This is a genomic window from Acinetobacter sp. WA-87 (assembly GCF_039938935.1).
GTDB classification, from domain to species: Bacteria; Pseudomonadota; Gammaproteobacteria; order Pseudomonadales; family Moraxellaceae; genus Acinetobacter; species Acinetobacter seifertii.
Genome location: NZ_JBDUVF010000002.1, coordinates 1 through 57,671, shown reverse-complemented (window position 1 = coordinate 57,671; position 57,671 = coordinate 1). Strand labels below are relative to the sequence as shown.

General features: G+C 38.0%; 50 protein-coding genes and 1 pseudogene (1 of these 51 running past the window's edge). 29 read left to right on the top strand and 22 right to left on the bottom strand.

Features of this window, described 5'->3' with window-relative positions; genetic code table 11:
* Both ABFY81_RS07200 and ABFY81_RS07195 read left to right on the top strand, forming a co-directional pair.
* Positions 1-471, top strand: the end of a protein-coding gene (locus tag ABFY81_RS07200; RefSeq protein ID WP_347913450.1) for a sensor histidine kinase KdpD. The gene continues 2,184 nt to the left of window position 1, outside the view; only the last 471 of its 2,655 coding nucleotides appear in the window; its start codon lies beyond the left edge, outside the window; its stop codon occupies positions 469-471.
* 11 nt (positions 472-482) lie between these two features.
* Positions 483-1,199, top strand: coding sequence for a response regulator transcription factor (locus ABFY81_RS07195; RefSeq protein ID WP_263614026.1), 717 nt, complete (start codon positions 483-485; stop codon positions 1,197-1,199).
* Positions 1,200-1,276: 77 nt separating this feature from the next.
* Here the strand turns inward: ABFY81_RS07195 and ABFY81_RS07190 are convergent, their stop codons facing one another.
* Positions 1,277-2,701, bottom strand: coding sequence for a glutamine synthetase family protein (locus ABFY81_RS07190; protein WP_347913449.1), 1,425 nt, complete (start codon positions 2,699-2,701; stop codon positions 1,277-1,279).
* A 408-nt stretch (positions 2,702-3,109) separates the two neighbouring features.
* Here ABFY81_RS07190 and ABFY81_RS07185 point away from each other — a divergent pair, with 408 nt between their 5' ends.
* Positions 3,110-3,658 carry a DUF2799 domain-containing protein gene (locus ABFY81_RS07185; protein WP_077162875.1) on the top strand — a complete coding sequence of 183 codons (549 nt, stop codon included), beginning with the start codon at positions 3,110-3,112 and terminating at the stop codon, positions 3,656-3,658.
* 49 nt (positions 3,659-3,707) lie between these two features.
* Here the strand turns inward: ABFY81_RS07185 and coq7 are convergent, their stop codons facing one another.
* Together coq7 and ABFY81_RS07175 are read right to left on the bottom strand one after the other, a co-directional pair.
* Positions 3,708-4,343 carry a 2-polyprenyl-3-methyl-6-methoxy-1,4-benzoquinone monooxygenase gene (coq7, locus tag ABFY81_RS07180; protein ID WP_347913448.1) on the bottom strand — a complete coding sequence of 212 codons (636 nt, stop codon included), beginning with the start codon at positions 4,341-4,343 and terminating at the stop codon, positions 3,708-3,710.
* 3 nt (positions 4,344-4,346) lie between these two features.
* Positions 4,347-5,669 (bottom strand): MFS transporter, encoded by a 1,323-nt coding sequence (locus ABFY81_RS07175; RefSeq protein WP_004700889.1) that lies wholly within the window; start codon positions 5,667-5,669, stop codon positions 4,347-4,349.
* A gap of 165 nt (positions 5,670-5,834) precedes the next feature.
* Between ABFY81_RS07175 and ABFY81_RS07170 the strand changes: the two genes are divergently transcribed.
* The 7 genes from ABFY81_RS07170 to ABFY81_RS07140 all read left to right on the top strand — a co-directional run bounded on the left by ABFY81_RS07170 (position 5,835) and on the right by ABFY81_RS07140 (position 19,760).
* Entirely contained in the window at positions 5,835-8,558 is a 2,724-nt protein-coding gene (locus tag ABFY81_RS07170) for an autotransporter assembly complex family protein (protein WP_347913447.1), read from the top strand.
* A gap of 26 nt (positions 8,559-8,584) precedes the next feature.
* Positions 8,585-13,090 carry a translocation/assembly module TamB domain-containing protein gene (locus ABFY81_RS07165; protein ID WP_347913446.1) on the top strand — a complete coding sequence of 1,502 codons (4,506 nt, stop codon included), beginning with the start codon at positions 8,585-8,587 and terminating at the stop codon, positions 13,088-13,090.
* Positions 13,091-13,345: 255 nt separating this feature from the next.
* On the top strand, positions 13,346-14,581 hold the full coding sequence (locus ABFY81_RS07160; RefSeq protein WP_347913445.1) for a lactonase family protein: 1,236 nt from the start codon (positions 13,346-13,348) through the stop codon (positions 14,579-14,581).
* 133 nt (positions 14,582-14,714) lie between these two features.
* The gene (locus tag ABFY81_RS07155) at positions 14,715-15,077 is read left to right on the top strand and encodes a hypothetical protein (protein ID WP_191010098.1); all 363 of its coding nucleotides are present in this window, start codon (positions 14,715-14,717) and stop codon (positions 15,075-15,077) included.
* A 257-nt stretch (positions 15,078-15,334) separates the two neighbouring features.
* A complete protein-coding gene (locus ABFY81_RS07150; RefSeq protein ID WP_004700901.1) occupies positions 15,335-17,974 on the top strand; it encodes a bifunctional aconitate hydratase 2/2-methylisocitrate dehydratase in 2,640 nt (879 codons plus the stop codon).
* A gap of 229 nt (positions 17,975-18,203) precedes the next feature.
* Positions 18,204-18,638: a hypothetical protein gene (locus ABFY81_RS07145; protein WP_004700904.1), complete on the top strand. Its 435-nt coding sequence runs from the start codon at positions 18,204-18,206 to the stop codon at positions 18,636-18,638.
* Between the two features lie 138 nt (positions 18,639-18,776).
* Positions 18,777-19,760 carry an ion transporter gene (locus ABFY81_RS07140; RefSeq protein ID WP_100192573.1) on the top strand — a complete coding sequence of 328 codons (984 nt, stop codon included), beginning with the start codon at positions 18,777-18,779 and terminating at the stop codon, positions 19,758-19,760.
* A gap of 27 nt (positions 19,761-19,787) precedes the next feature.
* Here ABFY81_RS07140 and ABFY81_RS07135 read toward each other — a convergent pair whose 3' ends face one another.
* Positions 19,788-20,987, bottom strand: coding sequence for an MFS transporter (locus tag ABFY81_RS07135; protein ID WP_347913444.1), 1,200 nt, complete (start codon positions 20,985-20,987; stop codon positions 19,788-19,790).
* Positions 20,988-21,254: 267 nt separating this feature from the next.
* Here ABFY81_RS07135 and ABFY81_RS07130 point away from each other — a divergent pair, with 267 nt between their 5' ends.
* Both ABFY81_RS07130 and ABFY81_RS07125 read left to right on the top strand, forming a co-directional pair.
* On the top strand, positions 21,255-21,644 hold the full coding sequence (locus ABFY81_RS07130) for a hypothetical protein (RefSeq protein WP_347913443.1): 390 nt from the start codon (positions 21,255-21,257) through the stop codon (positions 21,642-21,644).
* A 260-nt stretch (positions 21,645-21,904) separates the two neighbouring features.
* Entirely contained in the window at positions 21,905-22,825 is a 921-nt protein-coding gene (locus ABFY81_RS07125; RefSeq protein ID WP_347913442.1) for a LysR family transcriptional regulator, read from the top strand.
* Positions 22,826-22,876: 51 nt separating this feature from the next.
* Here the strand turns inward: ABFY81_RS07125 and ABFY81_RS07120 are convergent, their stop codons facing one another.
* Complete coding sequence (locus ABFY81_RS07120) at positions 22,877-23,329, bottom strand: DUF441 domain-containing protein (RefSeq protein WP_347913441.1); 453 nt, start codon at positions 23,327-23,329, stop codon at positions 22,877-22,879.
* Positions 23,330-23,584: 255 nt separating this feature from the next.
* Here ABFY81_RS07120 and ABFY81_RS07115 point away from each other — a divergent pair, with 255 nt between their 5' ends.
* Together ABFY81_RS07115 and ABFY81_RS07110 are read left to right on the top strand one after the other, a co-directional pair.
* Entirely contained in the window at positions 23,585-23,803 is a 219-nt protein-coding gene (locus ABFY81_RS07115) for a hypothetical protein (protein ID WP_004700915.1), read from the top strand.
* 103 nt (positions 23,804-23,906) lie between these two features.
* Positions 23,907-24,611: a pseudouridine synthase gene (locus ABFY81_RS07110; RefSeq protein ID WP_347913439.1), complete on the top strand. Its 705-nt coding sequence runs from the start codon at positions 23,907-23,909 to the stop codon at positions 24,609-24,611.
* Here ABFY81_RS07110 and ABFY81_RS07105 read toward each other — a convergent pair.
* The 3 genes from ABFY81_RS07105 to ABFY81_RS07095 form a co-directional block, all read right to left on the bottom strand.
* Positions 24,604-25,047 (bottom strand): GNAT family N-acetyltransferase, encoded by a 444-nt coding sequence (locus ABFY81_RS07105; RefSeq protein WP_077163434.1) that lies wholly within the window; start codon positions 25,045-25,047, stop codon positions 24,604-24,606. The genes ABFY81_RS07110 and ABFY81_RS07105 overlap by 8 nt on opposite strands.
* 97 nt (positions 25,048-25,144) lie before the next feature.
* Positions 25,145-25,453, bottom strand: a complete 309-nt coding sequence (locus ABFY81_RS07100) for a type II toxin-antitoxin system RelB/DinJ family antitoxin (protein WP_004700921.1) — start codon at positions 25,451-25,453, stop codon at positions 25,145-25,147.
* Positions 25,454-25,564: 111 nt separating this feature from the next.
* Positions 25,565-26,473 (bottom strand): pseudouridine synthase, encoded by a 909-nt coding sequence (locus ABFY81_RS07095; RefSeq protein WP_347913438.1) that lies wholly within the window; start codon positions 26,471-26,473, stop codon positions 25,565-25,567.
* Positions 26,474-26,592: 119 nt separating this feature from the next.
* Here ABFY81_RS07095 and tsaE point away from each other — a divergent pair, with 119 nt between their 5' ends.
* From tsaE to ABFY81_RS07070, 5 genes are all read left to right on the top strand, one after another.
* On the top strand, positions 26,593-27,066 hold the full coding sequence (gene tsaE, locus ABFY81_RS07090; RefSeq protein ID WP_031944951.1) for a tRNA (adenosine(37)-N6)-threonylcarbamoyltransferase complex ATPase subunit type 1 TsaE: 474 nt from the start codon (positions 26,593-26,595) through the stop codon (positions 27,064-27,066).
* Positions 27,059-29,014 carry a DNA mismatch repair endonuclease MutL gene (gene mutL / locus ABFY81_RS07085; RefSeq protein WP_347913437.1) on the top strand — a complete coding sequence of 652 codons (1,956 nt, stop codon included), beginning with the start codon at positions 27,059-27,061 and terminating at the stop codon, positions 29,012-29,014. Before tsaE ends, mutL begins: the two co-directional genes overlap by 8 nt.
* A 6-nt stretch (positions 29,015-29,020) precedes the next feature.
* Positions 29,021-29,965 carry a tRNA (adenosine(37)-N6)-dimethylallyltransferase MiaA gene (gene miaA, locus ABFY81_RS07080; RefSeq protein WP_347913436.1) on the top strand — a complete coding sequence of 315 codons (945 nt, stop codon included), beginning with the start codon at positions 29,021-29,023 and terminating at the stop codon, positions 29,963-29,965.
* A 94-nt stretch (positions 29,966-30,059) separates the two neighbouring features.
* Positions 30,060-30,572: an RNA chaperone Hfq gene (gene hfq, locus ABFY81_RS07075; protein ID WP_004700932.1), complete on the top strand. Its 513-nt coding sequence runs from the start codon at positions 30,060-30,062 to the stop codon at positions 30,570-30,572.
* Positions 30,573-30,702: 130 nt separating this feature from the next.
* Entirely contained in the window at positions 30,703-31,560 is an 858-nt protein-coding gene (locus tag ABFY81_RS07070) for a DMT family transporter (RefSeq protein WP_347913435.1), read from the top strand.
* A 37-nt stretch (positions 31,561-31,597) separates the two neighbouring features.
* Here ABFY81_RS07070 and nfsB read toward each other — a convergent pair whose 3' ends face one another.
* Positions 31,598-32,251 carry an oxygen-insensitive NAD(P)H nitroreductase gene (gene nfsB / locus ABFY81_RS07065; RefSeq protein ID WP_039255256.1) on the bottom strand — a complete coding sequence of 218 codons (654 nt, stop codon included), beginning with the start codon at positions 32,249-32,251 and terminating at the stop codon, positions 31,598-31,600.
* Between the two features lie 139 nt (positions 32,252-32,390).
* Here nfsB and ABFY81_RS07060 point away from each other — a divergent pair, with 139 nt between their 5' ends.
* Entirely contained in the window at positions 32,391-32,615 is a 225-nt protein-coding gene (locus ABFY81_RS07060) for a hypothetical protein (protein ID WP_347913434.1), read from the top strand.
* Between the two features lie 3 nt (positions 32,616-32,618).
* Here ABFY81_RS07060 and ABFY81_RS07055 read toward each other — a convergent pair whose 3' ends face one another.
* Both ABFY81_RS07055 and ABFY81_RS07050 read right to left on the bottom strand, forming a co-directional pair.
* Complete coding sequence (locus tag ABFY81_RS07055; RefSeq protein WP_347913433.1) at positions 32,619-33,338, bottom strand: UDP-2,3-diacylglucosamine diphosphatase; 720 nt, start codon at positions 33,336-33,338, stop codon at positions 32,619-32,621.
* A 15-nt stretch (positions 33,339-33,353) separates the two neighbouring features.
* Positions 33,354-33,863 carry a peptidylprolyl isomerase gene (locus tag ABFY81_RS07050; RefSeq protein WP_004700945.1) on the bottom strand — a complete coding sequence of 170 codons (510 nt, stop codon included), beginning with the start codon at positions 33,861-33,863 and terminating at the stop codon, positions 33,354-33,356.
* 168 nt (positions 33,864-34,031) lie between these two features.
* On the opposite strand from ABFY81_RS07050, the gene ABFY81_RS07045 reads away from it, so the two are divergent.
* Complete coding sequence (locus ABFY81_RS07045; protein WP_068932973.1) at positions 34,032-35,759, top strand: glutamine--tRNA ligase/YqeY domain fusion protein; 1,728 nt, start codon at positions 34,032-34,034, stop codon at positions 35,757-35,759.
* A gap of 191 nt (positions 35,760-35,950) precedes the next feature.
* Here the strand turns inward: ABFY81_RS07045 and ABFY81_RS07040 are convergent, their stop codons facing one another.
* From ABFY81_RS07040 to ABFY81_RS07015, 6 genes are all read right to left on the bottom strand, one after another.
* Positions 35,951-36,064 carry a hypothetical protein gene (locus ABFY81_RS07040; protein WP_081409826.1) on the bottom strand — a complete coding sequence of 38 codons (114 nt, stop codon included), beginning with the start codon at positions 36,062-36,064 and terminating at the stop codon, positions 35,951-35,953.
* Positions 36,065-36,223: 159 nt separating this feature from the next.
* Positions 36,224-36,946 (bottom strand): glutamine amidotransferase, encoded by a 723-nt coding sequence (locus tag ABFY81_RS07035; protein WP_191001439.1) that lies wholly within the window; start codon positions 36,944-36,946, stop codon positions 36,224-36,226.
* A 165-nt stretch (positions 36,947-37,111) separates the two neighbouring features.
* On the bottom strand, positions 37,112-37,927 hold the full coding sequence (eutC, locus tag ABFY81_RS07030) for an ethanolamine ammonia-lyase subunit EutC (RefSeq protein WP_191001440.1): 816 nt from the start codon (positions 37,925-37,927) through the stop codon (positions 37,112-37,114).
* Between the two features lie 10 nt (positions 37,928-37,937).
* Positions 37,938-39,323, bottom strand: a complete 1,386-nt coding sequence (locus tag ABFY81_RS07025; protein ID WP_347913432.1) for an ethanolamine ammonia-lyase subunit EutB — start codon at positions 39,321-39,323, stop codon at positions 37,938-37,940.
* A gap of 13 nt (positions 39,324-39,336) precedes the next feature.
* Positions 39,337-40,773 carry an ethanolamine permease gene (gene eat, locus ABFY81_RS07020; protein ID WP_347913431.1) on the bottom strand — a complete coding sequence of 479 codons (1,437 nt, stop codon included), beginning with the start codon at positions 40,771-40,773 and terminating at the stop codon, positions 39,337-39,339.
* Positions 40,774-40,994: 221 nt separating this feature from the next.
* A complete protein-coding gene (locus ABFY81_RS07015; protein ID WP_004791594.1) occupies positions 40,995-42,506 on the bottom strand; it encodes an aldehyde dehydrogenase family protein in 1,512 nt (503 codons plus the stop codon).
* A gap of 142 nt (positions 42,507-42,648) precedes the next feature.
* Between ABFY81_RS07015 and ABFY81_RS07010 the strand changes: the two genes are divergently transcribed.
* Positions 42,649-43,839 (top strand): transcriptional regulator, encoded by a 1,191-nt coding sequence (locus tag ABFY81_RS07010; RefSeq protein WP_347913430.1) that lies wholly within the window; start codon positions 42,649-42,651, stop codon positions 43,837-43,839.
* On the opposite strand, the gene ABFY81_RS07005 is transcribed toward ABFY81_RS07010, so the two are convergent.
* Both ABFY81_RS07005 and ABFY81_RS07000 read right to left on the bottom strand, forming a co-directional pair.
* Positions 43,836-44,804: an alpha/beta hydrolase gene (locus tag ABFY81_RS07005; protein ID WP_347913429.1), complete on the bottom strand. Its 969-nt coding sequence runs from the start codon at positions 44,802-44,804 to the stop codon at positions 43,836-43,838. The genes ABFY81_RS07010 and ABFY81_RS07005 overlap by 4 nt on opposite strands.
* A gap of 195 nt (positions 44,805-44,999) precedes the next feature.
* Positions 45,000-46,172 (bottom strand): iron-containing alcohol dehydrogenase, encoded by a 1,173-nt coding sequence (locus tag ABFY81_RS07000; protein WP_077163420.1) that lies wholly within the window; start codon positions 46,170-46,172, stop codon positions 45,000-45,002.
* Between the two features lie 230 nt (positions 46,173-46,402).
* On the opposite strand from ABFY81_RS07000, the gene ABFY81_RS06995 reads away from it, so the two are divergent.
* From ABFY81_RS06995 to ABFY81_RS06985, 3 genes are all read left to right on the top strand, one after another.
* A complete protein-coding gene (locus tag ABFY81_RS06995; RefSeq protein WP_347913428.1) occupies positions 46,403-48,115 on the top strand; it encodes an AAA family ATPase in 1,713 nt (570 codons plus the stop codon).
* A 43-nt stretch (positions 48,116-48,158) separates the two neighbouring features.
* Positions 48,159-48,518, top strand: coding sequence for a 5-carboxymethyl-2-hydroxymuconate Delta-isomerase (locus ABFY81_RS06990; RefSeq protein ID WP_347913427.1), 360 nt, complete (start codon positions 48,159-48,161; stop codon positions 48,516-48,518).
* Between the two features lie 81 nt (positions 48,519-48,599).
* On the top strand, positions 48,600-49,451 hold the full coding sequence (locus ABFY81_RS06985) for an AraC family transcriptional regulator (protein ID WP_347913700.1): 852 nt from the start codon (positions 48,600-48,602) through the stop codon (positions 49,449-49,451).
* 28 nt (positions 49,452-49,479) lie between these two features.
* Here ABFY81_RS06985 and thiM read toward each other — a convergent pair whose 3' ends face one another.
* The 3 genes from thiM to ABFY81_RS06970 all read right to left on the bottom strand — a co-directional run bounded on the left by thiM (position 49,480) and on the right by ABFY81_RS06970 (position 51,905).
* A complete protein-coding gene (gene thiM, locus ABFY81_RS06980; RefSeq protein WP_240286881.1) occupies positions 49,480-50,307 on the bottom strand; it encodes a hydroxyethylthiazole kinase in 828 nt (275 codons plus the stop codon).
* A 31-nt stretch (positions 50,308-50,338) separates the two neighbouring features.
* Positions 50,339-51,496, bottom strand: coding sequence for a hypothetical protein (locus ABFY81_RS06975; RefSeq protein WP_347913426.1), 1,158 nt, complete (start codon positions 51,494-51,496; stop codon positions 50,339-50,341).
* Positions 51,497-51,647: 151 nt separating this feature from the next.
* A complete protein-coding gene (locus tag ABFY81_RS06970; protein WP_004700972.1) occupies positions 51,648-51,905 on the bottom strand; it encodes a hypothetical protein in 258 nt (85 codons plus the stop codon).
* Positions 51,906-52,224: 319 nt separating this feature from the next.
* Here ABFY81_RS06970 and pepN point away from each other — a divergent pair, with 319 nt between their 5' ends.
* From pepN to ABFY81_RS06950, 4 genes and pseudogenes are all read left to right on the top strand, one after another.
* A complete protein-coding gene (gene pepN / locus ABFY81_RS06965) occupies positions 52,225-54,831 on the top strand; it encodes an aminopeptidase N (protein WP_347913425.1) in 2,607 nt (868 codons plus the stop codon).
* A 499-nt stretch (positions 54,832-55,330) separates the two neighbouring features.
* Positions 55,331-55,867: a spore coat U domain-containing protein gene (locus ABFY81_RS06960; RefSeq protein WP_199983325.1), complete on the top strand. Its 537-nt coding sequence runs from the start codon at positions 55,331-55,333 to the stop codon at positions 55,865-55,867.
* Between the two features lie 91 nt (positions 55,868-55,958).
* Positions 55,959-56,660 carry a fimbria/pilus periplasmic chaperone gene (locus tag ABFY81_RS06955; protein ID WP_347913424.1) on the top strand — a complete coding sequence of 234 codons (702 nt, stop codon included), beginning with the start codon at positions 55,959-55,961 and terminating at the stop codon, positions 56,658-56,660.
* Positions 56,661-56,669: 9 nt separating this feature from the next.
* A pseudogene (locus ABFY81_RS06950) lies at positions 56,670-57,671 on the top strand (fimbrial biogenesis outer membrane usher protein); the annotation flags it as partial.

Sequence of the window (57,671 nt, the reverse complement as noted above, 5' to 3'; positions counted from 1 at the left end):
AAAAGAGACTGGATTGGAGTTGATGAATTAATTGGTTCAGCTACCCGCCGTTTAAAACGTTATAAACCAGATACGCAAGTAGTGGTTCAGTTGCGTGAACACCCTATTAGTTTGTATGTCCACCCAGCATTGGTAGAACAAGCCATTTTTAATGTTTTAGAAAATGCTGCAAACTTTTCACCTCCCGATGAACCAGTCATGGTTCGTGCGAATCTTTCATCAGAAGATGAAGTAAAAATTGAAATTGAAGATAGAGGTGCGGGAATTCCTGAAGATGAAAGACATCGTATTTTTGATATGTTTTATACGATGGAACGAGGAGACCGTGGAAAATTTGGTACTGGTTTAGGACTTACAATCGTAAAAGCGATTATTGGTGCTCATATGGGTACAATAGAAGCATTTTCAGGGCGCCAAAATAAAGGTACTTTAATTCAAATCAGATTACCCATTCACCCAGTAAAAGAATAAGTTGTAAATTCATGATAAGTTCAGAAACATCACCTGTAGAAACACGCATTGTGATTATTGATGATGAGCCTCAAATCCGTAAATTTTTAGACATTGCTTTAAGAACTCAAAAGTATAAAACCACGCTCTGCGAAACGGGTTATAAAGGTCTAGAAGCTTTAGCAACACAAGGGGCTGATTTGGTTATCCTAGATTTGGGCTTACCCGATTTAGATGGGAAAGAAGTCCTTCAAGAGTTACGTAGCTGGTCAAATGTGCCGGTTATTGTGCTATCTGTACGCGCTGATGAATACGAAAAAGTTGCTTTGCTCGATGCTGGCGCAAATGATTACATGACCAAACCTTTTAGTGTCCAAGAGCTTTTGGCACGCATACGTGTCATCTTAAGAAATCAACCGATTCAGCAAGAAGCACATATTTATGACGATGGTTATCTTAAAGTCGATGTCACGCAACGTTTGGTATGGGTCGAGCAACAGCCAATTACTTTAACTCGAAAAGAGTTTCAACTTTTGACGCTATTAATGCGCTATCAAGGGCAGCTTTTAACACAGCCACAACTTTTAAAAGAACTATGGGGGCCAACGCATCAGGAAGATACGCATTATTTACGTATTTTGGTCGGTAAGTTGCGAAGCAAATTGGGGGATAATGCGATTCAGCCACGTTATATTGCTACTGAACCTGGTGTTGGATTACGTTTTTTATCAAAACAGAAAAATCATTAATGAGATATAAAAAAAACCTTAGGGTATTTCTCCCTAAGGGTTTGCAAAGTGGTTTATAGTTTTTTTGCTTTTTTTATTTATATATCCCAATGTCGTTCTGCTTCAGTCATCTGACTATAAATATTTTGATATTCAGCCTGTTTAACTGTGTACCAATGCTCGACAAAGTCAGCTCCTAAATATCCTTTTAAAATAAGACTTCCTTTAAATATTTTTAAGGCTTCCTGTTGATTGTTGGCTAATAAAATGTGCTCGTCTTGAAATTTTAAAAGATGTGCAGGTTTTGGCAGCGGTAACTTATGAGATAAGCCATAAGACACGCCAGCTAAAATAGTGGCTGTAACCAGATAGGGGTTACAGTCGGCTCCAGCAACCCGATACTCTAAACGTTGATTTTGTACGTCTGAGCATGGAATACGGATTGCGACATTACGGTTATTGGTATCCCAATTGGCTTCTAATGGCACATGATGCCCAATTTTAAAGCGTCTATAAGAATTAATATTAGGCGCTAAAATCGCCATAGATGCAGGCATTAACTCAATGAGTCCGCTAATCGCGCTGAGTAATTTGGTAGAAAGCTCATCTTTTTCTTCTTCTGAGCTAAATATATTTTCATGATATTGATTCAGCATACTCATATGAAAATGCATGCCACTACCGGCTTTTGCCAAGTTCGGTTTCGCCATGAAACAAGCAGTTAAGTCATGTTTTCTTGCGACTTGCTTTACAATTCTTTTTAAAGCATTAATTTGATCGCATAGCTTCAAAATGTCATGGCTGTGTTGCAGATTTAATTCATATTGTCCTGGGGATGATTCTGCAACAATAGCGGTAATTTCAATAGATTGTAGTAGGGCAGCTTTTTCAACTTCATCTAGGACTTGTTGGTAGTTATTGGGTGCATCTATATCAAAGCATTGGTTTTCTATACATGTGTCAGCCTGATGCTGAGGTGAGAAAAGATAAAACTCTAGCTCAGCAGCCATGACAGGAAAATAATTATGATCGTGTAACTGATTTAATATTTTTTTTAATATATTGCGTGGTTCATAGCGGCAGTCTGTACCATCTTCTTCTTGCATGGATAGGTAAAGCTGAGCATTTAATTCAGGAGATAAAGCACTAGGTTGTAAACTGCCTAAAATGGGTAGACAAAGTCTATCTGGTTCACCAATATATTTTCCTAGGCCTGTTTCTTCAATCACTTTTCCATCAAGACTCATGGCGTAAACAGAAAGTGGAAAATAACATCCATTCGATAGATTTTTTAGACTCTTAACATCAATACGTTTACCACGAATATGCCCGTTTAAATCGTGTAGACAAATATCAATGTGTTGAGTCTGAGGATATAAACTTAAATATTCATCAACTTCTTTTAAAAAAAGTTCTGAGTTAAAGGTATCGATTTTCGTTTGTGGAATAAGATCATCTGATATTTTAAATGCCTTAAAGTGAGAATCTTTTAAGTTTAAATTGGGGTAAATAAGCGTACTCATTATAAAAAACCTTGGTGGTTATTTAACTCAAATCCTACCTGAGCCTTTGAAGGAAATCGCGTAAAAAAAGAGTAAAGATGGTTGAAGAACATTTCATGAAAAATCTAATTTTTTGTATTTATAATCAATGTATTGGGATTTATTTTGATAATGGATTTTTAAAGTAAAATTAGCGTATATCAATAGTCGGAGAGATATAAAACTTCTACGGATTTCACTTTCTAAAGTTAAATGTGGTTGGAAATTGAACTCTATCATTTGGTCAGATGGTGAAACTGATTTAAACTTAAAATGCTTATCCAGTTAAACATTTATGTATAAGTCTCGAATAAAGTAGGACTTATATAGGTGTGTAATGGAATTTTATTTTTTGCGTTTTTTTAAATTTTATTTTTGAGTTCTCTTAATATGAAAAATATCGGTTTAGCCATTTTAGCAATCAGCCTCTCGGGTTGTGCTGCAATGAGCGTAGAAGAATGTAAGACGGCAAATTGGTCATTAGTGGGTGAGAAAGATGGAGCAAAAGGTTCTTCACCGCGCTTAGATCAATATTACAAAGCATGTGGAAAAGCTAATATTGTTCCAGATCAAAAGTCATATGAACGTGGCTACAAAGAAGGTCTAGGGTATTATTGCCAGCCATCAAACATTTTTTATAACGCTTTAGAGGGGAACGGTAATATTAATGTATGCCCAATCGAGCAGCGTAATCGTTTAAGACCATATTATCGTGCTGCTTCCGACTATTACAATGCAAAAAATGAATATGACCGTTATGACGAAAAGTTTAAGCAGTATTCTGACAGTGCTTATAACGAAAAATTGAAGCCAGAAGAACGTGAACGTTATCGTAAGCTTTTAAGAGAACTACAAATTGATCGTGACCGTATTAATCGTAACTATTGGAACTCAATTCGAGATATTGAACGTTTCAAATATGACCATGGTTTAAAATAATATTTGAGAAAAAGGATTGGTCTCGTTAAGATCAATCCTTTGTTTTTTTTTAAAGGTAATAACTGGTTTTTGTCATTAACTTTGAAATAGCGGTCATACTGATTTTTACCGCATAAGGTAATTCAACACCGCCTGCTTCGAGCGCTGTATGACGATGATGTAATTCATCTTCATTCATTTGCTCTAAAATTTTACGAGAGCGTTCATCTTGAGCAGGTAATTGGTTTAAATGATCTTGCAAATGGATGCTTACCTGACGCTCAGTTTCAGCAACAAAGCCTAAGCTATATTTATCACCAGCAATACCTGCAAGAGCACCCATACCATATGATAACCCGTACCAGATAGGGTTTAATAAACTTGTATGGCTATTCAACTCTTTTAAACGATCTTCGCACCAAGCTAAATGGTCTTGTTCTTCAATTGCTGCTTGTTGCATTTCGCGGCGCACATTCGGTAATTTCGCCGTTAATGCTTGTCCATGATAAAGGGCTTGGGCACACACTTCACCACTATGATTAACACGCATTAAGCCCGCAACATGGCGAGCATCTTCTACTCCAAGTTTTGTTTCAGCTGTTTCAGCCGGATTTTGGCGCTGTGCTGCTGTTGCACCTGGGACAAGACTACGTAATGCCTGATCAAAGGAGTTAATAAGTTGATCAATTCCTGTGTAGTGGCGCATAAATTAGTCCTCCAAAGAAAGATGTGCTGTGGCAAGCATCGGTTTTAGTCGGGCGAGAAGCCAGATACTAAAGATTGCACTAAGTACAGCTGTAATAATAAATAGTATTTTAATATCAATTTTTAAAACACTTAAGATTAAGATTGAGAAAATTGCAGAAGAAACCATGAATACAGCATTTAAAATATTATTCGCTGCAACAACACGGGCACGATGTGAGCGTGGTGAGTAAGCCTGCATCATGGCATATAACGGAACAATATAAAAACCACCACTGATACCTAATAAAGTCACAGCAATCATGACGTGATAGTAAACCCAACCTTGAGTGAAAATATCTTTTAAGGTCAGTAATGCTCCAGTTCTTTCAGGTACAAAAGCTAGACTGGCTGCAAGGTAAAGTGCAAAAACAGTAAGGCCAATTGCACCGATTGGCACCATTTTAATGTTGATTTCTGAACCACCAATTTTACGGCAAAGTAATGAACCAACACCAATTCCGACAGAGAAGAAGGTGAGTAACAGGCTAACTACATTTTCCGATGCATGAAGATTTTGCTGAGTGAGCTGCGGAATTTGCGTTAAATAAGTTGCCCCATAAAACCAGTACCACGAGTTACCTAATAAAATTGTGAACACTAACGGTAAACTTTTGGCATATGTAATAGTTTGGAAGCTTGTACGAATAAAGTTCCAGTCTATATCTAAATCTGGTGCAGCAACTTTTTGAGGCAGAATGAAGCGACTAAACACATAGCCAATGCAAGCAATAGCGACTACAGTCAGACTAATCCACAGTAAATTGCCTTCTGATGATGCAATTACGGCACCACCTAAGATCATTCCGAACAAGATTGCCATCGAAGTACCAGATTGAAATAAGGCATTACCCGACATGAGTTCGTTTGGTTTTAAAATTTCAGGCAAAATGGCATATTTAATTGGGCCGAAGAAAGTTGAATGTGTACCCATTAAAAATAAGGCGAAGAGTAGCAACCATAAATGCCCCAATAAAAAGCCAGCAGAACCAATGAGCATAATAATAATTTCTAAGATTTTTATGCCGCGTACAAGTTGTGATCGTTCGTATTTGTCTGCAATTTGTCCAGCAGTTGCTGAAAAAAAGAAATATGGCAATATAAACAATAATGCTGCTAAATTATTGAGTGTGCTTACCGGGGCAGATTGTTGTTGAATCCAACCATACGTAATGACTAACAATAAAGCTTGCTTAAAAACATTGTCATTTAATGCGCCAAAAAACTGTGTAAAAAACATCGGTACAAACCGACGTGATGTCATCAGGGATTCATCTTGTTTCATCATGTGCAAGCTTCATTGAGTTTTATTAAAAAATGTGACCGAGTGTTAATTTGCATCGAAAACCATGTATGATATTTTTAACGCTTGATTAAATGAAAAATCAATGGTTTCGAGTGAGTTTTATCCTCATATTGGTGCGTTTATTAAAAAATAAGTTTAGAGTTTTCCATGCCTTCTAAAATTAAGTTTAAACAGTCAACTCTTTCTCACTCTATGCATTTAATCTTAAAAATGCAGAGTATACCTAAACTTATTTGTAGCAGCTTATTGTTAAGTTTATGTGTTACTCCTTGTTATGCCGAAAGTTCGGCAGAAACAGTAACACCACCAGCCCAACAGACCGTAGCTGATTTATCACTACAACAAACGAGTACAAATAACCAAAATGATGTTCCAATTACGGATGTTGCGACGCTTGTAACTCAAGCACAGCAGCAACAAGATAGCTTGGCTATATTGCAACAACAAGAACAATTTCCAAATCAGATTGAAGAATTTAAGCCAATCACGCTGGATAACCTTGATGATTTACCTGTTATGCCTGTTGATCAGAGTATGGCAAATGAAATTTATCGGGTTGCAGAAGAGGCAAAAACTGAAGCGCAAAACTTCCAAAATGGAACTCAAAAACATCCAGAAATGGTGGTCAATGATGCATCTCAAGCAGAATTACATGAAATTACTCAAGCACCTGTAAATATTGACCAACTCATGAGTGAGATTCAATCGGATAGTAAGATTGTAGTCGAAGCAAATGAAACGGGAAAAACTTTACCAGAACTTACAGCCGCTACAGAAGAACCACCTGAAGAGAAAGGTTTCTTTAAACGTATTATCAATAAAATTCGTCCGCCGCGTGTGACTCCGATGGAACAAATTCCACGTATCACTGCGGAGGTTAGTGGTGCACCGGATGATCTTGCTAAAAATATCAAAGGTAAGTTATCTACATTTACCCAAGAATCATTTGAAGATTTTAATTCTGCGTTACCACAGCTTAGAAGTTTAAGTAACCAAGCCGCACAAGCTGTAGGTTATTACAATGCCGAATTTCGTTTTGAAAAATTAAGTGCAAGTCGAGTACGCGTAAAAGTCACACCAAATCAACCTGTTCGAATTAATGAACAAAATATTGAATTTAGTGGAGCAGGTGCAAAACAACCACAGTTCCAAGTTATTCGTTTAGTTCCAGATCAAGATGTAGGAGATATTTTTAACCATGGTCTGTATGAAACAACTAAAAGCCGAATTGTAGATGCTGCATCAAATAATGGATACTTTGATGCATTCTGGCGGTTACACGATGTAAAAGTCAGCCAACCTGAAAACAAAGCAGATATTAATCTCAAATATGAAACGGGTGAGCGATACAAGCTTGGTAAGGTTGAGTTTCGTATGAGCGATCCTTCAAAACCATTACCTATCAAATTAAATATTTTGGAAAGTATGGCGCCTTGGAAAGAGGACGATGACTATACATTTTGGCGTGTAAATGCTTTAGCTAATAACCTGACTAACTCGCGTTATTTTAACTACACGCTGGTCGATTCAATTAAACCTGATCCAATTGAAAAGCCGCTTGAGTTACCTCCAGATTTACAAGCACTGGTCGATCAGCAAAATGTCACGATTGATGAATCAAAACTGCTTTCTCCAGAGCAACAACAACTTGCTAAAGCACGTCAATTAGCCTCACCTACTAAAGAGGTTAGTCAAAATGTTGTAGACGAAAAACAATTTGCTGGGACTGAAAATGCACAATTAGCTGCAGCTCCAGCTGCTTTAAAAACTGCAGCAGATCATCAAGAGCAAGAATCGGAACAAGACCGTTTACAAGCTAAAGCACGTGAAGAAAAAAGAATTCCAGTTATTGTGACTCTAAATGCAGACAGATTAAATAGTCTGGAAACTGGTGTGGGTTATGGTACCGATACGGGAGCTCGCTTACGTAGTCAATATCGTCGCTCAATTGTGAACGAATATGGTCATTCATTTGACGCGAACTTTGAGCTTTCTCAAATTCGTCAGTCCATAGATGGCCGTTATAGTATTCCTTATAAACACCCATTAAATGATTACTTTAACATTGTGGGTGGTTATGAACGTGAGACTAGAGATAATATTGGGCCTGATGTCAGTTTATTAACCGAATCTGCCGTGTTTGGTGGAGAGCGCGTTATTAAAAAACCGTTAGGTGATTGGCAACATACCATTGGAGTCCGTTATCGTCTGGATCGTTTAACTCAAAAAGGAAATGTCGATATTTCTGAGTTACCCGATGCTTTTAAAACTGCCGCTTCAGAGCAAGAAGCGTTATTGTTTGGTTATGAAACTTCTAAAACTTCAAGTAATACACGTTTAAACCCAACTAAAGCATTTAAACAAAGTTATAAGTTAGAACTGGGAAGTAGCAGTTTACTTTCCGATGCCAATATGGCAATTGCAACAGCTGGTTGGAGATTTATTTATTCTTTAGGTGAGCATGATGACCATCAGTTTGTGGGCCGATCAGATCTTAGTTATATTTTTACCGATGAGTTTGATAAAGTTCCCTACAATTTAAGATTCTTTACAGGTGGTGACCAAACAATTCGTGGGTTTGACTACAAAAGTCTTTCTCCGGAAGTAGATGGATATAAAATTGGGGGACAAGCTCTAGCGGTAGGCTCTCTGGAATACAACTATCAATTCAAAGAAGGTTGGCGAGCAGCAATTTTTTCTGATTTTGGTAATGCTTACGATAAGAATTTTAGTAACCCGACCGCTTATAGCGTTGGTGTTGGTATTCGTTGGAAGTCACCTATTGGCCCAATTCGTTTGGATGTAGCTTCGGGTATTTCCGATGAAAATCATCCAATTCGTTTGCATTTCTTCATTGGTCCACAACTTTAAAAATAAAATTTTATTAGGTTTATTTTATGGCGGAAGTAGAACAGCAGCCCACTTCGGCACCTGACTCTCCTAAGAAGCGACGCATTTTGCGTAGCTTCTTGCTGACGATATTAATCATACTTTTATTACTTGTTGCTTCTATCATTATTATGATGTCGACTGACCGTGGAAGCCGTTTCTTATTAGATCGTGTTTTACAGGCGCAGCAAGTCATTAAATATGAATATGAAGGGGGTAATTTACTTAAAGGAATTATCCTTAAAAATATTATTGTTCAGTTGGCAGAAGTCGATGTTACTTTAGATAGAGCTGATGTTCGCTTAGGGTGGCGTTCTTTAATATTAGAAAAAGAAGTCCATTTAAGCAACGCAGATGTACGCAACTTAATCATTATTAATAAAGCGCCGCCGTCAGATAAACCATTTGGATTTAAACCTATAAAACTACCATTTGTTTTACGTATAGATAAGGCAGATGTTGATCATTTAGAAATTAAAAATTCGGGTTCTGTTGTAAATTTTCATGATGTCCACTTAAACGATGCGCTGTGGTCAGAGACAAAGCTGAAGTTTGAAAACTCAAGCATGGATATGGGTTATCTTTCTGTACATAACGCAACAGGAAAGATGGATTTTAGTGGGAAATATCCGCTTAATGCGACAGCAGATTTAAGAATTCCTTCTTTAAAAAGCTTAAATATTCAAAATATAAAAGTTGCAGCCAGAGGAAGTTTAGATACATTACAAGCTGGCGTAGCAACTACTACACCAGACCTCTTAACAGGCTGGGTTGTTTTACATCCAGTTCGTCATGAAGTTCCAATGCAAGGGGCTTTGTCACTTAAAAATTATCACTTGCCTTTACTGGTTGATCAAAAATTATTTGCTAAAAATGGTGTTATTAAATTTGAAGGTAATGTTCAAAAGCTCAACTTAGCACTTGATACAGATTTAAAAGGTGCAAACTTACCTGAAGGCCAATACAATGCCTTAATGAATACTGATTTAGTACATCAGTTGAATATTACTGACTTTAATGGCCAGGTCATGAAAGGTGCAATTAACCTTAAAGGATTAGTGAGCTGGAAAGACCATGTTACTTGGGACATAAAAGGTCGTTTAGATCATGTTAATCCTAAAGATAAAGCGATTCCTCAAGTCGTTCAGGACTTCTTACCACCAAGTTTAGATGCAGCAGTTTCTTCCACTGGTTCTTTAGAAAAAGGTACTGAAGTATTAGCGAATGTAGACTTCGACCGTTATGAATCTTGGAAACTTAAATTAAACCAAGCACCTGAAAAGAATAAAAAACCTCAACCAATGTTTATGAATGTGGCTTGGTCAAAAATAGACCGTGCTATGCCATATATAGGTTGGTTAAGCAGTGATAGTGGACAAGTTGATCTGACTTTGCGAGATGGTCAGCAAGATATTAAAGTCGCAACCAAAGTATATCAGCATGAACAGACTCTATTACCAGCAGGACAATATCTCGCAACGTTGAATGTTAAAGATAATATTCTCAATGTTCCTAGTTTTAGTTTTGCTGCTCAAAAAGGCAGTCTTACAGGCCAAGCCAAAGTTTTATTGCCTACTGAAAAACGTCAGCTGGCTTGGAATGCCTTATTAAATGCAAAAGACTTTAACCCGCAGAGTATTCATACAGCAGCACCTGTTAACCTACTTAATGGATCAATCAAAGCAAGTGGTTTTGCAAAGCCAAATCAACAAATTATTCAACTTGAAAAAATTGATTTAAAAGGCCAATTGGCTCAAGCAGGTCAAGAAACGGTCGCGCTAGTAGGGAAAAGTACAGCTGCTTTATTATTTAATGATGTTAAAGCAGGTGGTGGGTTTAAAGGTTTTGCAGTTAATTATAATGGATCTTTGAAAGCACTTAATCAGGCGAATGGATTATTAAAGTTCTCTATTGCGGGTACTCCAGAGTTTATTCGAATTAACCAGTTACAACATGATGGTGTTGCTGGAAAAATCTATGCGACTGGCTCAGTAAACTTAAAAGATCGTATTGCTTGGGATATCAATAGCTCGCTTGTACGTTTTAAACCTCAATATTTTGCTTCAAGTGTAAAAGGCGAAATTTCAGGAAATGTAAAAACGCAAGGCGTTTGGTCTGATAAGTTAAAGCGTATTGATATTCAACAGTTGAATCTTGCAGGATTTTTGAATAACAAACCTGTGAGAGGTAAAGGTAACTTATCTGTACTTATGGATTCGAACCAAAAGGGATTCTTACCTCAACAATTCGAAGCAAATAATTTATTTTTGGTTTATGCACAAAACCAGTTACAAGCAACAGGTAATGCGCAAAATTTAAAAATTAAGCTTAATGCACCTGCACTTTATGAGTTGTATCCTGGTTTGAGTGGGCGTGCCTATGGGGATTTGAGTGTCCAATCTCAACCTCGCCTAAAAGCTACCGCGAATATTGCAGTTGATAACTTTGCGTATACTAATTTAGTGAGTATTAAAAAACTGCGTATACAGGGGGAACTCCCAACATCTGAAACAACTCCAACCCAGCTTACAGCTAAGTTAGATAATTTACGTAGTGGTAGCCGTCTAATTCAGTCTGCTGAAGTTAATTTAACAGGAACACGGAAAGCGCATTTATTAAAAGTGCAGGCAAACAATAATGTTTCTAAATTCTATGTTCAGTTGGCAGGTGGTTTTAACCAAAATAATGATTGGTTAGGCCAAATTCAAAAAGGGAGTTTTGATTCGCGACGAATTCGTTTAGCACAAAATCAAAATGCACCTATTATTTTCTCATCAGCACGTTCTGAATTATTTGTTGGGCAACATTGTTGGCAGAGTAAAAATAGTCAGTTATGTCTTGATCAACCTGTACGTGTAAGTAAAGCACAAGGTAATATTTCATTTGTTACCCAAAATCTGGACTTAGGTGATTTTGCTGCGTTTATGCCAGAAGGGTTGGCAATGACGGGGCAACTCAATGGATATGCGAAAGCTTCTTGGGTAAATGGTGGACATCCTAAACTTGATGCACGTTTAGTGACCCGTAAAGGTGAACTAGGCCTAGCTGCGGAAGATCCTCAAGATCCGCCAACCACTCTGAATTATGATGAGCTCAGTGTAATTGCGAAAAGTATTTCAGATGGTCTATTGTTACGCGTTGACGTGAAAACACCTGATATTGGTACTGGCTATGCAAATGTCATTATTAATCCATACCAACCCTCTATGCCAATGCGTGGTGAGGTGGCCTTTAATGATGTGCAATTAAAAGTTTTGAAACCATTTATTCAAGATGTACGCTCAATGAGTGGTACGTTAGCTTTAGCTGGTAAAGTAAGTGGTACTTTAACCCAACCGCAGTTTACGGGTGAAATGCGTTTGAAAAACGGGGCGATCAGTATGATTTCCCTGCCAGTGAACTTAACCAACGTACAAGTGTATTCATCTATTCGTCAAGATATGGCAACAATTGATGGTGCATTTAACAGTGGACAAGGGGTAGGTTTACTTAAAGGCAGTTTCGACTGGAAAGATTCACCGCGTCTACAGTTGAACTTAAAAGGTGATAACTTACTGGTCCGCCAAGCACCATTAATTACAGCAATTGCAAATCCGAATTTGACACTTGATATGTATCCTTTCGATAAACGTTTAAGTTTGAAAGGGTCTGTAGATGTTCCTCGTGCACGTATTTCAATGCCTGAAACAACGGCACCTGTTATTAATACATCTTCAGATGTGCGTATCGTCCGTCAGGGCCAAGACCCACTAGCAATTTTACGCGCAGCTAAACCTTGGGATATTCGTGCCGATATTTCGGTGAATATTGGTAACCAAGTAATCTTCCAAGGCTTTAACAGTAATATTCCTTTAGTTGGTCGTTTGAACTTGACTCAACGTGGTTATGAAACTGCAATGCGCGCGATGGGTGCTATTGGTGTAAGTCAAAAAGTGAAAATTGAAGCATATGGTCAAAGCTTAGATTTAAATCGTGCAATTGCTCGTTTCAATGGGCCACTGTCAAACCCGACTTTAGATATTGATGCGAATAAAAATGTTCAGGGAAGTATGGTTGGTGTGCGTGTTACAGGTACTGCGTCATCACCAAGTATTCAAGTTTATAATGATGCTGGTTTGTCTGAACAAGAAGCCTTGAATGCATTGGTAACGGGTCGTATTAATGAAGGTTCAAGCGGTTTAAGTAATTCGGAAGGTTTTAAATCTGATGTAAACAATACTATTGCCGCTGCTGGTATTAGTATGGGCTTAGGTGGTACTCGCGCTTTAACGAATCAAATTGGTCGTACTTTTGGCTTAAGTGGACTTGCATTAGATGCCCAAGGTACAGGGGATGATACTCAGGTAAGCTTAACTGGATATATTACACCTGATTTATTTATTCGTTATGGTGTTGGTGTATTTACGCCAGTTAATAAGCTTACCTTACGTTATCAAATGAATCGCCGTTTATATTTAGAAGCAAGTCAGTCTTTAGAAAGAGCGATCGACTTATTCTACAATTGGCGTTTCTAAATGTATGAATTAAGAGCTCACTTTAAGTGGGCTCTTATTTTATTAAGGTTATACCATTTTAAAAAAAATTAATAATTCTCATATAGATCATTAATTTACTTTGAAGTAATCACATATTAAACACGATTCTGGTTAAAGAAACTTCACTTGAAAATTGCTGTTTTATAAATTAATTTTCAAAATCATTAAATGAAATTAGATCGATAAAGCCTTGTTGATAATTACAAATAAGGTGAATTTTTCAAGGAAATGCCGGTGAAAAAAGTTACTTGTGTTGAAATTACAGAGAGCAAGGATAACGATATAAAGCTTAAATATCGTGGATTGATTCAGAAGTTAACAGCAACTTTGTCGTTGACGTTTATATCACTTGGGTGGGGTAACATAGTTAATGCCGCAGACCAACAAATCGCTTTAGTAGGAACATGGACATCTATTCCTAATGCACCACTTGTGCAAAAACCAAAGCAGGCCAGCGAAGGTTTGTACCAGTTTCAAGTTAATAGGGATGGGACTTTAACTCCTATTAAAGTATTAAAAATGAAAAGTCCTTCTTGGATTGTGAAATCGAAAGATGGTCGTTTTGCATATACAACAAATGAAGAAAATTTAGGAGAAGTCACTGCATTATCAGTTCAAAACGGAAAGGTAGAGGTACTAAATACAGTAGATAGCCATGGTGGGCATCCAACACACGCCTCAATCAGTTTAGATGGTAAATTCCTATTCGTGTCGAATTATTCTGCATTTGATAAAGGTCGTGGTGGTGTAGCCGTTTTGCCAATTTTGCCAAATGGACATATAGGTGAAATGGTACAGAATATTGTTTTCGCGGAAGGTTCTGGCCATGTCAAAGGTCGTCAGGAAAGTGGTCATGCACATTCGACAACTTTCAGCCCAGATGGTAAGTATTTATATGCGAGCGATCTAGGAAATGACAAAGTCTATGCCTTTCGTTATAACCCTAACAAACCCCAACCACTTGAAGCAGACAGCAGTCGAGATGTGAAGTTTGTTCATGGTTCTGGGCCGCGCCATATGGTCTTTTCTCCAAATGGCAAACATGCGTACATTACCGCAGAAATGCGAAGTGAAATTGTAGCGTTTAATGTACAAGATGGACATTTGAAAAAAATTGCTGAGCTAAAGTTGGTACACGAAGATAAAACACCTGAATTTAAGAGTGCGAGTGGAATTATTTTGAGTCCCGATGGCAAATATGTCATTGCTGCCAATCGTGGTACAGACAACAAACTTTTGGTATTTAAAATTCAACAAAATGGGTTGTTAGGTCAACCAGTCATTTATAAAGCTAATGGCATTGAACCACGAGCTTTCTCCTTCGATGCAACAGGTAAATATTTATATGTGACGAATGTATATAGTAATAACATCAGTTTGTTCCGCTTTGATGCAAAAAGCGGTGGTTTAAAACCTGCTGGCGATGCTGCAAAAATATCTACACCTACGGATATTAAGTTCTTTAATTAATTTGAGTAAAGCAACCTATATTTTTGACACTTCATATAAAAGACCGTGAGCGAGTATCTCGGTTTTTTTATGGCAGTTTTTGCAAAGTCTGTCAGATTCAGTATGATGTGGGCAGCTTAGTCTGTGTAGAGTAATGATGAAAAAAGTTTTATTTGTCTTGATGGGAATGTTGTTAGTCGGCTGTACAGAGAAAAAACCTTTGACACCTGAAGAACAATGGCATGGCTTTTGTACAAGTGTTGGAAATGCGGCTAGAAGTATTGTGTTTGACCGCCAGCAGTCAATTGAAAAATCTCAAGCGGTTGAGCATGCAAATAAAATTGAAGATGAGATCACCAAAAAATTCATCTTGAATATTATTGAGAAAGTTTATGCTATTCCACAAGATGAGCTAAAAACTAACCCAGAAGCCCTACAAGAAAAAATTAGAAAACAAATGGCAGATGAATGCTTAGTTACACCACATGACAAAATGCCAAACTACAAAAAGTTCTAAGTGTGCAAGACATCGTCAACACTCCACTAAGGTGGAGTGTTCTTTCAATTCAAAATATCGCATGATAAGTCAGTCATTAAGATCATTATTTACACAGGGGTATTTAGTTACAAAATAATGGGCATCACGGAGAAACACCCCGCGCGCATTAACTTTTAGCTTGAACTCTAGTAAAATTTTGTAGTCCATATTACTTGTGAAGCTTTGTGAAAGCTGGAATTTACAAGTAATTTTTTAAAAAAAGAGGAATGAACACCGTGCTAGAAGCTTACCGCCAACACGTTGCTGAACGTGCCGCACTCGGAGTCCCACCGAAGCCACTTGATGATGCTCAAACTGCTCAACTTGTTGAGTTATTAAAAAACCCACCGGCAGGTGAAGAAGCATTCTTGGTTGATTTGCTTGAAAACCGTGTTCCTGCAGGTGTTGACCAAGCAGCTTACGTAAAAGCAGCTTTCTTGGCAGCGATTGCAAAAGGCGAAGCGACATCTCCGCTAGTTTCTAAAGAACGTGCAGTTTATTTACTAGGTACGATGCTTGGTGGCTATAACGTAGCGCCTTTAGTTGAGCTTCTAGATGATGCTGAATTAGGTAGCTTAGCTGCTGAAGCATTGAAAAAAACATTACTTGTATTTGATGCGTTCCATGACGTAGCTGACAAAGCTAAAGCTGGCAATGCAAATGCAAAAGCTGTTTTACAATCTTGGGCTGATGCTGAATGGTTCACTAGCCGTAAAGACGTACCAGAAGAAATCAAACTTACTGTATTCAAAGTAACGGGTGAAACAAATACCGATGACTTGTCTCCAGCTCAAGACGCTTGGAGCCGTCCGGACATCCCATTACACGCAAACGCAATGTTGAAAAACGAGCGTGATGGTATCAATCCTGAAAAACCAGGTGAAGTTGGTCCATTAAATCAAATCAAAGAACTTATTGCTAAAGGCAACCAAGTTGCTTATGTAGGTGACGTTGTCGGTACAGGTTCATCTCGTAAATCTGCAACAAACTCTGTGCTTTGGTTCTTCGGTGACGAAATCGCTCACATTCCAAACAAAAAAGACGGTGGTTTCTGCTTAGGTTCTAAAATCGCTCCGATTTTCTTCAATACTATGGAAGACGCTGGTGCGTTACCTGTAGAAATTGATGTTGCGAATATGAACATGGGTGACGAAATCGTTCTTAAGATTGATCACTCGGCAGCTAAAGTAACTGCGTTCAAAAACGGTGAGCAAATCGCTGAGTCTGAACTTAAAACTCCAGTTCTTTTAGACGAAGTGCGTGCTGGTGGTCGTATTAACTTGATCGTTGGTCGTGGTTTGACTGCTAAAGCGCGTGAAGCTTTAGGTCTTGCACCATCTACATTATTCCGTACTCCAGTACAACCTGCTGCAACTGGCAAAGGCTTCACTTTAGCTCAGAAGATGGTTGGTCGTGCATGTGGTCTTCCAGAAGGTCAAGGTGTAATTCCTGGTACTTACTGCGAACCTAAGATGACTACAGTTGGTTCTCAAGATACAACTGGTCCTATGACTCGTGACGAGTTAAAAGACTTAGCTTGCTTGGGCTTCTCTGCTGACTTAGTTATGCAATCTTTCTGTCACACTGCTGCTTATCCAAAGCCAGTTGACGTACAAATGCAACATACACTTCCAGACTTCATCATGAACCGTGGTGGTGTGTCTTTACGTCCAGGTGACGGTATTATCCACTCTTGGTTAAACCGTATGCTTCTTCCAGATACAGTAGGTACTGGTGGTGACTCGCATACTCGTTTCCCAATTGGTATTTCGTTCCCAGCAGGTTCTGGTCTTGTAGCTTTCGCTGCTGCAACTGGTGTAATGCCACTTGATATGCCTGAATCAGTTCTTGTTAAGTTCAAAGGTAAAATGCAGCCTGGTATCACTTTACGTGACCTTGTACATGCGATTCCTTACTATGCAATCAAAGAAGGCGATCTTACTGTTGAGAAAAAAGGTAAGAAAAACATCTTCTCTGGTCGTATCTTAGAAATCGACTTAACAGAAATGGAAACTGACTTAACAGTTGAGCAGGCATTTGAACTTTCTGATGCTTCTGCTGAACGTTCAGCTGCTGGTTGTGCAATCACACTTTCTGAAGAGAAGGTTGCTGAGTACTTACGTTCTAACATCACAATGCTTAAGTGGATGATTTCACAAGGCTATGGTGATGCTCGTACAATGGCTCGCCGTGTTGAAAACATGGAAAAATGGTTAGCAAACCCAAGCCTACTTAAAGCTGATGCGGATGCTGAATACACTAAAGTGTATGAAATTGATTTGTCAGAAATCAAAGAACCTATTCTTTGCTGCCCGAACGATCCAGATGATGCAAAACTTCTTTCTGACGTTCAAGGTGACAAAATTGATGAAGTATTCATCGGTTCTTGTATGACTAACATTGGTCACTTCCGTGCTGCTGGTCAGTTACTTGAGAAAGTACCAAGTGGTTCATTAACAACTCGTTTATGGTTGGCTCCACCAACCCGTATGGACGAACACCAGTTAATGGAAGAAGGCTTCTATAACACTTATGGCCGTGCTGGTGCACGTACTGAAATGCCTGGTTGTTCATTATGTATGGGTAACCAAGCACGTGTTGCGCCGAACACAACTGTTGTATCTACTTCTACACGTAACTTCCCTAACCGTTTAGGTCAAGGTTCTAACGTTTACTTAGCATCTGCTGAGCTTGCATCTGTTGCTGCTGTACTTGGTAAATTACCAACTCCAGAAGAATATCAACAATATGCAGCTCAAATTGACAGTATGTCTGCTGACATCTACAAATATTTGAATTTCGACCAAATGGGCGAATATACAAATGCTGCTGATAAAGTAGATACTAAGAAAATTGCTGCTGCTCAATTGACTTAATACCTCAATTTAGTACAAAAAAGGAGCTGATTATTCAGCTCCTTTTTTATTTAAAAGAGAATTAATACACAATTTTCAAATTAAAATATTAAATAGATCATATTTTGTATATTTAAAATGTAAAAATAAATATAGCGCTAGATATTAAAGAAGTTTTTGTTTTAAAATGTTTTCATGAACTTAAAAATAATTAAAAAGAACACGGGTATTTTATATATGGAACTTAAAAATGCTAAAGACAATTGTTGAATTTAAATTTGATGATTATCAGTTATATGATCAAAAATTATCAACAGAAGACGGAAATACGTTAGTACAGAAAACTGAAGATATTGCACAATATATTTATAGTATCTTGAAAAATAGATATCACTTAAATATCGAATTAAATCCTGAGCGTTGGGGTTGGGAAATAGAAGTACCTCTACCAGAGATCACGATGTATATTGGTATTAGTGTTTATGAAGAATACAGCAATGGTTTCGCAATATTTATTTCGCCAAATACACCAATTTTGAAAAGATTTCTTTTTAGAAAATTGGATATTACTCATCATATTATGCTGCTTCAAAATTATATCAATGTCATTTTGAAATCACATGGTGGTATTTATGATGTGCAATGGTGGGAAGAAAATGAGTTTAGATATGTTGCTGCCCATTAAAATATAATTAGAAAATATGAAATATTCTTTATGATTGTTTAGCTAATACAATTAATAAAATATTTTATTAAGAGTTATAGTGGTGAATTTACGTGTGTGAGCTTAATATATGTTCAAGATAATGTGGCTCAGATCCGTATGCGAGTTTTAGCTTGGAAGGCATTACGTAAGTTCTTCTATAACAACCTTCATGATCATGATTACGAAACGACAGTAAGTCGATGTATTAACTATTTCTTGGTTTTCTTAATTATAGGTAATGTAATTGCGGTATTGCTAGAAACAGTAAATGATCTGTATTACAGCTATCGTATATGGTTTGACTACTTTGAAAATATCTCTATCACAATTTTCAGTATTGAATATCTCTTGCGCCTCTGGAGTGTAGTCGAACGTGATCCGACACAACCTGCCTGGAAACAGCGTTTTGCTTGGATGAAGAGTGGAGAGGCACTGATTGACCTCATGGCAATTCTGCCTGCATATCTAAATTTCTTTGTACGAATAGACCTTCGTATGCTTAGAATTTTACGTTTACTTCGACTATTAAAATTAACTCGCTATTTTATCTCTTTACAAATATTGCTTTGTGTCATTAAAAGGGAAAAGGGCTCGTTTCAGGCAGTAATTTTCATTTTAATCATTATGATTATTATGACTGCTTCAGGTATTTATGTGGTTGAAAATAAAGCTCAACCAGAAGCTTTTAGCTCTATTCCAAAAGCAATGTGGTGGGCAGTCGTTACCTTAACTACAGTCGGATATGGTGATGTCACACCTGTAACCAGCTTAGGAAAGTTGTTAGGTGCTTTGATTACAATTTTAGGGGTAGGGATTGCTGCTTTGCCTGCTGGTATTTTAGCCTCTGGTTTAGCTAATGAACTGAACCAGCGTAATCAGCGCCTTGAACAAGAGTTCCGAGAGTTACTTCAAGTGCGTGGTATAGATATCATGCACGATGAAATTGAAATAGAACGTATTCGGCAAAAAGTCGGGTTGCCAAAAGAACAAGCGCATAATCTGATTATTCAAATCATGCGCGAAAAGGTATTAGAAGAAAAAGAAGTGGAAAGGGAAAAGAAATGTTATTGCCCACATTGTGGTGGAAAGCTAACAGACTAGTATTTTGGTCAAAAAGTCTGGCGCTAGTCAGGCTTTTTGAGTTGCTTTCTCTACAGCAAATGCAATAAGTAAAATAATAAGACCACCAAGACTTAATACAAACCCTACCCAGATCGGTGCAATCCAGCCCATCTGATGACTGAGTACCCAACCACCTAAAAATGCACCTAATGCATTCGCAAGATTAAAAGCTGAGTGATTAAGCGAAGCTGCTAGTGTTTGTGCATCACCTGCAACATCCATCAGGCGTGTTTGTAATGCTCCACCTAAGCCCATTACAGTTAGTCCGATTAAGAATAAAGAAGCGATAGCCGTATAGATATTACTCATTAGAAAGCTTCCAACAACAAAGGCAATTGCTGAACTAATGAGTACGCCTACAATTGTTTTATTGAGGTTTTTATCTGCCAGCCAGCCAGCTGCTAAGCCTCCAATCACCATCCCGATTCCCCACAGTGCTAGCGCAATAGGAATGATTTGAATATTAACTTTTGTATATTCAGTCAAAATAGGTGAGACATAGCTATATACCGAAAACATACCTCCAAAGCCAATTGCACCGACCGCAAGGGTTAACCACATATTTATATTTTTAAGCCCAGCCAATTCTGTTTTTATACTGGCAGTAGCCTGAACTGGAATATTCGGCACAAAGCAAGCTACAGCAATTAAAGTAAAAAATGCAATCGTTGCTGAAAATTCAAAACCTGCTCTCCAACCAAAATGTTGACCTAACCATGTCGCTAAAGGTACGCCAATAACCGTAGCAACGGTTAAACCCATCATCATTTGTGCAACTGCAGAAGCTCTTCGTGATGGGCCTGCAAGTTCAGCAGCGACTAGAGCACCCACTCCAAAATATGCACCATGGGGTAAACCTGCAATAAAACGAGAAACTAGAACGGTCTCAGGCGTATCTGCTAGGGCTGTACAAGCATTAGCAATACCATAAAACAGCATGAGACAAAGCAATAAAGTCTTTCTAGGAACTTTAGCACCCAAAATAGCAATAATAGGGGCACCAATAACGACACCTAATGCATACGCACTAATAAAATGTCCAGCTTCAGGTACTGTAATATTTAGGTTGTGTGCAATTTCTTGAATAAGGCCCATTGCCACAAATTCTGTGGTGCCAATACAGAAACTACCAACTGCGAGAGAGAAAATTGCTAAGAACAGTGGATAATGTTGAGGTGTGTTGGATGAGGATTGGGGGGACGCCATAATAAATTAAAAAAGGAGACTCAAAAATGAAAGTATAAGGGAAAAGAGGTCAAAATAATAAAAAACTAAAACATTGAGCGTACAGTTACAGGTTTTAAGCAAAAGCATTTTATATTTATTTTAAATAATTTATCGAAATTTTTTAATAAATTATATATGATAATTTCGTAATACTTTAGGCATTACAATAAGTTGGATAAATATTTAAAAAATAGAGAATCTAAATCGTGAGAAAAATTAAGTATTGCCTGCCTTATGGGGTTGGTTATGTTATCTACGTCGGGTTGCTCAGTCTTTATGGCGGGTAATCAACCAAGTAAAAAAAATTTAAACGTGTTAAATCCGGGTAGTTCTCGCAATTATGTCATTGCTGAGCTAGGAGCACCTGTACTTTCTGAATATCGTGATGGTACAAGAGTCGAAATTTATACTTTCCAACAAGGCTATCCAAAATGGGCGAAAGTCAGCCGTGCATTTGGACACGGTATAGCGGATGTTGCGTCATTCGGGCTATGGGAAGTATTTGGAACACCAACTGAGGCGTATTTTAGTGGGAAAGAAACTTCTTATGAAGTAACGTACGGGCAAGATGATTTGGTGAAAAGTTTTAAGCTTATCGACTTTGAGCAGGCATTCCCTGAACCAAAAGCAGAGTGATGAAATGAAAAGGGCCGTTAGGCCTTTTTCTTTGTATATGTTAAAAAATTATATTAAATAAAATCATTGTCTTAAAATTTAATTGGCTTATTTACCTTAAAAATAATCAAGTAAAAAGCAAGTTGAGACACATTAATTAATATTGTGATAAGATGAATACTATTCATTAATAATGATTTATCTAAACTCACTCTATTTTCTTCAAATAAGAGAAAAGTTCCAAAATTTATGGATAAATCTATTTATTCAGGCTTTTGCCCATGTTAGAAATTCGTCATCTTAAAACTTTGGTTGCATTACGTGAACATGGTTCACTTGTTGCGGCAGCTAATGATTTGTGTTTAACACCCTCTGCTATTTCTCACCAATTAAAAGAATTAGATCATTGGTATGGGGTAGAGGTTGTGAATCGTCGAAGCAGACCTGTTAGTTTTTCGAATGTTGGGCAGCGCTTGCTCAAATTGGCTGATGATGTATTGCCACAGATTCAAATTACTCAAAGTGATATTACTCGTATTGTGCATGGGCAAACGGGTAGAATTATTTTTTCTTCTGAATGCCATAGCTGCTTTGACTGGCTAATGCCTTTGCTCAATCAATACCGTCATCAATATCCAGATGTTGATTTAGATTTTGCTTCAGGCTTTGAGTCAAACCCACATGAGCTTTTACAAAATGGTGAGTTTGATTTACTCATTACAGCCGATCCAATTGCATTAAAAGGAATTGAATATTTTCCAATTTTTGAATATGAATCACGTTTAGTTCTATCAAACACTCATCAATTGGTTCGTGCTGAAAATATTACGGTCCAAGACCTTGCAGAAGAAGTTCTTATTACTTATCCCGTTGATAAGCATCGTTTAGACATCATGTCGAAACTGTTTATACCAGCAAATATTCAACCTAAACAAATTCGTACAACAGATTTAACTCAAATGCTTATTCAGCTTGTAGCGAGTGGGCGAGGTATTGCTGCTTTACCAGACTGGGTAGTAAATGAATATGAGCAAAAGGGATGGGTCACTAGCCGCCGTTTAGATTGTGTTTCTCAAAATGGTTTAAGACGTACATTATATGCAGGCTATCGAGTTGAAGAAAAAGAGAAGAGCTATTTTGAGGGATTTTTAAAACAGTTAGAAAAGTTCTCTTTAAAGCGAAATTCTTATTATTCAGGCTAAACATAGGTACTTAGCCCAAGTAGTAATAAAAGGTACTTAGATGTGCCTTTTTTATTTGCCTATAAATAAAGATAATAGCCCTGCTGCAATGAGTGGGCCAACTGGTACTCCGCGAAGTAGTGCAACGCCTGCAACTGTACCAATGAGTAAGCCTGCAACTACATCAGGTTGGCTTGACATAAGTTTTACACCACGTCCACCTAACCAAGCAACAAGTAGACCGATTGCAATGGCAATCAAAGATTTAAAACTAACAAACGATTTTAAAATACTTTCTCCACTAAGCTTGCCACTCGCAATGGGGGTAAGTACGCCAATCGTTAAAATAAGAATTCCTAAATTAAGGCCATGCGCTTGGATATAAGGAAAAAACTCATTTAGCGGGGTAATTCTAATCACAATAAGCACACCTGCTGCAATTGTTACAGCAGCATTTTGGCTCAATAAGCCACAAATCAGCAAAACCAGTAAAACAACTAAATTAACATCGAATTGGGCAAGCATGGAGAGTGGCAAGGAAAGCAAATAATTTGAATTGTATAATAATTGAGAATCAAAATGTGAAAGCATTTAAAAGTTGCAAAGATTAGAGTATGAATTTGTAATCACAATTTTAGTCTATATGATTCAATCATAAAGAGTTTTGCTTTCTGGTTACGATTGGAAACGATGTTATATAAATTAACAAGTTAAAAAAACTTCTTTTGAAATGTTGTGATATAAAAAATAATCATTAGTCATAATTTTAGGATGATTCATATGGACATTGTCGATATTAAAATTAAAGACCAGTTCGAAAAAATTTATGATGCGAAAGCTCAACTAAAGAAGAATTTGGTTGAACATGATAATGAGCCTCTAAAGCTAAGTCAGCGAATTGAACATATTATTGTGGATAATGAAATTATCTTGCCTACGACTGAATTGTTATTTGAAAGTGAACAAAACGAGAAAATTTATCGCGTCATTGAAGAGTAACTTCAAAATGATGAGAGTTAAGTACAAAGTTGATAAAGCAAAAAGGGTAATAAAGTTCTAAAACTGCGTTAAAATAATGGTTTGGTTTTAAAGAGAAAGCTTTATGCTGCTGGAAAAAATTTTGCAATCACAAGGGTTCGGTTCACGTAAATATTGCCAGCAGTTAATAAAAAATGGTTCTGTAAGTATTGATGGAGAGGTTGCGAGTGATCTTAAAAAGCAATTCTCTCCTGAAAATTTTGAATTTTCTGTTTTTGGTCAAAATTATCTGTATCGAGAAAAAATTTATATTGCTCTGAAAAAGCCGCAAGGTTTCGAGTGTTCGCACAATCCTCAGCATCATCAAAGTGTTTTTAGCTTATTGCCTGAAACTATGATTCAACGTGGTGTGCAAGCCATTGGTCGTCTAGATCAAGATACGACTGGCTTATTGTTACTCACTGATGATGGTAAATATCTTCAAGCTTTAACGCATCCTCGTAAACATGTTCCAAAGGTTTATCATGTGACGACTTACGACCCAGTCACACCTGAACAAATTGAAATGCTTACTCAGGGCGTTAATTTACACCAAGAAAAAGGGATATTTGCTGCTACAGATGTAGCACTACTTGGAACTCATCAATTAACGATGACCATTCATCAAGGTGTATATCATCAAGTCAAAAGAATGATTGCTGCTGTTGGCAATAAAGTCGAAAAACTGCATCGATATCAAATAGGCCAACTGGTCTTACCTGAAATTGAGGAAGGGGATTGGGTGTATTTGTCTGAGAAGGAAAAACAACTCGCTCAAAACATTATTTAAGAAAACAATGAAATGTCTGAAATTCACTGTCTCGAATAAATCCCATTTTTTCATAGAGGCGGTGAGATTCATGATTGTTCGTTTGAGTCTCTAGGCTAATACGTAAAGCATTTTCTTGTTTTGCAAATAAAATCGCCGTATCAATAAGCTGTTTTGCTGAGCCCTGACGACGGAACATTGGAGTGACATATACGTCATCTAAGATGTAATAAGTTGAACAAGCAACTGAAGAAAAACCTAAATAAAGAAGGACAAAACCAGTGATTTTTTCATCTTTAATATGAATAAAAAATACACTTTCTTTATTTTCAAAACGTTGTTTTAAAAAATGATGTGATTCATCAAGATTAGAAGATGCACCGTAAAATTGACGGTACTCATCAAATAGGACAGCAAGTTGTGTTAAATCTTCTTTGGTCGCTCGTCTTACAATCATTAGGCGCTCCTTGTATTTATGTTTATGTTTTTACAAAGAGAGCATAACTAAAAAAAAAGCCAATTGACGTTAAAAGTTGTTTAAAAATGCAACACTGTTAAGTGTTGTCACTTTCACCCAATAAGGCATTTAACTCTTCAAATAAATCTTCGTGGTCATCATCTTCATTTAAACTTGAAGGGTTCTGATTTAAGGAAGATGCTTTCGCTTTTCTCAGTTTTAATAATTGTTCCATATTAATGTTCTGATTTTCGATAGCAAAAGGAATAGATTTAGTTAAGACGACTTGTTTAAAGAACAGTCGCACTGCTTGGGCAGGGGTAATCCCCAATTGTTTAAAAACAGCAAAAGCCTGTTTTTTCTCTTGGGAGTCAAGTCGAACCTGATAAACTTCTGTTTTTCGCATGAATAACAAAACCAAATGATTTTTAATTTTTAGGGATTTATTTTAAACCATCGGAATGTAATTTCAATGTCTTTCAGCATAAAAAATAATCTTTTTGTCATTACGATATGATTACAGTGTCAATTCAAAGCGAGAATTGAAAACCATTTCATGTTTTGTCAGTGGGTCTATGAAAGAAATTTGCTTAGCTAATAGCTGTAACGGTTGAGAAAAATCATCATCAGCTTTATGTTGAACTATTGGGTAAAACGGATCATTTTTAATCGGAATTCCCAAATGGCTTAAATGCACACGGAGTTGATGTTGTTTTCCTGTAGTTGGTGTTAAACAGTATTTAGCCCAAGATTGGTTATGCTCAAGTAACTCAATTTTTGTTTCTGTATTGGTTTTAGTATGGGGAATAACGCACATTGTATAAAAGGGCGTACCTTTATCTAAATAGAGTTTTAAAGTCTGAGGAAATTTTAATTCAGCTTTATATTGAGCGATTGCATGATAAATCTTATGAACTTGACGATCTGCAAATAACTGTTGGTAAACCCCGCGTGACTGTGGCCGTTTGCAAAATAAAACGACTCCCGCAGTTTCACGGTCTAATCGATGGATTGGGGTTAAAAACTCATTACCCGTTTGTTTTTTTAATCTGACTAATAGCGTTTCTTGTACATATTGCCCTGTTGGACTAATGGTTAAAAAATGAGGTTTATCTACAACAAGCAAGTCATCATTTTCAAATAAAATTTGATGTTCAAAGGGAACATGGGCTTCATAAGCAAGAAAGCGATAATAAAAAATATGAGTGTTTGCTATATAAGGGCTGTCTAATGTTAATTTTTCGCCATTTACCGCGTAAATAAGCCCATCTTGAAAACGTTGTTGCCACTCAACTGTTTTTATATGAGGAAAATTTTCGCAGAGAAATTGATAGATTGTCTGAGCATTTGTTTGAGTCGGAAGATAGACTTGGCTTGCGCTTACGCCATCAATCATAGGTGGGAAAAATTCAATCGGACTAGACATAAAACTGTGTCAATATTTAATAAATGTGGTGTAAAAAAAGCCATCGTTAAGGACTTAAGTAGGCTTTAAAGCAGGGCAATGGTATCATATCGATTATTTTGAATCATGTTATGTGTGTTATGTCGTATTCATTGAAAATTGTCTTAAATCATGAAGAAGATACCCAGCGTTTAGCTCAGGCATTGGCGCAGCATGTTCAGGCCGGTGTGATTTATTTGATTGGCGATTTGGGTGCCGGTAAAACGACATTAACCCGTTATTTTTTGCAGTCTTTAGGGCATAAAGGCTCGGTTAAAAGTCCTACCTATACACTTGTTGAACCATACAAAATCAATAATAAAGAAATTTTTCATTTTGACTTATATCGTTTAAATGACCCCTACGAACTTGAATTAATGGGAATCCGTGATTATTTAGACATTCAGGATGCACTATTTTTATTTGAATGGCCATCGAAAGGTGGAGACGAAATACCGCAGGCAGATATTGTCATTGATATTCAAAAATCAGATGATGAACTCAATCGTTTCGTCACCTTAACTTTACCAACAGAGCATTTGTACCAGACTTTGCAGGAACAGCTTCATGACTGATGAAAAGCTAGCACAACGTCGTATTCATACATTAGACGCCGCGTTAGCCAACCAGATTGCTGCCGGGGAGGTAATTGAGCGTCCTTCATCGGTTGTAAAAGAATTATTAGAAAACTCAATTGATGCGGGTGCAACTGAACTGATTGTGCGGATTGCACAAGGCGGATCAACACTAATCGAGATCATTGACAATGGGCATGGAATACATTCTGATGATTTACCATTGGCAGTCATGCGTCATGCAACAAGTAAAATTAAAACAGCAGAAGATTTACACGCAATCGTCAGTTTAGGTTTCCGTGGTGAAGCGCTTGCTTCTATTGCTGCGGTTTCACGATTAACTTTAACCAGTAGCCAAGATGAAAGCGGAATTGGTCATCAGGTTGAAGTGAATGGTACAGCCTTTGACCACCAACAAGTACAAGCTGTGGCTGCACAAAAGGGCACTCATATTCGAGTTCAGGATTTATTTTTTAACGTTCCTGCTCGCCGTAAATTTTTAAAAAAGCCCACAACTGAATTTGGTCATATTGAAGAAATTGTACGTCGTCTGGCTTTAACACATTTTGATATACGTTTTGTACTCGAGCATAACGATAATATTCGGATTAATTTACCAATAGCCGATAGCGGTGAATTAAGATTTCAGCGTGTACAGCAATTATTGGGTCAACAGTTTGTTCAAAATGCTTACTGGATAGATGCTGACAGTATCAACATGCGTTTGTCGGGTTGGTTAGGACATCCTTCAGATGCACGTGCTCAAGCAGACTTACAATATGTCTATGTAAATGGCCGAATTGTGAAAGATAAAACCATTTCACATGCTTTAAGAATGGCTTATGACGGTATTTTACATGGTCATCAGCATTCATCTTATTTACTTTTCTTAGAAGTTGATCCTGAAAATATTGATGTTAACGTTCACCCAACCAAACATGAGATTCGTTTTCTAAATCAACGCGAAGTACATGAGTTTGTAAGACATTATGCTAAAGAAACCCTAGCGCAATTTCAGACAGCGAGTGCTGATTTAGCTCAAGCTATGAAGGTGGACGATACTCTGTCTTCATTTGTACAGCCTCAGCCTAAATATCAAGAACAATTCACATTGCATCGTACAGAGCAAGCTGTTGATACAACACTAGACAAGCCGAGTAGTTATCAGCCGTCTACTGAACTTTTAACTGATTTTAATGACAGTCGTCCACAAGCTGTTCACTATGCAGAACAAACCCCAAAATATAATGGTTCTGCGCAGTTAAATAATGCCTTAAAGACTTACTTGGCTCCATTACGTGATCAACCTGCTGCCAATTTTTCAGTTGATGAAAATATTGAGCCTGTTGCTAAAGTCGATGAATTTCCATTAGGTATTGCCATTGCTCAGCTTCATGGAATTTATATTCTGGCGCAAAATACGGAAGGGTTGATTATTGTTGATATGCATGCAGCACATGAACGTATTTTGCTGCAACAAATGAAAAATGCTTGGGATAAACCTGAGTTTTGGACGTCTCAACAGTTGCTTATACCTAAAGTGATCTCAATTAGTCGTATGCAAGCTGTGCGAGTTGAGGATTTAAAACCTCAGCTTGAACGCTTAGGATTAGAGATCGATCTGTATGGCGACGAGCAAGTGATTGTGCGTGGTGTGCCAGCTATCTTGCAAAAAGCGGATTTTGAAAATCTTATTCCAGAACTTCTAAATGATTTAGATCCAAATGATGAAGCACAAGGGTTATTGCAAAAGCGTGATGAACTGTTAGCTGGTATGGCGTGTCATGGGGCAGTGAGAGCGCACAGACAACTCAGCCTTTCTGAGATGAATGCTTTGCTGCGCCAAATGGAACAAACTGAATTTGCGAGTCAGTGTAACCATGGCCGTCCAACTTGGCGTGCATTTCCATTATCTCAACTAGATAAATTATTTGCTCGAGGAGAGTAGTTTTACATGTCAAATCAATTGCCCGTCATCAATTTAATGGGACCGACTGCAAGCGGAAAAACCGCTTTGGCATGTGAACTTTATGAGCGTGGAAATTTTGAGTTAATTTCAGTTGATTCTGCACTTGTTTATAAAGATATGGATATAGGTACAGCTAAACCCACTCGTGAAGAGCAGGAGCTATATCCACATCATTTGATTGATATTATTACCCCACTTGAAGTTTATTCGGCTGCTCAGTTTGTTGAAGATGCATGTGCTTTAATTGATGAAATGCATTCGCGCGGTAAAACTCCTATTTTGGTAGGAGGAACCATGTTGTATTTCAAGGCGCTCTTGGAAGGCTTATCAAGTAATTTACCAAGTGCTGATGCAAATGTTCGTGCAGCAATTGAAGAAAAGGCGGCAAATGAAGGTTGGGAAGCCGTTTATAATGATTTATTGGTAGTAGATCCGATTGCTGCTGGAAAATTTAAAGTTTCTGATAAGCAAAGAATTATCCGAGCGCTTGAAGTTTATCGTATTACAGGTCAACCAATTACTAAATTACAGGCTGAGCAACCAAAAAATGTACCATATCGATACATATTTCATAACTATGCTTTGCTTCCAGATCGGTTAGAATTACATCAACGCATTGAGCAAAGATTGAGCAAAATGTGGGATATCGGTTTTTTGAGTGAAGTCGAGTCTCTAATTGAAAAATACGATTTAGATGAAAATTTACCCTCTATGCGTTCAGTTGGTTATCGACAAGCTCTAGAATTTCTATTAAAAAGTGATATGAGTCTCAAAAAAAAGCAGGAAATGGAGGATAAAGCCTTATTTGCAACACGACAACTTGCCAAACGTCAATATACGTGGTTACGTTCTTTGCAAGAAATACACGATTTTAAAACTTACTTGACGATAAAGCAGGCGAAAGAAGACTTGCGAAACTCTTATGGATAAAGCAAAATTTGCACACTGTCTTTTTATAATTTTTAGTTGAAAAATAAAGATAGTTTTTTTGCGCTGATTTAAAAATTTTTTTTTGGAGTTAAAAATGTCTAAAGGTCAAACTTTACAAGATCCGTTCTTAAATTCTCTCCGTAAAGAACGTATCCCAGTTTCTATTTTCCTTGTTAACGGTATTAAATTACAAGGTCATATTGAATCTTTTGACCAATATGTTGTTTTATTAAAAAATACTGTAAGTCAAATGGTTTACAAACACGCTATTTCTACGGTTGTTCCAGCTCGTAACCCTCGTCCAGCAGGTGCACAAGGTGCAGGTTTCCCAGCTCAGGGTGGTAGTCAAGGTGGCTTCGGTGGTCAAGGTACTGGCTTTGGCGGCGGTCAAGGTGGCGGCTTCGGCGGTCAAGGTGGCTTCGGTGGTCAAGGTGGCTTCGGTGGTCAAGGTGGCGGCTTCGGTGGTCAAGGTGGCTTCGGCGGTCAAGGTGGCTTCGGTGGTCAAGCTGGTGGCTTCGGCGGTCAAGGCGGCTTCGGTGGACACCAAGGTGGTTTTGATGGCGATTCTAAATTTGAAGATGGTCAAGAAGACGAAAATAATCGTTAATTGATTACCATAAAAAACCAGTCATAAACTGACTGGTTTTTTTATGGTTTTAAAAATATAAAAATAAATTAGCCAGCTTTCAGTTCATCTCATTTCTTAAAATTTTGGTTAATTAATAGGTTCTTTGCGAATGATATTAATATTTGCTGCAGCACTGTGCAGTGTTTTGGTTTCCGTGCTGCTAAAAAATTTAAAGAAAAAGGGATACCAGCCCGTGCAGATGATTGCATGGAATTATGCAAGTGCAAGCTTGTTATGCTATTGGTGGTTTAAGCCAGATATACAGCATATATCTACACAAAACACGCCTTGGTGGCTAATTTTTGCATTAGGGATCATTCTACCAAGTATTTTTTTGTGTCTTGCAAAATCATTAGAATATGCTGGTATTGTCAAAACTGAAATCGCTCAGCGGCTATCTGTAGTACTTTCTTTGTTAGCAGCTTATTTCTTTTTTCATGAACAGTTTAGTTCTCTTAAATTATTGGGAATAGGTTTAGGAATTTTTGCTGTTTTTTTAGTTGTATTTGGACAGTTCAATGGTTCTTCAGGCCAGCAGTCAAAAAAAGCAATTTTTGCTTTAATGAGTGTTTGGTTTGGTTATGCAGCAGTAGATATCTTATTAAAATATACGAGTAGTTTAGGATTACAGTTTACGTTAACTTTGAATCTAATTTTTATAACATCTTTTGTCTTATCAATTATTTATTTATTTTTCCAAAAAAAGTCAGCATGGAATTTTAAAAACACACTGGCTGGATTGTTACTTGGAGTTCTGAATTTTTCAAACATAGCTCTATATGTTAAAGCACATATTTTACTTAAAGACTCTCCAGCTATTGTCTTTGCAAGCATGAATATTTTGGTCGTATTGCTTGGCATCGTTTGTGGTGTAGTTTTATATAAAGAAAAATTAAAACTGCCAACCATGTTAGGAACAATTTTAGGAATAAGTGGTCTAGTATGTTTAGCACTTACTATGAAATAGGAGTCCAAAAGAAAGTTCTTTTGAACTCTACTAACTTTTATAAGTGAGTAAAAATCACTTCGTCAGGTAGGCGAGATTTTGGGAGCTTGGCATTAAAATCATTTTCGCTTCTATAGCCAAGTGAGACAATGACTGAACTTCGTAAGCCCTTTTCTTTTAGACCAAATTCTTCATTTAAGATATCTTCGTCAAAACCACCCATGGGTGTTGCGTCAATTCCTTCTAATCCAGCTGCAAAAAGTAGTTGCCCTAAAGCAATAAAGGTTTGATTTTCCATCCAACCAAATAAGTTCTTCTGCTCATTGCGATAAAACTCAACATAGCCATGGCGAGTATCTTTTTGGCCGAGTTTTGCTTTTTCATCTTTGAATCGGCCACTTAAATCATCTTGTTCAAGTAACTGGTTTAAAAACTCAGGTGAAATATCTGTTCTTGTACAAAATACGAGTGTATGTGATGACTCAAGGACTTTTGGCGCATTGTATGCATAGCGACCTGTTAAAGCCTTAGCAATACGTTCTTTAGCCGCAGGATTGTCAGCAACTAAAAAATGCCAAGGTTGGATATTTACTGAAGAGGGTGTAAAGCGTAAGATTTCTAGTAATTTATCGAATTTTTCTTGAGGAATCTTTTTCTCAGGATCATACGCTTTTGTGGTATAGCGACTTTTAACCGTATTTAATATATCCATACTTTACTCCATATCAATCTTGTTACAATGGAAGGGCTTTAATCTTTGGCATCATACGCGATTTTAGAGAAAAACATCTGCATTTTAATGTGATAAATAAATATAATACTTATATAAATTTTTTACTAATTTATTGAAAATGTTTGAATTAATATCAATTAATCGAAAAAGTAAACTGCGAGAAATTAGAACCGTTAAAGCTTTTCTAATTTTTGCATTTGTATTGTGCTTTTTAATTTTATATATCGAATATCAAAAGTACGGACATATAAACTGGAAATTTGTATTCATTACCTGTCTATGTATGATCTGGGATTTTGATTTGAATAAACAAGCTAGACATTTGAAAAATAAAAATAACTAATTATTAATAATACCAATCAGTTAGTTTAATTTGTTTCATATGTGAAGAGGGATCAATTTCTAAAATTTTTGCATGATCTTCACGCCAGTCACCTAGTACAATTCTTTGTTTTTGTTGTATCTCATGAATTGCGGGACGGTGAGTATGACCATGAATAAGTGCATCAACATTTTCTAAAGCAGCAATTACGGCCTGTTCATTCACATCCATAATCTCGTAACTTTTTTGTTGTTTGTCTGAATGACTTCTTTTGCGGAAACCATTGACCAGTTTCGTGCGGAAACTTAGAGGTGTTCGTCGTAAAAAAGCGACTAAAAGCGGGTTTCGAATAATTTTTCTAAATCTTTGGTAAGAAATATCATCTGTACACAACGCATCACCATGTTCTAGGCGATATTGCTGTCCTGAAATATTAAGATAATACGTATCTGGTAATAACACACCATTAAACTTATTCAGGAAAACCTGATTTAGAGCAAAGTCACGATTACCGACTTGAAAGTATACTCGATTACCTTTTTGATTAAATGCTTTTAAAGCTTCGACAATTTCATTGAGCCAAGGGGCTGAATAATCGTCACCAATCCAAGCGTTAAACCAGTCACCTAAAATGTAAAGCTGTGTTTGCTTATTTTGATAATGTATCAACAAATCTAAAAACCCTCGAACGAGTCGAGGGTGTTCAGGTGACAAATGTAAATCTGAAATAAACAGATAGGTCACAGCTTATTCCTAAAATTATTCAGAAATAATTTTAGCAGATTCGATAACAACGTTTTCTAAAGGAACGTCAGCGTGATAACCACGGTTACCTGTACGTACACCTTTGATTGCTTCTACAACGTCCATACCTTCAACAACTTTACCAAATACAGCATAACCCCAACCTTGAGCAGTTTTTGAAGTATGGTTCAAGAAAGAGTTGTTTTTTACATTGATGAAGAATTGTGCAGAAGCAGAGTGAGGCGCTTGAGTACGTGCCATAGCAATTGTACCAACATCATTGCTCAAGCCGTTGTCAGCTTCGTTTTCAATCGCATCGCGAGTTGCTTTTTCTTTGAAGTTTTCATCCATCCCGCCGCCTTGGATCATGAAACCATCAATGACACGGTGGAAAATAACGCCGTCATAAAAACCGTCACGTACGTATTCTAAAAAGTTTGCTACTGTTTTTGGTGCTTTTTCAGTATTTAGTTCAAGAACAATACGACCTTTATTGGTGTTTAATTCGACTTGAGGAAAACTCATTACATTAATCTCCTAAACATGGGCTTATGACCATGGGTTTTTTGGTTGAGAGAAGCATAAGCAAACTGTAAACTACAAGGCAAGTAAAAAACGTTAAAATCTTTGTGAAAAATGAAGATAGCGTTTATTTTTTCGAAATTTTATCTACAAAGAAGTGATTGATACACTATGAAGCCTAATGATGTTGTCTCGAACCTGCCAAACAACCCGACACCGAATACTCATGCCTCTGTCGATTCTGCGCAGCAAGAACAACAGGCTGGATTAGATTTTGTTCGCCAAGTCATTACTGATGATTTGGCTGCCGGACGTGCAAAACAAATCGTAACGCGTTTTCCGCCAGAACCAAATGGTTATTTACATATTGGTCACGTAAAAGCAATCTGTCTAAACTTTGGTGTTGCTGAAGAGTTTAATGGCCTTTGTAATTTACGGTTTGACGACACAAACCCAGATGCAGAAGAACAAGAATATGTTGATGGTATTGCCAATGACGTGAAATGGCTTGGTTTTAACTGGAATGGTGAACCACGCTATGCTTCTGGTTATTTTGATCAGCTTTATGCATGGGCAATTCAGTTAATTGAGCAAGGTGATGCTTATGTTGATTTGCAATCTCCTGAAGAAATTAAGTTAAATCGCGGTAATTTTGTCGAGCCAGGTAAAAATTCTCCATATCGCGATGCTTCTGTAGAAGAGAATCTTGCTCGCTTTGAACAGATGCGCAGTGGTGAACTCAAAGAAGGTGAAGCAGTTCTACGTGCCAAGATTGATATGGCAAGCCCGAACGTGCATATGCGTGACCCGATTTTGTATCGTGTTTTGCATTCAGAGCATCACCAAACTGGTGACAAATGGAAAATCTACCCAATGTATGACTATGCTCATCCATTGTCTGATGCAATTGAAGGAATCACTCATTCACTTTGCACATTGGAGTTCCAAGATCACCGTCCATTTTATGACTGGATTGTTGAAAAGGTTAAATCTAAATCTGTTCCACACCAATATGAATCTTCTCGTTTAAACGTAGACTATACGATTACCTCTAAACGTAAATTGCGTAAGCTGGTTGAAGGTGGTTATGTAAACGGTTGGGATGACCCACGTATGCCAACAGTTGTAGGTATGCGCCGTCGTGGCTTTACGCCAGAGGGCTTACGTGATTTCTGTAAACGTGTAGGTGTGTCTAAAACTGACGGTATTGTTGATGTTGCAATGCTTGAGTTCTGCATTCGTCAATCTTTAGAAAATACTGCTGCGCGCGGCATGGCTGTTTTAAGCCCACTTAAAGTGACTTTGACCAATTTACCAGAAGATATGGATCTTACACATGCTCGCCATCCTAATGTGGATATGGGTGACCGTGTAATTCCTTTAACCAAGGAAATCTATATTGACCGCAAAGACTTTGAAGAAGTACCTCCTAAAGGCTTTAAGCGCTTAACAACTGATGGTGAAGTGCGTTTACGCCATGCATACGTCATCAAGTGTGATGAAGTTATTAAGGATGCAAATGGTGAAGTGGTTGAGTTGAAGTGTTCAATTGACCCTGAAACTTTAGGTAAGAACCCTGAAGGCCGTAAAGTAAAAGGCGTAATTCACTGGGTATCTGCGACAAAAGGTATTCCTGCTGAGGTGCGTATTTATGATCGTTTATTTACTGAAGCAGCACCTGATGCAGATGATGACTTCTTGGCAAACCTTAATCCAGAATCGTTGAAAGTGGTACAGGCTGTGATTGAGCCTGCTTTAGCTCAAGCGAGTCCTGAAGATCGTTTCCAATTTGAACGTGAAGGTTATTTTGTTGCTGATCAACATGATCACACTCCTGAAAAACCAGTCTTTAACCGCGTTCTTGATTTGAAAGACAGCTTCAAACCTGAGAAAAAGTAAGAGATTGATTATCTCTTACTTTTTCGCAAGACGAACAACATGTTGTGAGTAGATAGTCGAGATTAATTATCTCTTACTTTTTCGCAAGACGAACAAGCATGTTTTGAGTAAATAGCATTTATAAAAAAGCCCAACTTAGTTGGGCTTTTTTATAAATGCTTTCTTACAGATATTATGCTTTGGCAAATAAGTTAAGCCGGATTAACCACATAGAAATAAAGAACAATAATTATAAGAAGAAGCGATGCTAGCAATAAATATGTGTTCACTGTATTAAAGCTTTTAATAAATTTCAGGATTTCCATAATAAATCAGCGTTTATTTTATGTTACAAAGTTAATAAATTAATAATACACGGAAATTAATTATAAAGGTTCCCAAAAACAGATTAATAATCCATCTCTGGGTGAAAAATAAGCATTTGGCTTTATGGATATACTTTAACTAATATATTGAATTAAAAATTAGCCACTATATCCAATGCGTTTAAGGAATTTTTGAATAACCTCAAATGCAGCATGTTCAAGTGCAGATGCATATTCTATATTTTGCTCGCGCAATTTAGAAATAGAAATTCCAGCATTACGAAGTTCACATGTATGGCCAATAAGCCATTTTTCAAAATGTTCTTCAGTAGTTTCAATATGGAACTGCAACGCGAGAATATTATTACCAACTTCAAATGCCTGATTGGTATAAATATCTGAGCTAGCCAAAAGGGCAGCATTTTCAGGAAGATCGAAAGTATCACCATGCCAATGTAGGACATGAACATTATTAAGTAAAGGAGATAATACCTGATTAGGGCGTAAACTTAAGCTCAGTGGGCTCCAACCAATTTCTTTTTGATGACCGGCATATACTTTTGCACCAAGTGCATAAGCAATTAGCTGCGCACCTAAACATATCCCAAGTGTAGGTTTATCTGCTGCTAAGCGTTGTTTTAGTAAAGCAATTTCATCTTTTAAAAATGGGTAATCTTCAGTTTCATAAACCCCGATTGGACCACCTAAAATAATAGTTAATCCATCATGTGCAAAAGCAGCAGTTAAATCATCTACACCCGCTTCAAAATAACGGACGCGGAAGCCAAGTTGATAAAAGACATCTTCTAATGAACCTAAGTCTTCGAAAGCAAGATGCTGAATGGCATAAATAGTTTTTGGGAAGGCGTTTGTTGTGCTCATACAAATGATTCATAGAAGATCAATAGGTGGAGTATAGCGATAAATATAAAGAAGAAAATATCTGTATAAATCGTCAATACCTGAAAATTGATATTTTTCGTTAAGATAATGTTGTTATGCAAACGATTACCTATTTTGAGTGAATCTGTTTGCATATTCCATCTTTTAAAATAATAGCTTTTGAGTTGTCTCAAGGCCTATATCTGCAAGTTGATGTTCATCTTTTAAATTAACGCCTGAAAAGCCAAGTTGTTTTGACTTTTTCATGAGTGCGATTAACCTTTGTACTGCAACAGGAATACTTAAGCCTGCTGAGCGGACATTGGAAATACAATTACGTTTGGCATCGAGGCAGCCTGAATATGCATTCCACGTGTAGTAAATTCCCATACTATCAGGAGAGCTTAAACCTGGGCGCTCACCAATGAGCATAACAAGCATGGATACTTTAAAGATTTCAGCAACCTCATCACCTAAAGCAACCCGACTGCCTGTTGCCAGTGCAATGGGTGCAAGAGTCCAGTTTTCTTGCTGAACTTGTTCACTTAGCGCGGTAATGAATGGAATAGCATTCGCTTCAATCGCTCTTGCTGAGAGTCCATCACCGACCACAATACAAACATCATATTGTTGCGGATTTTCTGCATACTTCTTAATTAAGGCTTCTTTTGATAGGTTTGAAAGCTGACGGCCTAAATCTGGACGTTTAAGATAGATTTCCTTATTAGGTGCGTTGCTGTGGACATGAAGACTTTGCAGCTGTCTTTGTGCTAATTGCTCAGATAAATAGGAAACATCCATATCTTGATAAACCGCATCTTTTGCTTGTGCATGAGATAACTGGAACTCAAGTAAGGCTTGTGTAGGGATGCTACAACCTGCACGGCCCAGAGCAATACGGGCATCGGTAAACTGTTTGAGTTTTTCCCACTGGTCTTGATGAGTAGAAGATGGATATTGAATATCACGCTTCAGTTTCATGGCGTTCTCCCTAGTTCATGAGCAGACGAGAGAATTGGTCAGGCATGTGGTCTGCCCAACAAATTTGAGAGTTTTGCTGTTTAAAAATACCTTGTTGTTCAAGCCAAGCTGAAAACTCAGGAGCGGGTTTTAAACCGAGGAGTTGTCTTAAATAGAGGGCATCATGGAACGAGGTCGTTTGATAATTGAGCATGACATCATCTGAACCTGGAATTCCCATAATGAAGTTAATGCCCGCAGCGCCAAACAGAGTAAGTAGAACATCCATATCATTTTGGTCAGCATCGGCATGGTTGGTGTAACAAATGTCGCAGCCCATTGGCACACCAAGTAACTTGCCGCAGAAGTGGTCTTCTAGTCCTGCACGTATAATTTGTTTACCGTTAAAAAGATATTCGGGACCAATAAAGCCAACGACTGTATTCACTAAAAGCGGATTGTATTTACGAGCTACTGCATAAGCACGCGTTTCTAATGTTTGCTGATCAACGCCGTGATGAGCATTGCTGGATATGGCACTGCCTTGACCCGTTTCAAAGTACATAACATTTTGTCCAATGGTTCCGCGCTTGAGTGCGAGTGTGGCTTCATATCCTTCTTGTAGTAAATCGAGTGAAATTCCAAATCCTTCGTTTGCCAGTTGAGTACCAGCGATTGATTGAAACATTAAATCAATCGGCACATTTTTTTCAGCAAGTTGAATGCCTGAGCTGATATGTGTGAGAACACAAGATTGTGTCGGAATTTGATATTCCTGAATGACATGATCAAGTAATTTTAGTAGCTCTGACAAATTATGAAGATTATCTGTGGCGGGGTTAATGCCAATCACAGCATCGCCATTGCCATACATTAAACCATCTAAAATACTGGCAGAAATACCGAGCACATCATCGGTCGGGTGGTTCGGTTGTAAACGGGTAGAAAGATGGCCTTTTAAACCAATCGTGTTGCGAAACTGGGTGACCACTTCACATTTGCTGGCGACATAAATTAAATCTTGATTGCGCATAATTTTGCTGACAGCAGCCACCATTTCTGGAGTTAAACCTGACGCTAAGGCTTTTAAGCTTTGTGCAGTGGCTTCTTCACCAAGTAACCAATTTCGAAAATCACCTACTGTAAAGTGTGAAATAGGGGCAAAGGCTGCCAGATCATGTTCATCAATAATTAGTCGTGTAATTTCATCAGTTTCGTAATCGACCACAACCTCATTCAAAAAAGTTTTAAGTGGTACATCGGCCAAAGTCATTTGTGCCGCAACATGTTCGGTTGCATCTCTGGCCGCTACACCTGCTAATTCATCACCTGAACGTAACGGCGTTGCTTTTGCCATCAAGGTCTTCAAGTCAGCAAAGTGATACTGTTGATTGGCGACAATATTGCGATAACTCATAGTTACATCCTTTTTATAGTTCTTGTTCTGCGGCTTTAATATTTGCAAACTCTTCTTCTGGTGTGCCTTTCACTAAATGATAACGGCTATAGAATAAAAAGTAAGCAATAAATACGACATAAATAGCGGCAGCAATAAACCAAACTTTCGGATTAACAACAAAGCCCGCAACGACAGCAGCGATTGCTAGAACTAAGGCAATACTTGAAGTAACGATTCCTCCAGGAGTTTTATAAGGACGAGGCATATCTGGTTTAGAGAGGCGTAGTTTGATGTGGGATAAAAGAATCAATACATAAGAAATTGTGGCACCAAAAACCGCTATTAAAATCAGTGAATCGCCTTCTTTGGTGAGTGAAAGCAAGAACCCGATAATACCCGGAATAATAATTGCCAGATAAGGCGCTTTATTTTTATTGGTTAAAGAGAGTGACGTTGGTAAGTAGCCAGCACGTGACAGTGCAAAGATTTGACGGGAATAGGCATAGATGATTGAAAAGAAACTCGCGATTAAACCTGCTAAACCGACAAAGTTTACGAAAGTCGCAAGCCAAGTGTTGGTGCCATAAACTTTAACCAGAGCATCTACGAGCGGAGCGCCTGAGTTTTGTAAAGTACTTGCACCTGCTGCGCCCGCACCCAAGAATAAAATGAGCATGGCAAACGCCGTTAATATAAGCATTGCACCGATTAAACCGCGTGGGAGGGATTTGGCTGGATCTTTCGCTTCTTCGGCTGCTAATGGAACACCTTCAACTGCAAGGAAAAACCAGATTGCAAAAGGAACAGCGGCCCAGATGCCTAAATAGCCATGAGGTAGAAAACTGCTTGCGCCAATACCTGTTCCAACTGGAATATCAAATAAATTTTGTGCATTAAAGTGTGGAATCATTGCCCCAATAAACACGACCAGAGCAACTGCTGCGACAAGTGTAATCGCAAACATGATTTTTAAAGCTTCGCCGGCACCTTTCAGATGTATGCCCATAAAAATGGCGTAGCAGGCGAGGTAAATCATCCAGCCATTTATGCCAAATAAAGATTCGCAATAACCACCAATAAATACGGCAATAGCAGCAGGGGCAATTGCGTATTCAATTAAAATGGCTGTTCCTGTTAAATAGCCCCCAAAAGGACCAAAAGCAGCACGTGCAAAACTATAACCGCCACCTGCTGTCGGCATCATGGTGGACATTTCTGACATAGAAAGACATAGACATAGGTACATCAAGGCGGCGAGTGCAGTGGCAATAAACATGCCACCCCAACCACCTTGAGCAATACCAAAGTTCCAGCCGGCAAAATCACCCGATATCACATAAGCTACGCCTAAACCAATCAGGAGTAACCAACCAACCGTGCCTTGTTTGAGTTGACGCTGAGCAAAATATTCTGCTGATGAGACTTCTGTGCCTGAAGAAATGACCGAAGCTGTTTCTGGTTGATTCATACAATACTCCTGCGAGTTAGTTTGTATGAATTAATGCAAAAGCAATGCCTAAATAAATTGCTTTAAATATTAGGTGACGGTTTTTTATTCCACATAGTAAAAACTTGAGAACTAACAGTACAAAATAAAGAAGCCAGTAATCTAAATTACTGGCTTCTTGTATCATGAATGACCTTACTTCTTTCTAGTGTTGATAGTTTGGTATCAACTTGGTGCGAAACTTAGAAGAAGCCCATTGGTTTGGTTGAATAACTCACCAACAAGTTTTTAGTTTGTTGATAATGATCTAGCATCATCTTATGATTTTCACGGCCAATACCAGACTTCTTGTAGCCACCAAATGCAGCATGTGCAGGGTAGATGTTATAGCAGTTTGTCCAAACACGGCCCGCTTCAATAGCACGACCCGCACGATAAGAAATGTGAGCTGAACGTGACCATACACCTGCACCTAAACCATACATGGTGTCATTGGCAATTTTAATTGCATCGTCAAAGTCTTTGAATGTTGTTACAGCAAGTACAGGTCCAAAAATTTCTTCTTGGAAAACTTGCATGCCATTGTGACCTTTAAAAATAGTCGGATCGACATAGTAACCATCGCCTACTTCTTTACGGCCGCTACCACCAAGTAAGAGTTCTGCACCTTCTTCACGACCAGTGTTAATACAACGTAAGATTTTCTCTTGTTGTTGTAGTGATGCTTGAGCACCAATCATCGTTTCAGTATCAAGTGGATGACCAGTTTTAATACGTTTTACACGCTCGACTGCCATTTCCAAGAACTGATCAGCAATACTTTCTTGTACTAAAGCACGAGAAGGGCAAGTACATACTTCACCTTGGTTTAAGGCAAACATCGCAAAACCTTCAAGCGTTTTTTCTAAGAAGTCATCTTCTTTATCCATGATATCTTCAAAGAAAAGGTTTGGGGACTTACCGCCAAGTTCTAAGGTGACTGGAATAATATTTTCAGTCGCATATTGCATCACCATTTGTCCAGTTTGGGTTGAACCTGTGAATGCGATTTTTGCAATACGTGGGTTTGTCGCTAAAGGACGGCCGACTTCTGAACCGAAACCATTGACAATATTAAGTACACCCGGCGGTAAAATGTCTTGGATCAGTTCAGCCACCAACAAAATACCCACTGGCGTTTGCTCAGCTGGCTTAATCACGACACAGTTACCAGCAGCTAAAGCAGGTGCCAGTTTCCATGCTGCCATCAAAATCGGGAAATTCCATGGAATGATTTGACCAACTACACCAAGTGGTTCGTGGAAATGATATGCAATTGTATCTTCATCAATTTCAGAGATACCACCTTCTTGAGCACGAATACATCCAGCGAAATAACGGAAATGGTCAATCGCAAGCGGAAGGTCAGCTGCTAAAGTTTCACGGACTGCTTTACCGTTATCCCAAGTTTCTGCAACAGCAAGCATTTCAAGATTTGCTTCTAAACGATCAGCAATTTTTAAAAGGATATTTGAGCGTACCGTTGGTGATGCTTTATTCCATGTTGCTTTTGCTTTGTGCGCTGCATCTAGAGCGAGCTCAATATCTTCGGCACTTGAGCGTGGAATACGTGTAAAAGCTTTTCCGTCAACAGGAGATACATTGTCAAAATATGCACCCTTTACAGGTGCTACCCATTCACCGCCAATAAAATTTTCATATTGTGATTTAAATTGAACTTTTGAGCCTGGTTGATTTGGATCGATATAGCGCATATAAATATTCCTTTGCTTTTTAGGACTAAAGACTAACAAGAACCCTGTCAGTAGGTACTTTCGTACTTTGTATAATTAGGATATAAAGAAGAAGGTTGGAGAAAGGTTGGAATAGAAATGTGGATATATAAGGAATTTACAAATGTTCACAAAAAAGGATTTATTGCAGCAACGGACGTTGATTGATCAACTGCGCACGCAAAATAGTCTCTCTCCTCAGAATGCTGCCAAACTCGGCCAAAGTATTGCAAGCTCGTGGGAACGATCAGCTTCTGCTGCGATTCCTAAAGAACGTTTTGCTGCTCCATTAGTCGAGAAAAAAACTGCTTCACAAAACGCTTTAGATATGGCTCTAAGCCAATGTGCCGACGACTTACGTCATATTGCAGAGCAATCTTCAATGGTGATTGCTGTCGGTGATATCGGCAGTACGATTATCTGGACGGCAACAAGTGCTCAAATGCAAAGTGCTGCTGAACGTGTGCATTTTGTGCAGGGTGGGCAGTGGCGTGAAGAATTTGTTGGTACGAATGCCTTAGCTTTATCTTTAAAAACTCAACAATCAAGCTGTGTTTTTTCAAACGAACATTACATGGAATCGATTCATGATTGGGTGTGTTATGCAGCACCGATTATCGACCCATACTCAAAACAGACCCTAGGTGTCGTTGATTTATCAACCACTTGGAAGAATCATAATAGTTTAGGAATATTGGCTGCTGAACGTTGTGCATCCATTATTCAATCCGCTTTGCTAGAGCAGCAGCGCCAGCAATTACATATTCGTGCTTTTTCGACACCACAAGTTAAATTTAATGGCAAAAGTCTGTTATTAACACCGCGTCAAATTGAAATTTTAACCATATTGGCACTATGTCCATATGGCTTAACATTAGAGCATCTTTATCAGGCGCTCTATGGTGAACGTAAAGTCAGCATGGGCACACTTAAAGCTGAAATGTCTCAACTACGCGATATTTTGGGTGGTCTGTTAGGTTCACGTCCATATCGATTACTTGTACACGTTGAAGCCGATTTTTTACAAGCTGAACAAGCACTAGATGCGGGATATGCGGCTTCTGCTTTGCAGCTTTACACAGGTGTGTTTCTGGCAAAAACGGAAAGTCCGTTTTTATGTGCATGGCGTGACTGTCTTGAATCACGCTTGAGCGATGCAATTTTTAAAACACAAGAAACAGATTTATTACTTAAGCATTTAGCTCATTTTCCTGAAGCAATTGATGCGGTAGAACGCCTTATGGAATTAGTACCGAGTGAACATCCTGCGCATCAACTGCTGGTGAAATACCTTGACTCACCTAAACTCAGTTAGGTGATTTTTTGATCTAGCCACTGGAACAATTGTTGATAGACTTGTTCCCGTACTGGCTGGCCTGAAAGCACTAAGTCATGTAATCCATTGTGAATAGAAACTACAGAGACATCGCCTTTCATTTTTTTACCAAATTTGGCAATGTCTTTAACATCTAAAATGATATCGCTTTGAGTCGCATCTGGTCCCCATTTTTTAGGGTTTTTAGTTTGGTGCGAGTGCATAATCAGTGCAGGAACGTTTAGCTTAACTCCGCGATGAATCTCTTTTTGAGCCGTATGAATGGCGTGAATAAAGCTGAGTTGAACTGTAGAAACAGATGCAGGTTTCCAGTCGAGGTTGAAGTCCCATTCACCTTGATATTTTTTATGAAGACTGGTGGCGTACCATTTGTTCAGTTGGCTTGGAAATTTAACTTTTGGCAGATATTTTCCTACTCGACTGAGCATTGGAATACCAAATTTCTTTTCGACGAGACTTAAATTGAAGTCGTAAAACGGACTATTTGCCCATAGTGCTTTAATTAGAGGGTGATTCGGGTGATGGGTTGCATAAAGCGTTGCTGTCAAACCGCCAGTCGAATGCCCAGCAAGTAAGACTTGGGTGTGCTGTTCTTCGCCAATGATCTCTAATGCTTGAGTAATTTCGGCGTCGTATTCATTTAAATCATGCACATTATAGAAAATTTGATGAGGCAGTTTTGAACGCCCATATTTTCTTAAATCAAGTGCGTAGAAGTCATAACCATAAGCATTAAATTGCTCAGCCATTTCGGTTTGAAAGAAATAATCTAAAAAACCATGAATATACAGTACGGCTTTTTGAGTCGGTTGAGCGGCTTTTTTACGGACTAAGGTGGCTACAACTTTACCTTCATAATCATCAGGAAAGTTGAGGGTAAGCTGTTCGTAGCCAGTACCTAAAATATCTGGAACATAAGTTTGAGTAGCTAAAGGTGTATTCATTGTTATCGGGCTATTGTAATTAAGACATGCAGAGTATCCTTCAATGAAATGGGTAAATTGTCAATCAGGTTTGGAGAAGGTTGGAGTATAGGTTCTAAAAAAAGGGAATACCGCTGGAGCTAAGTATTCCCCAAAAAAGTAAGTCAACGGTCGGAGGGATTTGACTTACTAGAGGGACATGCCATTACATCAGGATTAAAGTGCTGCTTTAAAAATCTCCACAACTTGAGCATGATTAGCTTTACGAGGGTTGGTCAGCATACATGCATCTTTTTGAGCATTATCTGCCATCACTGCAAGGTCTTCGGTTTTCACACCTAACTCTGTTAAGCCAGATGGAATACCAATCGATGCAGACAGTTTACGAATGGCGTCAATTGCAGCATAGGCAGCTTCCATCACTGTTAACCCGTGAGTTCTTACACCCATTAACTCGGCGATTTTTGCGTAACGATCTGGGCAAGCAATTAAGTTAAATTCACATACGTGTGGTAATAAGATTGCGTTACATACGCCGTGAGGTAGGTTATAGAAACCGCCCAACTGGTGTGCCATGGCATGAACATAGCCTAATGACGCGTTGTTAAATGCCATACCAGCCAAGTATTGTGCGTAGCTCATCGCATCTCGTGCTTCGATATTTTCGCCGTTTGCGACAGCAGGTTGGAGCCACTGGCTAATCATCGTAATTGCTTTTTCTGCACACGCATCGGTAATTGGGTTTGCTGCCGTAGAAACATATGCTTCAACTGCATGGGTTAACGCATCCATACCTGTCGCAGCGGTTAAACCAGCCGGTTTTGCAATCATGAGTTTCGGGTCGTCAATTGCAATGAGAGGGGTACAACGCCAGTCAACAATTGCCATTTTTACATGAGTGTCTGTATTGGTAATAATACAGAAACGAGTCATTTCAGATGCAGTACCAGCCGTTGTATTTACTGCAATCAGTGGTGTCATTGGCACTTTGCTTTTATCAATGCCCTCATAGTCACGAATATGACCACCGCCTGCAGTAACTAGGCCAATACCTTTGGCACAGTCGTGAGATGAACCGCCACCTAAAGACACAATAAAGTCACAGCCATTGTCGTTATAGGCTTTCACGCCATTGTGAACATTAATATCGGTTGGGTTAGGTTCTGCACCCGGGAAAATATGGCTCGAAACGCCTGCTTCAGTTAAATAGTTTGCGATAAGGTCTGCAACGCCAAATTTAAATAAGCCTTCATCGGTCACAATTAATGCTTTTTTTGCGCCGAGGTTTTGCGCCTTCGTACCAATTTCTTTAGCACATCCTGGTCCAAAGAGTGATACGCAAGGAATATAAAAACCGTTTGTTTGATCTGCAATATTTTTAAAAGCCATGGAGTGATTCCTTTTTCCATAAATCCATTGTTTGTTATTACAGGTGAGCCTCACCATGGGCTTAGTATTGTGATCTGAAGATTATTTTCCTACCTACCAAAAACCTACCAAATATTGCTTAGGATTTAATTATTGATTTTTAATGACTTTATATAAAATTTGGCGCATTCATTTAATTTTTTCGGGAAAATCGTTAAGCTATGGGCTGTTGAAGATGTACATATGAGATTATGAAACAGGAAACTGCGCTTAAACTGCTCAAAGCAGGTGAAAATGTTTTTTTAACCGGTTCGGCTGGTGCAGGGAAAACCTATACACTCAATCAGTACATCCAATATCTAAAAGCACGTAAAGTACCTGTGGCTATTACAGCATCTACAGGTATTGCGGCAACGCATATGAATGGCATGACCATTCATACGTGGGCGGGCATCGGTATTAAAGATCAGTTAACTGACGATGACCTAAAACGTATGAAAGAGCGTAAATATCTCAAGGAACACCTTGAAAATGCGCAAGTTCTCGTTATCGATGAAATTTCGATGCTACATGCCAAGCAGCTTAATCTGGTCAATCAAGTCCTAAAATTTTTTAAAGAAAGTGATGAGGCATTTGGTGGCATTCAAGTCATTGTGGCTGGAGATTTCTTCCAGTTGCCGCCTGTAGGACGTAACGGTGAAGCCAACCGTGACAAGTTCTGCTTTATGTCAGATGCATGGGTCGAAGCCAAATTCCGTGTATGTTATTTAACAGAGCAACACCGTCAAGACGATGAAATTCTTAACCAGATTTTAAATGCCATCCGTGCGCAAAATATTCAAGCAGATCATTTACACGCATTACGTCAATCGCGTTCGCATGATATTGGTGAGACCTTTACTCGTCTTTATACGCACAATATGGATGTCGACAATATCAATTATCAGCATTTAAATGAAATTGATAATGAAGGGCATCAATTTAATGCCGTTTTAGATGGTAATGAGAAACTGGTAGAAACTTTAAAATCCTCGGTACGCGCACCAGAAGAACTCACACTGAAAAAGCATGCCAAAGTTATGTTTGTCAAAAACAACTTTGATATGGGATATATCAATGGAAGCTTGGGTGAAGTTATCGGCTTTGAAGAAGATGACGAAAATGGCTTACTGCCGAAAGTAAAACTAACCGATGGCACGACATTGCTCGTTGCCCCTGAAACATGGTCAGTTGAAAATGAAGCAGGCAAAGTGATTGCAAGTTTTCAGCAAATTCCACTTCGTTTAGCGTGGGCGATTACTATTCATAAAAGTCAGGGTATGACTTTAGAAGCTGCAGAAATTAACCTCATGAACACCTTCGAAAAGGGTCAGGGTTATGTAGCATTGTCGCGCTTAAAATCTTTAACTGGATTAAAGTTATTAGGTATTAATGAACAAGCTTTAGAGTTAGATAGTTTAGCGGTCAAAGCGGATCGCCGTTTTCAGGAGTTATCGGCTGAAGCCGAAGATAACTTTGCAGATGTAGATTTAACGGCTCAGCATAAAGCCTTTATTCGTCATTGTGGCGGCACCTTAAACGAAACTGAGATTTCTCGTAATGAGAAGAAACTCTCAAAAGGTGGCAAGCAAAATTACGCTACGGCAACGCTAGATGAAACGCGTGCATTGTTTGAAGAAGGCTATGAAATTGAAGACATCGCGCATGAACGTGGCCTGACACCAGCGACGATTATTAATCACTTGGCTCGACTTCATAAAGAACAAAAGCTGGATATTTCGGTTGCTCATCCTGGTGAAGAAGTGGTTGAAGAAGTCCGTAAAATTTATAAGAAATTGAAAAAACGTCAGAATCCAGATCATTTTTCTGATGATGGTTCGATCAAACTAAGACCAATTGTTGAAGCAACCAGTCCTCGAATGGGATATGATCAGGTTCGATTAGCTTTATTATTTATTGAATAAAGTTTGATTGGCTTAATTACTTATTACATAAATTGAGGTGGCTATGCCGCACGTAGTAGTCGATTATTCAGAAAACTTAACTGGATTAAACGCAAAACAATTACTTGAAGAAATTAATAGCACACTGATTGAGACAGAGTTATTTAGTCCAGAAGACATTAAAAGCCGTGCACGTAAAGATGATGTTTTCCTCATTGGCTTAGGAACTGATCAAGCCTATATTCATGCAAAGGTCTATATTTTGTCGGGAAGAACGGCTGAACAAAAACAGCTTATGGGTGAGCAGTTATTAGCGGTGCTTAGCAACAAAAAATATTTACAACAAGAGTTTAATAAAGAAATTCAATTGTGCGTTGAGCTTGTTGACATGCCAAGAGAAGATTATTTCAAGCAAGTTGTATAACTATAAAAAGCGCAATTTCGATCAAGAATAGCGATTAGCACTATGTAAAAGTAGTGCTATCGAATGAACAGACATGAATGTATGGCTGTATATACACAAAAGCTGCAACTGGTTTGCGACTATATTCAAAGACATTTAGATGAAGATTTAGATGTTGATCGATTGAGCCAGATTGCGGCCTTATCTAAGTTTCATTTTCATCGTATTTTTGCCATTCATATTGGCTTAAATGTGATGAAGTTTATTCAACTTTCTCGTTTAAAGCGGGCCTCTTTTCAACTGGCTTTTGAACCCGATCTCAAGATTATTGAGATTGCATTACAAGCAGGGTTTGACAGTCCCGAGGCATTTACTCGTGCATTTAAACGTTCATTTGATCAAACTCCTCGCGCTTTTAGAGATAAACCGGACTGGGAATCTTGGCACCAGAAGTTTGTTTTTACGATTCCAAAAAGTGAGCTAAAAATGAATGTAAATATTGTTGAGCGTCCTGCTGAAAAGATTGCCTATCTATCGCATTTAGGAAGTCCAGATAAAGTCTTGGAAACAGCTGCGCGTTTTATTGCTTGGCGCAAAGAAACAGGTTTATCGCCTGTAACCAAGTCTAGAACTTATGGTATTCCTTTTGCTGACCCAGATCAGACACCATCTGATGAATTTCGGTTTGATATTGCAGGTTCAATTGAAAAAACTGTACCTGAAAATAGTTACGGCGTGCAGACAGGTGAAATTCCTGCGGGGCGCTATGCAACCGTAAGACATTTGGGTAGCCATGACCAGATTAAAGATAGCGTGTATTACATCTTTAGAAACTGGTTACCTGAGCAACCAGAAGAAGCAGGGGATTTTCCAGTTTTCTTTCACTATCACAACTTTGTGCACGAAGTGAACGAGTGCGACCTTGTTACCGACATTTACTTACTTCTAAAGTGAGTCTAATCTGATACAGGCATAGCTTAGGTTATGCCTGTATGTTTAAAAGTTTGATATCTGCGTATTGTTCAATCAGGTTGTCATCTAGCATATGGATATAATCCATAAAGATGCTACTAAAGCTTCCCATGGTTTGCGCTTGATTTGCTGCAAGTTTACCTGCAATTGCAAAATGAACATGAGCTGAAAGAGCAGCAATGGTTGGTGTTGTCACAGCGCTATATGCGGCAATTAACGCACCTAAAGCACAGCCTGTTGCGGTAATTTTAGGTTGTAAAGGACTTCCGCCGTTTACTTGAATCACTGCATCTATTTCATGAGACAGGATATAGTCTGACTCGCCAGAAATAGCGATACAGCTTGCATGTGTTAAGAGAGAAACAGCTTGTTGATAGGCTTGATCACTACTTAAAGTGCTGTCTACACCTTTAGATTGAACCTGATTGCCTGCAAGCGTACTGATTTCTGAAGCATTACCACGAATAACGCTTGGTTTGAACTGTAAAAGCTCGTCTGTCATTTGACTACGCCAAGCTAAAATTGGACCGTAGCCTACCGGATCAAGTACCCAAGGAATATTGTTAAGTTGTGCTGTTTTAGCAGAGATTTGCATGGCTTGCATTTGCTCTGAAGTCGGCGTCCCCAAATTAATGCTTAAAGCCGATGAAATTTTGGTAAAACTTTCTGCTTCATAAGGATTATCAATCATTGCCGGTGAGGCACCAGAAGCCAGTAACACATTGGCTGTATAGTTGGCTGCAACGCTATTGGTAATGCATTGAACAAGAGGCGTTTGTGCCTGCATGTTTTGCCAAGCTTCAATCACCTGTTCAATGAGGTTTGATGTTGAAGTCATCTGATCATCCTTATTAAGCCAGAAGTAACATTTAACGGGTAAAATAGTGATCTTGATGCTTACATCTTTCGCAAATCAAAGAAACATAATCTGCTGCATCATAATCAACACTTAAATCATTTGAACCACAATGCATACAACGTTTAACTGAGTAAAAGTTTAACCGAGGTTCAATTTTTCGCCATGCTTTCCATACAGGTTGTACAAAAATGTGTTCGTCATAACCTAAAAAGCGGTTAAACAAAATGTGGCTCATTTTACTGTAGGGGATATTGTAAGGGCGTGGCAACATTGAAGTTTCCCACTTTTCAGCTAAAGCCCGTTCCCGATATTGCTCTAAAGTTTTCTTTAATAAATTGGTATTAATAAACTTTTCATTACGTGGCTGTAGAGCTTTTTGCTTATAAAGATATTCGAGTGCAGTTTGAATCAAATAATAAATTTGACCAATCGCCAATGAGTCCATTAAACGGTAGCAAAAAGTTTGAAAGTTAGAGCTACCCGCAATTTGAATACCCCATGTTCGGCAGTAGAACTGCATAAACTGGATAATTTCTTGATAGAGCACCTGAAAAAGGACATCTTTCACTTCATCGGCACTACGAAATGGAATACCAAGACTTAAGTTTTCATAAAACCAGAGACGTAGTTGTTGGGCTACACTGTATAAACTTGGGTCACTATAGCCGTCTAGGCGAATGTTTAAATAAAAGCACTGTGGTTCGTCAGATTGATCCTGTGCATTTAAAATCCCATCTTTATGAAGCTGTTTAATGAGATGGTTTTGGAACATCCAGTTGGGTGTAATAGGCTGATATTTTATTTGGTCCCAGTGAATATATTCGTCATGCGCAACATCGTCACGTGCATAATCATCGAGCAGGCTAAGCAGAAAAAGTTTATTTAAAAAACTAAGTTGCTCCAGACTACGTTGAGGTTGATCTTTTGACTTAAACTGGCGTTGTTCTTGTAAGCGGGTTTGCTGTAAAAGTTTCTTTCTTTGTTTAGTGCATTGGTCACAGTGACACGTCATTTTTGTGTCTTTAAATACACGATGCTGGCAATGACTGCATTCATGAAACTGAATGTCTTGCTCAAATTGTTCGGCATCTACCCAATACATTGAAGCTTGGCAGAGTGGGCAATGGCTACTTTCATCTAGCTGTTTCTGTAGAATTTGTAAGGCCATTTCGCTCCGAACACTTAAATCAATCATGATTGACCTATTATACACAGCCGCATTGCCGATAGCTGAGATTGTATTTTTGTTTGGTGCAAAAATAGAAAACCTAAAATCTTTATTTTGACTTTAGGTTTTCATAAGAGATTAAAAGTTAAGATTAAACAGGGCACGGCAAGCTCTCATCATGTTGTCCAAGTTTTTTAGCATTAATAAGCGCCTGTACTTTTTTACTTGGTAATTTCACTTTACCTAATGCGTCATAAGTATTAACGATAGTTGTTACCTCCTGAGCAGTCATTGAAATACCTTCAGCAGTTAAAAACACGGCAATCACGTGATGGTCGAGTCCCGCTGCATCTAGATCATGAATAGCTTTAATATTTTCTAAACGATGTAAATAAGTTTTTAATTCCATAGTAGCTACCTCTTGTTCTGATCGAAATACTTATACTGGTATATTCAATAAGGCAAGAACCATGCCTAAAATGTAAGCAGCTCCTAAAAAATGTTAAAAGCGAAAGGAGTTTTATTTTTATTGTATAGATTGATTATATAAACAACGATTATCGTAATTTTGGTCTAATCTGTGCTAATAAAACCAGATTCTAATTTGAAATGTATAAATCAAGTCCCATTAATTTTATTAAGGTAAGCAAACATAGTATGTATGAATGTGTATGATCAAGTTCATAAAATTCGTACTACGGTTTTCGAAAAGTATATAAGGAATAAAGATGAATATTGCGGCACAGCCTCCCGTTCAGGCGGATCAAACAGTTTATTTAAAAGATTATCAAAAACCTTCGTTCTTGGTTGAATCCATTAATCTTGATATTCAAGTTTATGACGATAAAACAATTGTTGATTCAACTTTAGTCATGAAGCGTCAAACTGCTGGAGACTTGGTGCTGTTGGGCCGTGACCTTGAGTTGCAATCTATTCAGCTCAATGGTCAAACGCTTACTCCTGCACAATATTTACTCGATAGTGAGCAACTGGTGATCACTAACGCACCAGATGAAGCCATTTTACAGACTCAAGTGATTATTCATCCTGAAACCAATACTCAGCTTGAAGGCTTATATAAAGCTGGCGATTTGTTTGTTACGCAAAACGAGCCTGAAGGCTTCCGCAAGATTACCTTCTATCCAGACCGTCCAGACGTACTTTCAGTCTTTACGACTCGTGTAGAAGCAGACAAAAAATACCCAGTATTACTTGCGAATGGTAACTTGCTTGAAACAGGTGAAGCGGGTGAAAACCGTCACTTTGCGATTTGGCAAGACCCAACTAAAAAGCCAAGCTATTTATTCGCCTGCGTTATTGGTGATTTAGCTGTACTTAAAGATCGCTATACGACTTCGGAAGGACGTGATGTTGCCTTAGAAATCTATGCCATTGAGAAAGACATTCCAAAATGCCATATCGCAATGGAAGCTTTAAAGCATTCAATGCGTTGGGATGAAGAACACTACGGCCGTGCCTATGACCTAGACAACTATATGATTGTTGCGGTAAGCCAGTTCAATATGGGTGCAATGGAAAATAAAGGTTTAAATATCTTTAATACTTCATGTGTACTTGCCGATGAAGAATACACAACTGACGCAGCGATTATGCGTGTGCAGTCAGTAATTGCCCATGAATATTTCCATAACTGGACAGGTAACCGTATTACATGCCGTGACTGGTTCCAACTGTGTTTAAAAGAAGGTTTAACGGTATTCCGTGATCAGTCTTTCTCGGAAGACTTACAATCTGCTGCGGTTCAACGTATTGATGACGTTGCTGTACTTAAATCACACCAATTTCCTGAAGATGCAGGTCCATTATCGCATCCACCACGTCCAGACCACTTTGTAGAAATTAATAACTTCTATACTGCGACAGTCTATGAAAAAGGTGCGGAAATTAACCGCATGATGTCGACCTTACTTGGTAAAGAAAAATACCGTAAGGGAACAGACGAATACTTCCGCCGTCATGACGGACAAGCCGTAACTGTAGAAGACTGGGTTGCTGCATTATCAGCAGGTTCGGGTGTCGATTTATCTGCATTTTTAACTTGGTATAACCAACCGGGTACACCAAAGCTTGAAGCAAAAGGTGAGTACGATGCAGCAGCACAAACTTATCGTTTAAGCTTTAAACAAAGTCTGAAAGCTCATCCTAAATATCCAAATTTAAAAGCTGTTCCAATTCCTGTAGCTTTAGCGCTATTTAATGCTAAAACAGGCGAGCAATATACACTCCAAAGCGAAAGCCTCTTTGTAAATGGTGTTAAAGATGGCGTGTATTTGTTTGACCAAGATGAAGCAACTATTGAGTTTACAGGGGTAACAGAGCAACCTGTTGTTTCACTACTACGTAATTTCTCTGCACCTGTAAATCTGATATTCGATTACAGTGATGAAGAATTAGCATTCTTGATTCAGCATGAAACAAATGGTTTTAACCAATGGCAAGCAACACAAACCTTGCTTGAACGTATTTTGTTAGAAGATCACTCTGCGGATACTTATATTCAAGCTATTCAAAGCACTTTGCCTGAGTTAGTTGGCCGTGACCCACTTTTAGCATCTCGTTTGTTTGATGTACCTAGTGAAGGTTATTTGGGTAGCCGTATTGATCAGGACTATGCACCAGCCGATGTTCATGTAAAACGTGAGGCCTTGCTGAATCGATTAGCACAAGAGTTAGGTTCATTCTGGAAAGATACTTACCTTACCCTTGACCCAGACCAGCAAAAAGAATTTTCTTTAGCGATGGGTGTACGTGCATTAAAAAATATCATGCTGATGATGATGGCTCGTCAGGGCGACCAAACTGTATTTGAATTAGCACATGTGCAATATCAAAACACAGGCAATATGTCTGAACGTTTAGGTGCTTTACGTGTATTAGTTTGGCAAAATGCGCCTCAAGCTCAAAATGCCCTAGCTGATTTCTATGACCGCTTTAAAGATGAAGCATTATCTTTAGACCAATGGTTTATGATTCAGGCAGCCAATCCAAAGGCGACAGCAGAAACAATCGAGTATTTAACTCAACATCCTGATTATGACCTAACGACGCCAAACCGTATTCGTGCTGTAAGTGGTGGCTTGTCAAATAACCCTGAAAATACTTGGGGCTTTGGTGTAGCGCACTTTATTAATCTTGCGCAATATCTTGACGAGAAAAATCCAATTTTAGGTTCACGTTTATTACAGGTATTGTCACGCTGGTATACGCTTGCAGAGCCTCAACGTACGCAAGTGCAACAAGCTTTGCAGGCATTACAGCCTAAAGTGAAATCTAAAAACGTTTCTGAAACTTTAAATAGTATGTTAAGCGTTTAATTATTTAATAATACTTAATAAAGGTCTCGTATGAGGCCTTTATTTTGACCATTATTTTGTATTTTTAAACTATAAAGTTTTTTAATTAATATTAAATGTATTATTTAAATATATTAAAAAATAAAATACTTTAATTTTAAGTGAATTATTTGGTTAAAAAATTGATTTATGTGACCAAATTCAATAAAAATATAGATTGAAATATTTGGTTAAATTTTTACAGGTAAATATTGTTGAATCTCTTTTAAATTAATATAAATCAATTATTTGTAATTTTGTCACGTCTTTTTTTATAATTGGAAATTAAGTTTTATTAACAGTATTTTGTTAGTTGGAAATTAAAATAATAACAAACTCATGCATTTTAATTATTTTTATGTATGATATTTAAAAATAGGAATAAAAAATAAGCTTTAAAAGAGCAGTCAAATAAAATGATTGTAAGGATAAGAGTTAATTTTTTTATATCTATTAATTCGACAATTTCATTCAAAAGGTTTTGACCATGAAAAAGACTTTTTTTTATTTATCAGCACTTGCTATAGCATTAATTTCTGTTAATGCAGCAAATGCCGCTACAGCAACGGGGACATTAACTGTTAAGGCGACAGTAACAAATAGTTGTGTCCTTAATACCTCTGCAACAGGTACCACAACAAATGCGGTTTTGGACTTTGGTACTTTAAGTTCTCTGACTAGTAATGTTGATGCAGATACCACAACGACAGGCGGTACAGCAATTAAAGTCCTTTGTAACAACACTGTGCCATGGACTTTGTCATTTGATGGTGGTCAAAATGTTTTATCCACTCAACGACGAATGATCGGTGGGGCAACAAGTAACGAATATATCCCTTATAACTTGTATTCAGATACAGGCCGCGGTACCGCGATTGGAATTGCTACAACAGCTTATAGTGGAACTGGTAGTGGTGCAGTACAAACAGTGAACGTGTATGGCCGTCTTCCTGCTGGTTCAGCTTTGCCAAGCGCTGGTAGCTATGTTGACACAGTAACTGTGACTGTGACTTATTAATTTTTTAAATAAGTTCTGTTCATTGTTGTTGCTAGCTCTTTTGTAAGAGCTAGCTCTAGCTTAATTTGAGAAAAGTAATTCTGGGCAAGTTATGAAAAAAAATATCTTTGTTGCTACTTTATTGTTATTTTTGCCTAGTATGTTAAATGCTGCCTCAATACGTCTTTCTCCTGTGAATGTTGAAATATTGAGTGATCAATCTGCGTCCTCAATTAGTTTATATAATCAGTCGAACGAAAGTGCTGACTTACAAATACGTATATTTGAATGGACTCAGAATGCTGGACAAGATCAATTAATTCCAACAGATGATATTGCAATTAGTCCACCTTTCTTAAAATTAAAACCGAATGATTCTTATAATTTGCGTGTAGTCCGTATTAAGCCAGAACCAATTTCTGGTGAAAAAACTTATCGTATTATTCTTGATGAATTACCAAAACCTATCGATAGTCGTAAAGCATCTCAAGGTGTAAATGTATTACTTCGCTCATCATTACCTGTATTTGTAGTAAATAAAGATGCGATTACCCAACTGAACTGGAAAATTGATGCGAAGCAAAATGATACTTCCTTGAATATTAGTAATATTGGTAACAGACATGCACTTTTAAATGACTTAATTCTTGTAGATAACACAGAGAATAAAAGTTATCCGATTAAAGTAAATACCGTAAATGGTTATATTCTTTCCGGAAAATCAAAAAATTACTCAATTAATAATTTTACATATCAGCCAAATCACAAATACAGTATTTCTCTAACAGTTAATGGTAAAAAAACCACACTTTAAGAGGCTTATATGAAATATATTATAGGTGTCTTATGTGTCGCATATTTTCCAGCACATTTATTTGCTGAACAACTTTTAGATCATACAAACACTGCGGTTCCCAGTGTTCCTAAGTCTATAAGTAACGATAATAAATATATGCACGAAAAGACGGATGGACAAGAGCAAGAACATACTTTTACTCAGCTATTTTTAAATATTTCTATTAATTCAAATACCTCTGAAGACTTGTTTTCTGTAAAACAATCTAAAGATGAAAAACTATATATTCGTTCTAGTGACTTAAAAGCCTTAAGACTGAAAATGGATGAGCATATCCCTGATAGCCAATGGGTATGTATTAATGAACTGAAAGGAATCCAGTTTAAGTATCTGGAAAATGAGCAGTCTCTAAACTTACAAGTTCCTGCGAGTATGTTGAGTGACTATTCTGTTGACTTAACTGGTCAACCGACTACAAACACCAACTTACTAAAAATGAAACCTTTAAATGCTGCAATTCTGAATTACAGCATGTATCACACCATTACTAATAATGAGAGTATTTTCTCAGGTTCGGCAGAAGGGATTTTCAACAGCGCGCTTGGTAATTTTTCATCAGGCGTTTTATATAACGGTAGTAATGAAAATAGTTATAGCCATGAGAAGTGGGTGCGCTTAGAGAGCAAGTGGCAATATGTAGATCCTGAAAAAGTCAGGATATATACCCTAGGGGACTTTATTTCCAACAGTTCTGACTGGGGCAGTAGTGTACGTCTTGCCGGTTTGCAGTGGTCGAGTGCCTATACCCAACGTGGGGATATTATTACTTCTGCGCTGCCACAGTTTTCCGGTTCAGCGGCGCTACCTTCTACACTGGACTTATACGTTAACCAGCAAAAAATTTATTCAGGTCTCGTGCCTTCAGGTCCATTTGATGTTAAGCAGCTCCCGTTTATTTCAGGAAATGAAGTTACATTGGTAACAACTGATGCAACAGGTCAGCAAACCATTACTAAAAAACCTTATTAC

Excerpts from the sequence above, each read along its gene's own strand:
- ABFY81_RS06995 (WP_347913428.1), top strand. The coding sequence starts at position 46,403 with ATGAAACAGGAAACTGCGCTTAAACTGCTCAAAGCAGGTGAAAATGTT.
- tsaE (WP_031944951.1), top strand. The coding sequence starts at position 26,593 with ATGTCGTATTCATTGAAAATTGTCTTAAATCATGAAGAAGATACCCAG.
- pepN (WP_347913425.1), top strand. The coding sequence starts at position 52,225 with ATGAATATTGCGGCACAGCCTCCCGTTCAGGCGGATCAAACAGTTTAT.
- ABFY81_RS07035 (WP_191001439.1), bottom strand. The coding sequence starts at position 36,946 with ATGAGCACAACAAACGCCTTCCCAAAAACTATTTATGCCATTCAGCAT.
- miaA (WP_347913436.1), top strand. The coding sequence starts at position 29,021 with ATGTCAAATCAATTGCCCGTCATCAATTTAATGGGACCGACTGCAAGC.
- hfq (WP_004700932.1), top strand. The coding sequence starts at position 30,060 with ATGTCTAAAGGTCAAACTTTACAAGATCCGTTCTTAAATTCTCTCCGT.
- ABFY81_RS07110 (WP_347913439.1), top strand. The coding sequence starts at position 23,907 with ATGCTGCTGGAAAAAATTTTGCAATCACAAGGGTTCGGTTCACGTAAA.
- ABFY81_RS07105 (WP_077163434.1), bottom strand. The coding sequence starts at position 25,047 with ATGATTGTAAGACGAGCGACCAAAGAAGATTTAACACAACTTGCTGTC.
- ABFY81_RS07045 (WP_068932973.1), top strand. The coding sequence starts at position 34,032 with ATGAAGCCTAATGATGTTGTCTCGAACCTGCCAAACAACCCGACACCG.
- ABFY81_RS07125 (WP_347913442.1), top strand. The coding sequence starts at position 21,905 with ATGTTAGAAATTCGTCATCTTAAAACTTTGGTTGCATTACGTGAACAT.
- ABFY81_RS07165 (WP_347913446.1), top strand. The coding sequence starts at position 8,585 with ATGGCGGAAGTAGAACAGCAGCCCACTTCGGCACCTGACTCTCCTAAG.
- ABFY81_RS07040 (WP_081409826.1), bottom strand. The coding sequence starts at position 36,064 with ATGGAAATCCTGAAATTTATTAAAAGCTTTAATACAGTGAACACATAT.
- ABFY81_RS07170 (WP_347913447.1), top strand. The coding sequence starts at position 5,835 with ATGCCTTCTAAAATTAAGTTTAAACAGTCAACTCTTTCTCACTCTATG.
- nfsB (WP_039255256.1), bottom strand. The coding sequence starts at position 32,251 with ATGGATATATTAAATACGGTTAAAAGTCGCTATACCACAAAAGCGTAT.
- ABFY81_RS07070 (WP_347913435.1), top strand. The coding sequence starts at position 30,703 with ATGATATTAATATTTGCTGCAGCACTGTGCAGTGTTTTGGTTTCCGTG.
- ABFY81_RS07025 (WP_347913432.1), bottom strand. The coding sequence starts at position 39,323 with ATGAGTTATCGCAATATTGTCGCCAATCAACAGTATCACTTTGCTGAC.
- ABFY81_RS07095 (WP_347913438.1), bottom strand. The coding sequence starts at position 26,473 with ATGTCTAGTCCGATTGAATTTTTCCCACCTATGATTGATGGCGTAAGC.
- ABFY81_RS07115 (WP_004700915.1), top strand. The coding sequence starts at position 23,585 with ATGGACATTGTCGATATTAAAATTAAAGACCAGTTCGAAAAAATTTAT.
- thiM (WP_240286881.1), bottom strand. The coding sequence starts at position 50,307 with ATGACTTCAACATCAAACCTCATTGAACAGGTGATTGAAGCTTGGCAA.
- ABFY81_RS07155 (WP_191010098.1), top strand. The coding sequence starts at position 14,715 with ATGATGAAAAAAGTTTTATTTGTCTTGATGGGAATGTTGTTAGTCGGC.
- ABFY81_RS06970 (WP_004700972.1), bottom strand. The coding sequence starts at position 51,905 with ATGGAATTAAAAACTTATTTACATCGTTTAGAAAATATTAAAGCTATT.
- ABFY81_RS07120 (WP_347913441.1), bottom strand. The coding sequence starts at position 23,329 with ATGCTTGCCCAATTCGATGTTAATTTAGTTGTTTTACTGGTTTTGCTG.
- ABFY81_RS06975 (WP_347913426.1), bottom strand. The coding sequence starts at position 51,496 with ATGGCCTTACAAATTCTACAGAAACAGCTAGATGAAAGTAGCCATTGC.
- ABFY81_RS07185 (WP_077162875.1), top strand. The coding sequence starts at position 3,110 with ATGAAAAATATCGGTTTAGCCATTTTAGCAATCAGCCTCTCGGGTTGT.
- ABFY81_RS07130 (WP_347913443.1), top strand. The coding sequence starts at position 21,255 with ATGTTATCTACGTCGGGTTGCTCAGTCTTTATGGCGGGTAATCAACCA.
- ABFY81_RS07195 (WP_263614026.1), top strand. The coding sequence starts at position 483 with ATGATAAGTTCAGAAACATCACCTGTAGAAACACGCATTGTGATTATT.
- ABFY81_RS06990 (WP_347913427.1), top strand. The coding sequence starts at position 48,159 with ATGCCGCACGTAGTAGTCGATTATTCAGAAAACTTAACTGGATTAAAC.
- eutC (WP_191001440.1), bottom strand. The coding sequence starts at position 37,927 with ATGAAACTGAAGCGTGATATTCAATATCCATCTTCTACTCATCAAGAC.
- ABFY81_RS07190 (WP_347913449.1), bottom strand. The coding sequence starts at position 2,701 with ATGAGTACGCTTATTTACCCCAATTTAAACTTAAAAGATTCTCACTTT.
- ABFY81_RS07100 (WP_004700921.1), bottom strand. The coding sequence starts at position 25,453 with ATGCGAAAAACAGAAGTTTATCAGGTTCGACTTGACTCCCAAGAGAAA.
- eat (WP_347913431.1), bottom strand. The coding sequence starts at position 40,773 with ATGAATCAACCAGAAACAGCTTCGGTCATTTCTTCAGGCACAGAAGTC.
- ABFY81_RS07175 (WP_004700889.1), bottom strand. The coding sequence starts at position 5,669 with ATGATGAAACAAGATGAATCCCTGATGACATCACGTCGGTTTGTACCG.
- ABFY81_RS07005 (WP_347913429.1), bottom strand. The coding sequence starts at position 44,804 with ATGAATACACCTTTAGCTACTCAAACTTATGTTCCAGATATTTTAGGT.
- ABFY81_RS07060 (WP_347913434.1), top strand. The coding sequence starts at position 32,391 with ATGTTTGAATTAATATCAATTAATCGAAAAAGTAAACTGCGAGAAATT.
- ABFY81_RS07010 (WP_347913430.1), top strand. The coding sequence starts at position 42,649 with ATGTTCACAAAAAAGGATTTATTGCAGCAACGGACGTTGATTGATCAA.
- ABFY81_RS06985 (WP_347913700.1), top strand. The coding sequence starts at position 48,600 with ATGGCTGTATATACACAAAAGCTGCAACTGGTTTGCGACTATATTCAA.
- mutL (WP_347913437.1), top strand. The coding sequence starts at position 27,059 with ATGACTGATGAAAAGCTAGCACAACGTCGTATTCATACATTAGACGCC.
- ABFY81_RS07000 (WP_077163420.1), bottom strand. The coding sequence starts at position 46,172 with ATGGCTTTTAAAAATATTGCAGATCAAACAAACGGTTTTTATATTCCT.
- coq7 (WP_347913448.1), bottom strand. The coding sequence starts at position 4,343 with ATGCGCCACTACACAGGAATTGATCAACTTATTAACTCCTTTGATCAG.
- ABFY81_RS06955 (WP_347913424.1), top strand. The coding sequence starts at position 55,959 with ATGAAAAAAAATATCTTTGTTGCTACTTTATTGTTATTTTTGCCTAGT.
- ABFY81_RS07145 (WP_004700904.1), top strand. The coding sequence starts at position 18,204 with ATGCTAAAGACAATTGTTGAATTTAAATTTGATGATTATCAGTTATAT.
- ABFY81_RS07050 (WP_004700945.1), bottom strand. The coding sequence starts at position 33,863 with ATGAGTTTTCCTCAAGTCGAATTAAACACCAATAAAGGTCGTATTGTT.
- ABFY81_RS07015 (WP_004791594.1), bottom strand. The coding sequence starts at position 42,506 with ATGCGCTATATCGATCCAAATCAACCAGGCTCAAAAGTTCAATTTAAA.
- ABFY81_RS07140 (WP_100192573.1), top strand. The coding sequence starts at position 18,777 with ATGCGAGTTTTAGCTTGGAAGGCATTACGTAAGTTCTTCTATAACAAC.
- ABFY81_RS07135 (WP_347913444.1), bottom strand. The coding sequence starts at position 20,987 with ATGGCGTCCCCCCAATCCTCATCCAACACACCTCAACATTATCCACTG.